This window comes from Methylobacterium sp. NFXW15 (assembly GCF_049887755.1).
Classification (GTDB): Bacteria; Pseudomonadota; Alphaproteobacteria; order Rhizobiales; family Beijerinckiaceae; genus Methylobacterium.
The window spans coordinates 333,564-390,957 of sequence record NZ_JAGEKG010000005.1 but is presented as its reverse complement, the minus strand read 5'-3'; the positions used below and the strand labels follow the sequence as shown (position 1 = coordinate 390,957).

At 68.8% G+C, this 57,394-nt stretch carries 49 protein-coding genes and 1 tRNA gene (2 of these 50 only partly in view); 20 read left to right on the top strand and 30 right to left on the bottom strand.

Features of this window, described 5'->3' with window-relative positions; genetic code table 11:
* Positions 1–554: the 5' portion of an AAA family ATPase gene (locus J4O73_RS14440; protein ID WP_426218346.1), read on the bottom strand. Its footprint begins 94 nt before the window's first position; only the first 554 of its 648 coding nucleotides appear in the window; its start codon is at positions 552–554; the stop codon falls past the left edge of the window.
* A 361-nt stretch (positions 555–915) separates the two neighbouring features.
* Between J4O73_RS14440 and J4O73_RS14435 the strand changes: the two genes are divergently transcribed.
* Positions 916–1,473, top strand: a complete 558-nt coding sequence (locus tag J4O73_RS14435) for a PAS domain-containing protein (RefSeq protein WP_426218345.1) — start codon at positions 916–918, stop codon at positions 1,471–1,473.
* 68 nt (positions 1,474–1,541) lie between these two features.
* Positions 1,542–3,182, top strand: coding sequence for an acyl-CoA synthetase (locus J4O73_RS14430; protein ID WP_426218343.1), 1,641 nt, complete (start codon positions 1,542–1,544; stop codon positions 3,180–3,182).
* A 3-nt stretch (positions 3,183–3,185) separates the two neighbouring features.
* Here the strand turns inward: J4O73_RS14430 and J4O73_RS14425 are convergent, their stop codons facing one another.
* Positions 3,186–3,326 carry a hypothetical protein gene (locus tag J4O73_RS14425; RefSeq protein ID WP_426218341.1) on the bottom strand — a complete coding sequence of 47 codons (141 nt, stop codon included), beginning with the start codon at positions 3,324–3,326 and terminating at the stop codon, positions 3,186–3,188.
* A 232-nt stretch (positions 3,327–3,558) separates the two neighbouring features.
* Here J4O73_RS14425 and J4O73_RS14420 point away from each other — a divergent pair, with 232 nt between their 5' ends.
* Together J4O73_RS14420 and J4O73_RS14415 are read left to right on the top strand one after the other, a co-directional pair.
* On the top strand, positions 3,559–4,764 hold the full coding sequence (locus tag J4O73_RS14420) for an alpha/beta hydrolase (RefSeq protein WP_426218339.1): 1,206 nt from the start codon (positions 3,559–3,561) through the stop codon (positions 4,762–4,764).
* Between the two features lie 224 nt (positions 4,765–4,988).
* The gene (locus J4O73_RS14415) at positions 4,989–7,217 is read left to right on the top strand and encodes a TonB-dependent siderophore receptor (protein WP_426218338.1); all 2,229 of its coding nucleotides are present in this window, start codon (positions 4,989–4,991) and stop codon (positions 7,215–7,217) included.
* 139 nt (positions 7,218–7,356) lie between these two features.
* On the opposite strand, the gene J4O73_RS14410 is transcribed toward J4O73_RS14415, so the two are convergent.
* The 9 genes from J4O73_RS14410 to J4O73_RS14370 form a co-directional block, all read right to left on the bottom strand.
* Positions 7,357–8,862, bottom strand: a complete 1,506-nt coding sequence (locus tag J4O73_RS14410; RefSeq protein ID WP_426218336.1) for a PhnE/PtxC family ABC transporter permease — start codon at positions 8,860–8,862, stop codon at positions 7,357–7,359.
* Positions 8,862–9,527: an ATP-binding cassette domain-containing protein gene (locus J4O73_RS14405; protein ID WP_426218334.1), complete on the bottom strand. Its 666-nt coding sequence runs from the start codon at positions 9,525–9,527 to the stop codon at positions 8,862–8,864. The genes J4O73_RS14410 and J4O73_RS14405 overlap by 1 nt, the downstream gene beginning before the upstream one ends.
* A gap of 12 nt (positions 9,528–9,539) precedes the next feature.
* Positions 9,540–10,427, bottom strand: coding sequence for a putative selenate ABC transporter substrate-binding protein (locus tag J4O73_RS14400; protein ID WP_426218332.1), 888 nt, complete (start codon positions 10,425–10,427; stop codon positions 9,540–9,542).
* A 102-nt stretch (positions 10,428–10,529) separates the two neighbouring features.
* Entirely contained in the window at positions 10,530–10,778 is a 249-nt protein-coding gene (locus tag J4O73_RS14395; RefSeq protein WP_426218330.1) for a hypothetical protein, read from the bottom strand.
* A gap of 105 nt (positions 10,779–10,883) precedes the next feature.
* A complete protein-coding gene (locus J4O73_RS14390; protein WP_426218328.1) occupies positions 10,884–12,119 on the bottom strand; it encodes an adenylate/guanylate cyclase domain-containing protein in 1,236 nt (411 codons plus the stop codon).
* A gap of 11 nt (positions 12,120–12,130) precedes the next feature.
* On the bottom strand, positions 12,131–13,540 hold the full coding sequence (gene hflX / locus J4O73_RS14385; RefSeq protein WP_426218326.1) for a GTPase HflX: 1,410 nt from the start codon (positions 13,538–13,540) through the stop codon (positions 12,131–12,133).
* A gap of 202 nt (positions 13,541–13,742) precedes the next feature.
* On the bottom strand, positions 13,743–13,994 hold the full coding sequence (hfq, locus tag J4O73_RS14380) for an RNA chaperone Hfq (RefSeq protein ID WP_238249876.1): 252 nt from the start codon (positions 13,992–13,994) through the stop codon (positions 13,743–13,745).
* A 186-nt stretch (positions 13,995–14,180) separates the two neighbouring features.
* On the bottom strand, positions 14,181–15,545 hold the full coding sequence (locus J4O73_RS14375; protein WP_426218325.1) for a sigma-54-dependent transcriptional regulator: 1,365 nt from the start codon (positions 15,543–15,545) through the stop codon (positions 14,181–14,183).
* Positions 15,542–17,950 (bottom strand): ATP-binding protein, encoded by a 2,409-nt coding sequence (locus tag J4O73_RS14370; protein ID WP_426218322.1) that lies wholly within the window; start codon positions 17,948–17,950, stop codon positions 15,542–15,544. The genes J4O73_RS14375 and J4O73_RS14370 overlap by 4 nt, the downstream gene beginning before the upstream one ends.
* A gap of 165 nt (positions 17,951–18,115) precedes the next feature.
* Here J4O73_RS14370 and J4O73_RS14365 point away from each other — a divergent pair.
* Positions 18,116–18,208 (top strand) — tRNA-Sec (locus J4O73_RS14365).
* Positions 18,209–18,288: 80 nt separating this feature from the next.
* On the opposite strand, the gene J4O73_RS14360 is transcribed toward J4O73_RS14365, so the two are convergent.
* The gene (locus J4O73_RS14360; RefSeq protein ID WP_426218321.1) at positions 18,289–18,687 is read right to left on the bottom strand and encodes a hypothetical protein; all 399 of its coding nucleotides are present in this window, start codon (positions 18,685–18,687) and stop codon (positions 18,289–18,291) included.
* Positions 18,688–18,853: 166 nt separating this feature from the next.
* On the opposite strand from J4O73_RS14360, the gene J4O73_RS14355 reads away from it, so the two are divergent.
* From J4O73_RS14355 to J4O73_RS14335, 5 genes are all read left to right on the top strand, one after another.
* Positions 18,854–19,090, top strand: a complete 237-nt coding sequence (locus J4O73_RS14355) for a DUF4170 domain-containing protein (protein ID WP_378972731.1) — start codon at positions 18,854–18,856, stop codon at positions 19,088–19,090.
* Between the two features lie 191 nt (positions 19,091–19,281).
* Positions 19,282–20,226, top strand: coding sequence for a ribose-phosphate pyrophosphokinase (locus J4O73_RS14350; RefSeq protein ID WP_378972729.1), 945 nt, complete (start codon positions 19,282–19,284; stop codon positions 20,224–20,226).
* Positions 20,227–20,608: 382 nt separating this feature from the next.
* Entirely contained in the window at positions 20,609–21,157 is a 549-nt protein-coding gene (locus J4O73_RS14345; RefSeq protein ID WP_426218318.1) for a hypothetical protein, read from the top strand.
* A gap of 197 nt (positions 21,158–21,354) precedes the next feature.
* The gene (locus J4O73_RS14340) at positions 21,355–22,065 is read left to right on the top strand and encodes a DUF1013 domain-containing protein (protein ID WP_426218389.1); all 711 of its coding nucleotides are present in this window, start codon (positions 21,355–21,357) and stop codon (positions 22,063–22,065) included.
* A 176-nt stretch (positions 22,066–22,241) separates the two neighbouring features.
* Positions 22,242–23,573, top strand: a complete 1,332-nt coding sequence (locus J4O73_RS14335; protein WP_426218316.1) for a serine protease — start codon at positions 22,242–22,244, stop codon at positions 23,571–23,573.
* A gap of 15 nt (positions 23,574–23,588) precedes the next feature.
* Here J4O73_RS14335 and J4O73_RS14330 read toward each other — a convergent pair whose 3' ends face one another.
* Both J4O73_RS14330 and J4O73_RS14325 read right to left on the bottom strand, forming a co-directional pair.
* A complete protein-coding gene (locus J4O73_RS14330) occupies positions 23,589–23,744 on the bottom strand; it encodes a hypothetical protein (RefSeq protein ID WP_007563230.1) in 156 nt (51 codons plus the stop codon).
* A 121-nt stretch (positions 23,745–23,865) separates the two neighbouring features.
* A complete protein-coding gene (locus tag J4O73_RS14325; RefSeq protein ID WP_426218313.1) occupies positions 23,866–24,903 on the bottom strand; it encodes a cysteine synthase A in 1,038 nt (345 codons plus the stop codon).
* A 78-nt stretch (positions 24,904–24,981) separates the two neighbouring features.
* Here J4O73_RS14325 and J4O73_RS14320 point away from each other — a divergent pair, with 78 nt between their 5' ends.
* Complete coding sequence (locus J4O73_RS14320; protein WP_426218312.1) at positions 24,982–25,323, top strand: nucleotidyltransferase family protein; 342 nt, start codon at positions 24,982–24,984, stop codon at positions 25,321–25,323.
* On the top strand, positions 25,320–25,808 hold the full coding sequence (locus tag J4O73_RS14315) for a hypothetical protein (protein WP_426218310.1): 489 nt from the start codon (positions 25,320–25,322) through the stop codon (positions 25,806–25,808). Before J4O73_RS14320 ends, J4O73_RS14315 begins: the two co-directional genes overlap by 4 nt.
* Positions 25,809–25,818: 10 nt before the next feature.
* Here the strand turns inward: J4O73_RS14315 and J4O73_RS14310 are convergent, their stop codons facing one another.
* From J4O73_RS14310 to J4O73_RS14290, 5 genes are all read right to left on the bottom strand, one after another.
* Positions 25,819–26,802 carry a sulfate/molybdate ABC transporter ATP-binding protein gene (locus J4O73_RS14310; RefSeq protein ID WP_426218309.1) on the bottom strand — a complete coding sequence of 328 codons (984 nt, stop codon included), beginning with the start codon at positions 26,800–26,802 and terminating at the stop codon, positions 25,819–25,821.
* Positions 26,803–26,860: 58 nt separating this feature from the next.
* A complete protein-coding gene (gene cysW, locus J4O73_RS14305) occupies positions 26,861–27,742 on the bottom strand; it encodes a sulfate ABC transporter permease subunit CysW (protein ID WP_426218307.1) in 882 nt (293 codons plus the stop codon).
* Positions 27,735–28,616, bottom strand: coding sequence for a sulfate ABC transporter permease subunit CysT (gene cysT / locus J4O73_RS14300; RefSeq protein ID WP_426218305.1), 882 nt, complete (start codon positions 28,614–28,616; stop codon positions 27,735–27,737). The genes cysW and cysT overlap by 8 nt, the downstream gene beginning before the upstream one ends.
* A gap of 22 nt (positions 28,617–28,638) precedes the next feature.
* The gene (locus J4O73_RS14295; RefSeq protein ID WP_426218303.1) at positions 28,639–29,688 is read right to left on the bottom strand and encodes a sulfate ABC transporter substrate-binding protein; all 1,050 of its coding nucleotides are present in this window, start codon (positions 29,686–29,688) and stop codon (positions 28,639–28,641) included.
* Between the two features lie 299 nt (positions 29,689–29,987).
* Positions 29,988–30,191: a hypothetical protein gene (locus tag J4O73_RS14290; RefSeq protein WP_426218301.1), complete on the bottom strand. Its 204-nt coding sequence runs from the start codon at positions 30,189–30,191 to the stop codon at positions 29,988–29,990.
* Positions 30,192–30,360: 169 nt separating this feature from the next.
* Between J4O73_RS14290 and J4O73_RS14285 the strand changes: the two genes are divergently transcribed.
* The 5 genes from J4O73_RS14285 to fdhE all read left to right on the top strand — a co-directional run bounded on the left by J4O73_RS14285 (position 30,361) and on the right by fdhE (position 36,856).
* Entirely contained in the window at positions 30,361–30,693 is a 333-nt protein-coding gene (locus J4O73_RS14285; protein ID WP_426218299.1) for a hypothetical protein, read from the top strand.
* A 153-nt stretch (positions 30,694–30,846) separates the two neighbouring features.
* Positions 30,847–33,927 (top strand): formate dehydrogenase-N subunit alpha, encoded by a 3,081-nt coding sequence (gene fdnG / locus J4O73_RS14280; protein ID WP_426218297.1) that lies wholly within the window; start codon positions 30,847–30,849, stop codon positions 33,925–33,927.
* A gap of 15 nt (positions 33,928–33,942) precedes the next feature.
* The gene (fdxH, locus tag J4O73_RS14275) at positions 33,943–34,869 is read left to right on the top strand and encodes a formate dehydrogenase subunit beta (RefSeq protein ID WP_426218295.1); all 927 of its coding nucleotides are present in this window, start codon (positions 33,943–33,945) and stop codon (positions 34,867–34,869) included.
* Positions 34,870–34,977: 108 nt separating this feature from the next.
* Positions 34,978–35,700 (top strand): formate dehydrogenase subunit gamma, encoded by a 723-nt coding sequence (locus J4O73_RS14270; RefSeq protein ID WP_426218293.1) that lies wholly within the window; start codon positions 34,978–34,980, stop codon positions 35,698–35,700.
* A gap of 214 nt (positions 35,701–35,914) precedes the next feature.
* On the top strand, positions 35,915–36,856 hold the full coding sequence (gene fdhE / locus J4O73_RS14265; protein WP_426218291.1) for a formate dehydrogenase accessory protein FdhE: 942 nt from the start codon (positions 35,915–35,917) through the stop codon (positions 36,854–36,856).
* Positions 36,857–36,953: 97 nt separating this feature from the next.
* Here fdhE and J4O73_RS14260 read toward each other — a convergent pair whose 3' ends face one another.
* Both J4O73_RS14260 and J4O73_RS14255 read right to left on the bottom strand, forming a co-directional pair.
* Positions 36,954–37,289 (bottom strand): hypothetical protein, encoded by a 336-nt coding sequence (locus J4O73_RS14260; RefSeq protein WP_426218289.1) that lies wholly within the window; start codon positions 37,287–37,289, stop codon positions 36,954–36,956.
* A 144-nt stretch (positions 37,290–37,433) separates the two neighbouring features.
* Complete coding sequence (locus J4O73_RS14255) at positions 37,434–37,916, bottom strand: SRPBCC family protein (RefSeq protein ID WP_426218287.1); 483 nt, start codon at positions 37,914–37,916, stop codon at positions 37,434–37,436.
* Between the two features lie 195 nt (positions 37,917–38,111).
* Here J4O73_RS14255 and J4O73_RS14250 point away from each other — a divergent pair, with 195 nt between their 5' ends.
* The gene (locus tag J4O73_RS14250) at positions 38,112–39,812 is read left to right on the top strand and encodes a lysine--tRNA ligase (RefSeq protein WP_426218286.1); all 1,701 of its coding nucleotides are present in this window, start codon (positions 38,112–38,114) and stop codon (positions 39,810–39,812) included.
* 15 nt (positions 39,813–39,827) lie between these two features.
* Here the strand turns inward: J4O73_RS14250 and J4O73_RS14245 are convergent, their stop codons facing one another.
* From J4O73_RS14245 to J4O73_RS14235, 3 genes are read right to left on the bottom strand one after another with little or no spacing between them, the layout of a single operon-like run.
* On the bottom strand, positions 39,828–40,727 hold the full coding sequence (locus tag J4O73_RS14245; protein ID WP_426218284.1) for a transglutaminase family protein: 900 nt from the start codon (positions 40,725–40,727) through the stop codon (positions 39,828–39,830).
* 31 nt (positions 40,728–40,758) lie between these two features.
* Positions 40,759–43,287 (bottom strand): circularly permuted type 2 ATP-grasp protein, encoded by a 2,529-nt coding sequence (locus J4O73_RS14240; RefSeq protein WP_426218283.1) that lies wholly within the window; start codon positions 43,285–43,287, stop codon positions 40,759–40,761.
* On the bottom strand, positions 43,284–46,616 hold the full coding sequence (locus J4O73_RS14235) for a DUF2126 domain-containing protein (protein WP_426218281.1): 3,333 nt from the start codon (positions 46,614–46,616) through the stop codon (positions 43,284–43,286). Before J4O73_RS14235 ends, J4O73_RS14240 begins: the two co-directional genes overlap by 4 nt.
* Positions 46,617–46,789: 173 nt before the next feature.
* Here J4O73_RS14235 and J4O73_RS14230 point away from each other — a divergent pair, with 173 nt between their 5' ends.
* Positions 46,790–47,986, top strand: coding sequence for a zinc-binding metallopeptidase family protein (locus tag J4O73_RS14230; RefSeq protein WP_426218279.1), 1,197 nt, complete (start codon positions 46,790–46,792; stop codon positions 47,984–47,986).
* Positions 47,987–48,033: 47 nt separating this feature from the next.
* On the opposite strand, the gene mntR is transcribed toward J4O73_RS14230, so the two are convergent.
* Positions 48,034–48,492, bottom strand: coding sequence for a manganese-binding transcriptional regulator MntR (gene mntR, locus J4O73_RS14225; RefSeq protein ID WP_426218278.1), 459 nt, complete (start codon positions 48,490–48,492; stop codon positions 48,034–48,036).
* 149 nt (positions 48,493–48,641) lie between these two features.
* Between mntR and J4O73_RS14220 the strand changes: the two genes are divergently transcribed.
* A complete protein-coding gene (locus J4O73_RS14220; RefSeq protein WP_426218276.1) occupies positions 48,642–49,970 on the top strand; it encodes an Nramp family divalent metal transporter in 1,329 nt (442 codons plus the stop codon).
* 97 nt (positions 49,971–50,067) lie between these two features.
* On the opposite strand, the gene J4O73_RS14215 is transcribed toward J4O73_RS14220, so the two are convergent.
* From J4O73_RS14215 to J4O73_RS14195, 5 genes are all read right to left on the bottom strand, one after another.
* Complete coding sequence (locus J4O73_RS14215) at positions 50,068–51,759, bottom strand: methyl-accepting chemotaxis protein (protein ID WP_426218274.1); 1,692 nt, start codon at positions 51,757–51,759, stop codon at positions 50,068–50,070.
* A 379-nt stretch (positions 51,760–52,138) separates the two neighbouring features.
* On the bottom strand, positions 52,139–54,121 hold the full coding sequence (locus tag J4O73_RS14210; RefSeq protein ID WP_426218272.1) for an acyl CoA:acetate/3-ketoacid CoA transferase: 1,983 nt from the start codon (positions 54,119–54,121) through the stop codon (positions 52,139–52,141).
* Between the two features lie 304 nt (positions 54,122–54,425).
* A complete protein-coding gene (locus tag J4O73_RS14205; protein ID WP_426218270.1) occupies positions 54,426–56,114 on the bottom strand; it encodes a thiamine pyrophosphate-binding protein in 1,689 nt (562 codons plus the stop codon).
* A gap of 144 nt (positions 56,115–56,258) precedes the next feature.
* The gene (locus J4O73_RS14200) at positions 56,259–57,143 is read right to left on the bottom strand and encodes a LysR substrate-binding domain-containing protein (RefSeq protein WP_426218269.1); all 885 of its coding nucleotides are present in this window, start codon (positions 57,141–57,143) and stop codon (positions 56,259–56,261) included.
* Between the two features lie 16 nt (positions 57,144–57,159).
* Positions 57,160–57,394, bottom strand: the 3' end of a protein-coding gene (locus J4O73_RS14195) for a transporter substrate-binding domain-containing protein (protein WP_426218388.1). It continues 599 nt past the right edge of the window; the window shows 235 of its 834 coding nt (coding positions 600–834); its start codon lies off the right edge, out of view; the stop codon is at positions 57,160–57,162.

Below are 57,394 nucleotides of genomic sequence, written 5' to 3'. Positions count from 1 at the left end.
TTGGGGTTGAGTTCGGTAACACCGAGGCCGAGGCCGATCGCATCCTGATGATCGGTGCGGGCGACGATGTTCACGTCCGGCAGGATGCCGAGCACGGCGAGGCCGTCAGCGGCGTCACGCACCCGGTAGGAGCGGGGCGGCGTCTGGTTCAGCACGAAGGCGAACTTCTTCTCCAGCCGGTAGATCGCGGCGAGCGTCGGCTTGAAGGCGCGCAGGTCGGCGGGTGTCGGGCGGCAGGGGATGATGCAGAGGTCGGCGGCGCGGATCGCGGACAGGGTGCCGGGTGAGTCGACGCCGGGCGTATCGATGAAGACGTAGTCGTAGGCGGAGTCGCGCAGGCGCTCCATCACCGGGTCGAGCTGGGCGGCGTCGATCTGCGCGACCTCCGGACCCTCCACCGTGCGGTGGTCGAGCCAATCCGTGATGGTGGCCTGCCGGTCCATCTCGAGGATGCAGACCGAATGGCCCGCCTCACGGGCGGCGACGGCCAGGGAGATGCAGAGCGTGCTCTTGCCGCTCCCGCCCTTCTGCGTGACGAAGGTCAGAGCTTTCATGCTGGCGTCCTCCTGCCGGGGCCGGTCCATTGCCAGGACGGCGCGGGCACGCGTGCAACCTGAGATCGTCGGTTTGCATCCTGTGCGATCCTGCGATCCAAGGATGTCAGGTCTCCGAATAGGCCGAAGCATGGTTAATGCTTCGTTAAGCACGCGCCCTCGCCTCCCCGGCCGCCGAGGCGGCACGGCGGGACCGGCCATCGCCGAAAATTCGGTGGAAATCATACTTAAGGTTTAGAAATGGCCGCGATTCGCTCAAGCGGGCTTTTCAGTGAGAAGTGAATGACGTAGCGTCATTCGAACGGCGCCGGGACCCCTGAGACAGTCTAACCTCAGGTAAACAGCGGCCAGGATAAGGACGATGGATTCACCGATCCCGCAATCCGTGCTCGAAGCGTCGGGCGTCGTGGGCACCTGGATGCACGACCACTGGGCAGGACGCCTCTCGCTCTCGGGCCGGTTCCCCGGCCTGATGGGGTTCGACCCGGACGTGGCGGCGCGCGGCGTTCCGCTGTCGGCCTTCCTGGACCGGACACATCCGGACGACCGGGCGCGGATCGAGAATTACTTCTACGCCGTCGGTGCCATGGGGGGCCCGATGGAGGCGGAGTTCCGCACCTGCGACGCGCAAACGGGGATTCGCACCCTGGTCATGCGCGGCCGGATCGAGCGTGACCCCACCGGGACCGTGGCCCAGGGTTGCGGCATCGCCATCGATCGCACGGAGGAGAATGCTGCTGGCCTGCTCCAGACCGAGCAGGTGATGAACCGCATGGCCGAGCACGTGATTGCCCTGCGTGGCCTCGCCCAGACCCTGCAGCGGCCAATGCTGATCGAGCGCGTGGAGCGCCTGATGATCGAGGTCGGGTTCGAACTCGCCCGGTTCCTGCCCGAGCCCGAGGACGAAACCCGTCATTGAGACCGTACCGGGACGATTGAACTGCCCGGCATCCGCACGCTACCGTCCCTGCAAAGATGGAGGGGACGATGGGCGACACGATCTATGACCGGGATCTCGACCGGGTCGCAGCCAATTACCAACCGCTGAGCCCCCTGCTTTATCTCGACCGGGCGGCGCGGGTCTTTCCCGAGCATGTGGCCGTCATTCATGGCGGCCTGCGCCGGACCTATGCCGACCTCTACGATCGTGCCCGACGCCTCGCCTCCTCCTTGAAGGCGCGGGGAATCGCCCGGGGCGACACCGTGGCGGTGCTTCTCGCCAACACGCCGGAAATGGTCGAGTGCCATTACGGCGTGCCCATGACGGGGGCGGTGCTCAACACCCTCAACACCCGCCTCGACGCCGCCGCGATCCGCTTCTGCCTGGAGCATGGCGAGGCCAAGATCCTGATCACCGATCGCGAGTTCTCGCGCATCGCGGGGCCTGCTTTGGAGGGGATGGAGAAGCCTCCCCTCGTCATCGACGTGGACGATCCAGAGTATGACGGGCCGGGCGAGACGCTGGGCGAACTCGGCTACGAGGCCTTTCTCGCGGCGGGCGACCCCGAGGCGGATTGGGCTCTGCCCGCGGACGAATGGGACGCGATCTCGCTGAACTACACCTCGGGGACGACCGGCGATCCGAAGGGCGTGGTCTACCATCATCGCGGCGCGGCCCTGCTGGCGCTGGGCAACGTGGTGACGGGCGGGCTCGGCCAGCATCCCGTCTATCTGTGGACGCTGCCGATGTTCCACTGCAACGGCTGGTGCTTTCCCTGGACCCTCTCGGTCGTGGCGGGCACCCATGTCTGCCTGCGGCAGGTCCGGTCCGAAGCGATGTACCGGCTGATGGCCGAGCATGGCGTCACGCATCTCTGTGGCGCCCCGGTGGTGATGCAGCTCCTCATCAACGCCTCGGACGCGGAGCGTCGACCACTGCCCCGCCGGGTGTCGTTCTTCACCGCCGCCGCACCGCCGCCGGAGGCGGTGCTGGCGGGCATGTCCGAGGCGGGTTTCGACGTGACGCATCTCTACGGGCTGACGGAGAGCTACGGCCCGGCGGTCGTCAATGCGTGGCACGCCGACTGGGACGCGCTCGCCGCCGACCAGCGGGCCGCCAAGAAGGCGCGCCAGGGCGTGCGCTACCCCGTGCTCGAAGCCCTCGACGTGCGCGATCCCGAAACGATGGAATCCGTGCCCGCCGACGGGAAGACGATGGGCGAGGTGATGATGCGCGGCAACGTGGTGATGCGCGGCTACCTCAAGAACCCGAAGGCCACCGAGGCCGCGTTCAAGGGGGGCTGGTTCCGCACCGGCGATCTCGGGGTGAAGCACCCGGACGGCTACGTGCAGCTGAAGGACCGTTCGAAGGACATCATCATCTCCGGCGGCGAGAACATTTCCTCGATCGAAGTCGAGGATGCCCTGTTCAAGCATCCGACGGTGGCCGCTGCCGCCGTCGTCGCCCGGCCCGATCCGAAATGGGGCGAGACGCCCTGCGCCTTCGTGGAATTGAAGCCGGGGGCGAACGCCTCGGAGAACGACCTGATCCAATGGTGTCGTGGGCGGCTCGCTTCCTACAAGCTGCCGCGCCACGTCATCTTCGGAGAGCTGCCCAAGACCTCCACGGGCAAGGTGCAGAAATACATCCTGCGCGAGCGCGCCCGCGAGGGCGTGAAGGAGGCCTGAGGCCTAATCCTCCCGCCGGGGATGGCGACGGGTCGCTTTCACGCGCACCGGGACCCGGCGGGCCGCCATGGATGCGCGCACCAGCGACAGGCCCATCACGGCGAGTCCGGCGGCGAGGACGGTCTGGGCGATTGTGGGATCCACGATAGGGTTCCTCCTGAACGTCTCGCCCAAGGTGGCGATCCTCGGCCGTCTGCGCTAGCGGCATGGGCGGCGGAACTGCCATGCAAAGGGTGGATTCGGTGACGCAGGCGGCATCCCCGCCGCACGAATCGTCATGGTCGGCGATTACCGAAGGCCGATGCGCCATAGATGGCGCTGAAGGATGGGGCCGGGGGCACGGATGATCGGACGCAGGCGGGGACGGGACGCGGGGATGGCGGCCGGGATCGCGCGCGTCCTGATGGCGGGCCTCATGACCGGCCTCATGACGGGCGGTCTCGCGGTCCCGGCCGCCCAGGCCCAGGGGACGGTCGCCAGCCCTGCCCTGGAGCCCGCCACCCCCGCCCCCGGCGATCCGGTGACCCGGACGAGCTATTTCTATGTCGGCGGACGCTACCAGAAGGTCGGCGAGAAGACCCTGATGGTCGGGCAGATGTTCGTGGAGGTCCGCACCCCCGCGAAGGTCACGCAGCCCTATCCGGTGGTGATGGTCCACGGCCTCGCCCAGACCGGCGTGAACTTCATGGCGACGCCGGACGGCCGCTCCGGCTGGGCGCAGCGCTTCGTGGAATGGGGTTATCAGGTCTACGTGGTGGATCAGGTCGGGCGTGGGCGCTCCGGCACCAATCCGGAGGTCTACGGCCCCTACGACCGTCTCGGCACCCGCGACCTGGAGCGCACCTTCACCGCCCCGGAAGTCTACGACCTCTATCCGCAGGCCAAGCTGCACACCCAATGGCCGGGCGGCGCGGGCGTGCAGGGCAATGCGAGCTTCGACCAGTATTTCGCGAGCCAGGTGCCCTACCTCGCCAACAGCCAGCAGACGGAGGATCTCGTCGATGCGGCGCTCGGCGCCCTCCTCGACCGGACCGGCCCGGTCATCCTCGTCACCCACGGCCAGGGATCGCTGTTCGGCTGGGCGTTGTCGGATGCCCGGTCCGATCTCGTGAAGGCGCATGTCGCCGTCGAGCCCGGCGGGCCGCCCTTCTTCGATGTGAAGTTCCGGGGCGGCAAGGATTTCTGGGAGAAGGCCGGCGATGCCCGCGCCCGCGCCTATGGCATCACCCGCATGCCCCTCACTTTCTCGCCGCCGGTGCGGACGCCCGAGGATCTCGTCGTGGCGCAGCAGGCCAAGCCCGCCGCCGACGGCCAGATCCGCTGCTGGCTTCAGGGCGAGCCGGTCCGCACTCTGCCGAACCTCGCCAAGGTGCCGACCGTGATCGTGACGGCGCAGGCCTCCTTCCACGCGGCCTACGACGATTGCACCGCCGCCTTCCTCACCCAGGCCGGCGCCAAGCCGGAGATCCTGCACCTCGCCGACCAGAAAGTGCGCGGCAACGGCCACATGGTCATGGTCGAGAAGAACAGCGACCTCGTCGCCGACACGCTGATGGGCTGGCTTTCCGGCCGCCTGCACTGAGGCCATTCCCCGAAACGACGCTGTGCCGCGCCGCGCCTCTCGCGGGCGTGATCGATTCGCCACAACCCACGGTAAGTGCTCGTCCCTCCCTTGCGGCGAAGCTTCGGGCGACGTACCCAAACTAAAAAGCGCAGTTGGCGCAATAGTTTATCATTGTTCTAAACAGCGCGGCCAGGCGACGGGTCTTCCCGGCGAACGGGGTCGGCTGGCCGAGGAGTCGGGTTGTGAGAGACGGTCGCACACGCACGCAGGCCCTGCGCGCCTTCATCCTCGCGGGGACGTCCCTGGCAGCCCTCACCGCCGCGAGCGCGCAGCAGGCGGCTCCGCGCGGTGCCAGCGTTCAGCTCGATGAGATCAGCGTGGAGAGCCGCGGCGACGGCGTCCCGGCCGGGGGGCCGGCGGGCGGGGCGCTCGGCGTGCCGGGCATCGAGAACCCGAGGGGACCGGTGGCGGGCTACGTGGCGACGCGCTCGGCCACGGCCACCAAGACCAACACGCCCCTGGTCGAGACGCCGCAATCGATCACCGTGATCGGCCGCCGCCAGATCGACAGCCAGAATGCGCAGACCCTGACCCAGGCGACGCAATACGCGGCGGGCACCTTCTCGGGTAGCTTCGGCTTCGACACGCGCAACACCTTCATCTACCTGCGCGGCTTCAACGTCAGTGATTACGGCATCTACCGGGACGGGTTGCAGACGCTGAATTACGGCTTCGGCTACTTCAACGCGAACACGTTCGGGCTGGAGCGCATCGAGATCCTGCGTGGCCCGGCGGCGGTGCTGTTCGGCGCGGGCTCCCCCGGCGGTATCGTGAACCAAGTGAGCAAGCGCCCCACCGCCGATCCGTTCGGCACCGTGGAAATCGGTGGCGGCTCCTTCGGCCAGAAGTATGCGGCGTTCGATTTCGGCGGCCCGGCCGACAAGGAGGGGCACTGGTTCTACCGCATCACCGGCTACGGCCGGAACGGTGGTACGCAGGTCGATGGCGCGCCCGACGACAGCTACTCCATCGCTCCGAGCGTGACCTACCGGCCCGACGGTGCGACGACCCTGACGGTGCTCACCTCGGTCCAGCGCGACAACACCGCCGTCACGGCGAACTTCCTGCCGTATATCGGCACGGTGCGTCCGCAGGCGCTGGGCCTGCGCCTCCCCCGCTCGCTCAATGTCGGCGACGCGCGGCTCAACACCTACCAGCGCGACCAGGCCTTCCTCGGCTACGAGTTCGAACACATCTTCAACGACACGTGGGCCTTCCGGCAGAACCTGCGCTACTCGTTCGGCGAGAGCTTCCAGGATTCCAATATCGGTCAGCTCGGCTACGCCTTCGGCGACACGACGCAGACCCAGCTCGCCCGCTACCGGTTCCGCGACCATGCCCGCGTGAACCTGTTCCAGGTCGACAACCAGGCCGAGGCCCGCTTCTCCGACGGGTTCTTCCGCCACGATCTGCTGATGGGCCTCGACTACAAGGATTACCGCCTGACCGACAATCAGGCCTCGGCCTTCCCGGCCTCGAACCTCAACATCCTCGCGCCGGTCTATTCGGGCGTCGAGACCAGCCCGACCCCCTACCTCATCAACTCCAACGCCTTCCAGCAGCTCGGGATCTACCTGCAGGACCAGATCAAGCTCACGGACCGCCTGACCCTGGTGCTCGGCGGGCGGCTGGACTTCGCCGACAACCGGGTGACCGACAAGCTCAACAACGGCTTCGGCAATACCGGACGCAGCGACACCGGCCCGACCTACCGCACGGCGCTGATCTACAATTTCGAGAACGGGCTCGCGCCGTATGTGAGCTACTCGACCTCGTTCCAGCCGCTGATCGGCACCGGCCGCCTCAGCAACACCTTCAAGCCCGAGGAGGGAACGCAGATCGAAGGCGGCGTGAAGTTCGAGCCGCCGGGCCAGGGCTATTTCGTGACGCTGGCGGGCTTCGACATCCGCCGCAAGAACGTGCTGACCCCGGACCCCGTGAACACCCTGTTCCAAGTCCAGCTCGGCGAGGTTCGCTCCACCGGCTTCGAGGCGCAGGTCGTGGCGAGCGTGTTCGACGGCCTCGACGTCGCCGCCTCGTACACGATCTACGGCCTGACCAACGAGCGCGGCGGCGCGGACATCATCGGCAAGGTGCCGGTGAACGTGCCCGAGAACTTCGCCAACGCCTATTTCGACTACACGATTCCGGTGGGAGCGCTGCGCGGCTTCGGCTTCGGCGGCGGCGTGCGCTACTTCGGACGCTCCTTCGCGGACACGGCCAACCTCTACCGGGTGCCGGATTACGTGCTGTTCGACGCGCAGGTCCATTACAACTGGGACCGCTGGCGGCTCGCCGTCACCGCGACGAATCTCGCCGACCGGCGCTTCGTCTCCTCCTGTCAGGCCTTCAATTCGTGCTTCTACGGCGATGCCCGCCGGGTGCTCGCGAGCCTGAGCTACAAGTGGTGAGGTCTGAACCCACCATCGTCTTTGCGAGCGTCAGCGAAGCAATCCAGGGCAGCGGGTCGTTCTGAAACCTTGGCGGATCTCTGGATTGCTTCGCTCCGCTCGCAAAGACGAAGGGAGCGATCGGCCTCCGTCGAGGGAGTCAGTCCGCCACGTTGCTGGCGAGACTCACCGGCAGGTCGTTGATCCGCAAGCCTCGGCGCAGGGTCCGCGAGAACGCATCGACGGCCATCGTCAGCAGGGCGGTGGCGGTGATGAGCATCACGGCCACGTCGAGGCGCAGTTCCGAGATCGCCGCGTCGACGTAGAAACCGAGTGTCGTCACGCCCAGGATGCCGAAGATCGCGCTCTCGCGCAGGATCAACTCCCAGCGATAGAGCAGGAAGGCCAGGAACTGCCCGTAGAGACGCGGCAGGGTCTCGTAGGCGTAGAGGTTCAGCCCATGCGGCGCGTCGGGCCGGTAGGGGATGGCGTCGGCGTGGCGGCCCATCAGGTAGCCGATGATCCCGGCATTGTGCAGCGACAGGGCGATGATCGCGGGCAGCATCGAGGGGCCGAGCATCTGCAGGCAGAGATAGGCCAGCATGTATTCCGGCGTGGAGCGCACCACGACGAGCAGGACCCGGCCGAAGGGCCGCCCCACCGGCCCGGCGAAGCGCCGCGCCGTCAGCGGGAACAGGAGAAGCGCTCCGAGCGCCGTCGCCACCAGGGCGATCTGGGCCAGGATCAGCGTCTGGGCCATGCCCGGCAGGATCTGCTCCGTCAGGATCGGCCGGAACCAGGCCCAGAGGCCGCCGAGACTCGCATCCCCCGCCCGCAGGGGGGCCGGGACGATGTCGTGGGTGAGGAAGCGGACGAGGCTCGGGCCGATCTCGGCGCGGCCGATGGCGGGCGGCAGGGCGAAGAGGGCACCGACGAGGAGGAGCGGCACGCTCCAGCCCCGCACCCAGAGCCGCCGGGAGCCGATCAGCACGTAGAAGACGAGGAGCAGCGCCCCGGCCTCGGCGTAGCGCCCCTGCCGGAAGGCGGATTCCAGGGAGAAGCCCATGGTCGGCAGGCCGATGAAGCCGAGCACGAGGCTGGAGCGCATCCCGCATTCGAGGCGATAGAGGGTGTAATCGGCAAAGCGCCCGGCGAGGTCGGGCAGGCGGGCATAGGCGAAGGCCGGGATCGCCCCCGTCCCCGGCGGCAGGACGCGCAGCGCGGACAGATCCGCCTCTTCGATGATCTCCGAATAGACCTTGGCGCAAATCCCGGCATAGGGCAGCGCGATGGCGAGCACGCCCGTGGTGGCCGACAGGCCGAAGACCTGCATCAGCAGGAGCGCCCAGAACAACTCGTGGACCGAGCGGAGGGCGGCGCAGGCGACCCGCACCGCCCGCGACCGGGCGAAAGGGATGGCGAGGAGGAGCCCCGCCCCCGCTCCCACCGCAACCCCGAGCACGGCGAAGGCTACCGTGTAGAGGACGCTCGATCCCTCGACGCTCAGGACGTCCGGCCGGATCAGTCCGCCGAGGAGACGCGACAGTTCCGCGAGGGGATGGAGCGTCGTGACGTGCAGATCCGCGACGAGCAGACAGGCGAGCGCGGCGAGCGCGAACCAGCCGCTGACGGCGCGATAACCCTGTGGCGCCAGGGAGAGGCGCATCAGGCCGCCTCGTAGAAGGGCCTGAGCCGGGCGGGGTCGACCTCGGCGGCGGGGGCGTCGAGGACGATGCGGCCCGCCTCCAGCACCACGATCCGGCCACAGGCCGCGAGCGCCAGCCCGGCATCGTGCAGGGCGAGGATCAGCGTCTCGTGGGTGGCGGCGAGCTCGGACAGGATCGCCGCCCCCTGGCGCGGGTCGAGGGCGGAGACCGGCTCGTCGCCGATCAGCACCGGGCGGCCGTTGTAAAGGGCACGGGCGACCGAGACCCGCTGCTGCTGGCCGCCCGACAATGCCCCCGCCTTGGCCCAGAGCTTGTCGGACAGGCCGACCCGGGCGAGCACCGCCTCGACCGCCGCGACATCCGCGCGGGCCGGGCGCACCAGCGTGCGCAGGTTGTGCAGGGTCGAGCGCCTGTCGAGGCGGCCCATATAGACGTTGTGAAACACCGAGAGGGTCCGCACCAGGGCGGCGGCCTGGGGCACGAGGGCGACCTGTTCGGGGATCCGCTCGCGGATCAGCCCGAGCAGGGTCGATTTGCCTGCCCCGGAGCGGCCCATCAGCGCGACGCGCTCGCCCGCGCGGATCGTTAGGTCGATGCCCGACAGCACCGCGTGGCCGCCATAGGCGGCGCGCGCGTTCGCGAGGACGACGAGGGGCTCGGTCAAGGCTCGGCCCCGTCAGTCGAGCAGGCCGGTCGCCTTGCCCACCTCGATCAGCGGCTCGTAGGCGGCGTTGGTGACGGGGATGAACTTCGAGCGGCCGAACGGCTCCAGAATCGCCGGATCGGTGACGCCGGTCAGGGCCGCCCGGAGCTTGTCGGTGAAGCCCTCGCCGTAGGTCTTGTCCACGTCGCCGCGCACCGTCCACTGGTAATCGGGGAAGGGCGGGCTCTCCCAGATCACCGAGACGGCCTTGGCGTCGACCTTGCCGGCCTTGGTGTCGAGGTCCCAGACCGAGAAGTCGACGGCACCGACCTCGAAGGCCCCGGATTGAACGAGCTGGATCGTGCGCGAATGATCGCCGGAGAAGCCGACGCGGGAGAAGACCTGCTCGGGCGTCTTGCCGGGGAATGCCTCCCGGATCCGGTATTCCGGCATCAGCCGGCCCGAAGTCGAGGCGCGGGCGCCGAAGGTGAAGGTCTTGCCGGCGATGGCCTTGGGAAATTCGGTCGCGCGGGACAATCCGGTGGCGGCGTTGGCGATCAGGTAGAAGCGGAAGGCCGCGTCCTCGGCGCCCTGCGCGATGGCCTGCGAGCCCGGCACCGCCTTGCGCGCCTGCACGCCGGTGAAGCCGCCGAACCACGCGAGCTGGACCTGGCCGTTGGTGAAGGCCGTGACCGCCGCCGGATAGCTCTTCACCGGCACGTAGCGCACCGGCACGCCGAGCTTGTCCTCAAGGTACTTCGCAACCTTGCCGAACCGCTCGACGAGACGGCTCTCATCCTGGTCGGGGATGCCGGTGAAGACGAGCGGTGGCTTGTCCGCCGCCCGCGCCGGACCGGCGAGGCCGATGCCCGCCGCCAGCAATCCGCAAGCGAGCCGCGCGATGCGTCCGATCCCGACCATGATTCTCCGACCCCGTCCCGGCGCGCGAAGCAGCACACCCGCCGCTGCCACGTAGAGCACGGGGCGAGGGAGGGGAATGCGGCAGGCGCCCCGGTTGCGCGATCAGCGGTGGTGATGGCGGCGATGATGATGGTGCCGGTGGTGGCGCATCCCATGACCGCGCATGCCATGACCGCGCATCATCACGGCCCGCGAACCCATCCGGGCGCCGCTGTGCATGTTGCCGAAACGGCCGTTGCCCTGGGCGGCAGCGTCGCGGTCGAGGCCGTCGCCGGGGGAGGCGAGAGACGGGGCAGCGGTGCCGACGGCAAGCCCGAGCATGAGCATCGCGCCGAGTAGGGTCTTCTTCATGGGATGAGCTCTCCACGGCCACACGCCGTGGCTGGCGAACTGATCGCCCACAATCGAGTTCCTGCCGCACGGGAAGGTGATCGGAGCGGAGGCTCCCGCGACGGATTACGGTTCCCTGTCGAGCGTGTAGAGCGGGCCGTGCTCCGTCTCGGTGCCGGGAACCGGCCGGGGGTGGAACGGCGGCGCGTGAGGGCCGCCGAGGAGACGGACGATGTCCTCCGAGGCCGCGATGGCGAGGTTGGCGGCCTTGGCGCGGACCTCGATGCGGGCCAGCATGTTCATCGCCGGCCCGAGCACCGTGTACTCGGCCCGCACTCCGTCATCGAACACGCCGACGAGCAGGTTGCCGGCATGGATCGCCGTGGCGGTATGAATGACGAACCGGTCCTCCGCCCGGCGCCGCGTATTCACCTCCGCGAGGCGGCCTTGGATGTCGAGGGCGCAGGCTGCGGCGGCCTGCGCCTGCTCCTGCGGCGTGCCGGTGACGAACTGTGCCAACACCGCGTCGCCGATATACTTGTCGACGAGGCCGCCCTTCGCGGCCACCGCCCCTTGGGCCTGCGCCCGCACGGCCATCAGGGCCGACACCATCTCTTCCGGCGCGTGCCGCTGGCTGAGGGCTGAGAAGCCGCGGATGTCGAGGATCAGCAGGCAGGCGTGGCGGCGGTGGATGCCCAGGGCATCCGAGGACAGGTCGCGGGCGATGGCGTTCGGCACGAAGCGGGCGAGCCGCCCGCGCTCGCTCTCCACCTCCAGGGTCCGGTCCACGGCCCGGCGCAGGCGGGTGACCCCGTCGATGACGATCAGGCCCGTCGCGACGAAGGTCGCGAGCCCGATCACCTGCATCGGCACATCCCCGTTGAAACCGGGGAACAGATCCGGGAAGGCGAGCCCGACGAGGAAGGCCACCACCCAGCTCGCCGTGACGATGGCGCAGAACAGCAGCGTGTGGGAGACCTGCATGCTCAGGCCGGTCTGCAGCAGGAGCAGGTAGGCGGGCAGGCGGCTCACCGCGTCGGCGCCCTCCCCCGTCCCACCCCCGGCCAGCATGTGCTCCACGATGACATAGACCGCGAGCAGCGCGTTGAGGCTGGTCCCCGCCCAGGAATAGGCCGCCGCCGTCCTGCCCCGTCCCCGCTCCCCGAGGCCGAACCACACCGTCCCGAGGCCATAGAGGCCCAGGATGAACCAGTGGCTCAGGGCATGCAGGGAGCCGTCATAGGCCTGCGCGGCCATCAGCAGCACGAGGAGGATGACGATCCGCAGCGCGGTCAGGCGCGGCTGGCCGCCCTCCTGCATCACCCTCAGGGCAGCATCCTGGGCGGTTTTCGGAGCCGCCATCGGAGGTGGTGTCATCCGGCACGGCCGAGGCGGCGGGCGCCGCCGAAGCGGTTGAGGAAGCGCGGCTCCTTCTCTGGCGCGACGCGCACGGCAAGGTGGAGCGTCCCGTCAGCCTCCGTGCGCCGGTCGAGGATCTCGGCGTTCTCGTACAGCCAGTGAAGGGCTGCGCCATCCTCGGGCGGTAACGTCACCGCGAAGCTCGTTCGCGAGCGGGCGATCCGCGCCTCGATCCGGCTCGCGAGGGCGGTGAGCCCCTCCCCCGTCACGGCCGAGACGAGGACCGGCGCGTCACTGTCGCGGTCGTTGCGCACCTTGCCCTGCCCGGCGAGGTTGCCGAGCCGCGTGCGCTCGCCCTCATCCAGGAGATCGGCCTTGTTCCAGACCTCGATTAGCCGCCCGTCCGTGGTGTCGATGCCGAGCTCGTTCAGCACCTGCCCGACATCCTCGGCCTGGGCATGGGTATCCTCATGGCTTACGTCGCGGACATGCAGCAACACGTCGGCCTCGATCGCGTCCTCCAGCGTGGCGCGGAAGGCGGCGATGAGCGGCGTCGGCAGATCCGAGATGAAGCCCACCGTATCGGACAGGATCACCGTCTCGCCATGGGGGAGCTTGGTCGCCCGCGCGGTCGGGTCGAGGGTCGCGAACAGCATGTCCTTCGCCGTGACCTCGGCGCGGGTCAGGGCGTTGAACAGGCTCGACTTTCCGGCATTGGTGTAGCCGACCAGCGCCACGATCGGGTACGGCACCCGCGCCCGGCTCTGACGGTGCAGGCCCCGCGTGCGCACCACCGCGTCGAGATCGCGCTCGATGCGGGTCATGCGCTCCTGGATCATCCGCCGGTCGGCCTCGATCTGGGTCTCGCCGGGGCCGCCGAGGAAGCCGAAGCCGCCGCGCTGCCGTTCGAGGTGGGTCCAGGAGCGGACGAGGCGCGATTTCTGGTAGGCGAGATGTGCGTGCTCGACCTGCAGGGTGCCCTCGCGCGTCGAGGCCCGTCGGCCGAAGATTTCCAGGATCAGACCGGTGCGGTCGATGACCTTGGCGCCCCAGGCTTTCTCGAGGTTGCGCTGCTGCACCGGTGAGAGGGCGCAATCCATCACCACGAGGCCGATCTCCTCGGCCTTCACCAGCCCGGCGATCTCATCGACCCGGCCCTTCCCGAGATAGGTCGAAGGCCGGATGCGCGGCAGACTGACGGCCAGGCTCTGGGTGACGTCGAGTTCGATGGCGGCGGCGAGGCCGGTCGCTTCGTCGAGCCGCGCCTCCACCGAGCGGGAGGGGGCGACCGTCCGGCCCAGGGTCGCGGCCGTGCGGGCGAGATAGGGGCCGATCACCAGCGTGCGGGTCGAGGCGGCGATCTCGCCCTCGGGCGCCGCATGGGCCCTCAGACGGGCCTCACCCGAGGTTTGAGGTTCGCTCATAAAGGTTGGGCACTCGCCGGTTCGCTTTTGTTCGCTCCTGCCCATATGGGCGCGGGCGAGGCGGATGCCAACGGGACTTCCGATCCTTCACCTTCGTCTTTGCGAGCGCCCGCGAAACAATCCTGGGATCCGCGACGTCCTGAGAGGTCCCGCTGCCCTGGATTGCTTCGCGTCGCTCGCAAAGACGGAGAGCGAGATTCCCTCACGCCTTCTCGGGCGTCTCGTCCGGCTCGAACAGTTGCACCGGGTGGCCCGGCATGATGGTCGAGATCGCGTGCTTGTAGACGAGCTGGGAATGACCGTCCCGGCGCAGAAGCACGCAGAAGTTGTCAAACCAAGTCACGACGCCTTGTAGTTTAACTCCGTTGACAAGAAAGATCGTCAGCGGAATTTTGTTCTTGCGGACGTGGTTGAGGAAGGTGTCCTGAAGGTTCTGCGCGCGTTCGCCGGCCATTTTCTTTGCCTGTTTGTTGTCCCGGCGGGAAAACCCGACCGGGATGGATCGCCGCCTGCGGGATCGTCCGATATCCCGCCGATGGCCCTTTGAGAAGCATTAGCAGTCCAAAGCGACAACCGAAGCAAGGCCCGTTCCGGTCTTCGGTGTGACGGATCGGCTGCGCTCGTCTCGTTCCGCGTCGTCCTACGGGCCGATGCCCAGGGACTTGAGCTTCCGGTGCAGCGCCGAGCGCTCCATGCCGATGAATTCGGCGGTGCGCGAGATGTTGCCCGAGAACCGGGCGATCTGCGCCACGAGATACTCCCGCTCGAAGATCTCGCGGGCTTCGCGGAGCGCCAGGCTCATCAACTTCTCGCCGCCCGCCCCGGCCGGGGTGGTGGGGACCAGGGCGCCGATCTCCGAGGGCAGCATCTCGGAGGTCACCTCCTGATCCGGGTCGGCCTGGGTCAGGATCATCAGCCGCTCGACGTTGTTCTTGAGCTGGCGGATGTTGCCCGGCCAGTTGTGCGACTGGAGCACCGCCATCGCGTCCTCGGCGATCACGCGCTTGGGCAGGCCGGTCTGCGACGAGATGTTGTCCATGAAGAAGCGGATCAGCTCGGGCACGTCCTCGCGTCGTTCCGACAGGGCCGGCACGCGGATCGGTACCACCGAGAGGCGGTGGAACAGATCCTCGCGGAAGCGGCCCGCCGCGATCTCCTCCTGCAGGTCGCGGGAGGACGAGGAGATGATGCGCACGTCGACATGCACCCGGGTGGTGCCGCCGACGCGCTGGAAGTTCTGGTCCACGAGGACGCGCAGGATCCTGCCTTGCGTCTCGCGGGGCATGTCGGCCACCTCATCGAGGTAGAGGGTGCCGCCATGGGCCTCCTCCAGGGCGCCGACCCGGCGGCCGTTCTCGCCCTCGACGCCGAACAGCTCGGCCTCCATCGTCTCGGGCAGGATGGTCGCGGCGTTGAGCAGCACGAAGGGCCCGTTCGCCCGCGCCGAGGCCCGGTGCAGGGTCCGCGCGGCGAGCTCCTTGCCCGCGCCGAGCGCGCCCGTGATCATCACGCGGGCATTGGTCGGCGCGACCCGCTCCAGGGTCTGGCGCAGCTGGTTCACCGCGAGCGACCCGCCGACGATCTGCTCGGCCGCGCCGGAGCGGGCCTTGAGGTCGCGAACCTCGCGCCGCAGCCGCGAGGCTTCGAGCGCCCGCTCGGCCACGAGGATCAGCCGATCCGCCTTGAACGGCTTCTCGATGAAGTCGTAGGCGCCCGCCTTGATCGCCGAGACGGCGGTCTCGATGTTGCCGTGGCCCGAGATCATCACCACCGGCAGATCGGGATGGGCGGCCTTGATCAGGTCGAGCACCTGAAGACCGTCGAGGCGCGAGCCCTGCAACCAGATGTCGAGGAAGACGAGGTGCGGGCGGCGCGATTCGATCGCGGCCAGGGCCTCGTCGGAGCCGCCGGCCGTGCGGCAGCGGTGCCCCTCGTCGTCGAGGATGCCGGCGACGAGGTCGCGGATGTCGGCCTCGTCGTCGACGATCAGAATATCGGCGCTCATGCCTGCATCTCCGCGATCCGGGGGGCCGTCGGTGCGGCGCCCTTCTCCTCTACCGTGGCCGGAGGCCGCCCTGCGCCCGGAGCGGCGGCGGCCGTCTCCGGTGCGGCTTCGCGCGGCACCCGCATCCGCACCTGCCCGCCGCGACCGGCGGGGTTGTCGTTGAGGGCGATGCCGCCGCCGTGCTCCTCAAGCACCTTGCTGACGATGGCAAGCCCCAACCCGGTGCCGCCCTCACGTGTCGTCATGTAGGGCTCCAGCAGGCGCTGGCGCCCCTCGGCGGGGAAACCCTTGCCGTTGTCTGTCACGGTGATCACCGCGAAACCGTCCTCCACGGCGAGATCGAGGGCGATCTTGCCCTTGCCGAGCACGTCCGGGGGCACCTCGGCCACTGCCTCGACGGCGTTCTTGAGGATGTTGGTGATCACTTGGCTCAGGAGCCGGATGTCGAAGGCCGCGACGATCTTCTCCGAGCTTCCTGCCCCGCCCTGAGCCGAGAAGGCGAAGTCGATATCCGGATGCGCGACCCGGATCATGAACAGGTTCTGCTTGGCGATCTCGGTCAGGTCGTTGGGGGCGATCGCGGGCTTGGGCATCCGCGCGAAGGCCGAGAACTCATCCACCATGCGTTTGATCTCGTCCACCTGGCGCACGATCGTCGCCGTGCACTGGTCGAACACCTCCCGGTCGGTGACGATGACCTTGCCGTATTTGCGCCGGATCCGCTCCGCCGAGAGCTGGATCGGGGTCAGCGGGTTCTTGATCTCGTGCGCGATGCGGCGGGCCACGTCGCCCCAGGCCGAGGTGCGTTGCGCCTGAACCAGATCGGTGATGTCGTCCAGCGTCACCACCGCGCCGCGCGCACCGCCCGGCGCCTGCTCACCGGTGACGCGCACGGTGACGGTGCGCTCTTCCTTGCGCTCGCCGCGGGTGCGCACGAGCTGGATCTGCTGCTGCACTGCCCGCTGGCGCGCCTCGCTCTCGGCGAGCACGGGGGCGAGTTCCGGCACGGCCTGGCCGAGCGGCTGGCCGACGAGCCGTTCGCTGCCGAGGTCGAGCATCCGCTCGGCGGCCGGGTTGGCGATGGTCACGAAGCCCGCCGCGTCCAGGCCGATCACGCCGGGCGAGACGCCCGAGAGCACCGCTTCGGTGAAGCGGCGGCGGGCGTCGATTAGGTCGTTGGCGGCAATCAGACCGGCATGCTGGCGGCGCAACTCCTGGGTCATCTTGTTGAAGCTCTCGCCGAGGCTCGCGAGGTCGCCGCTGGTCTTCTTGGTGGGCACCTGGGCGTAGAAATTGCCCGAGGCGACCTGATCGGCCGCGTTGATGAGGCGCCGGATCGGCGCCACGAAGCGGTTGGCGAAGTTCAGGCCGAACCACACCGCCGACAGGAGCGCGATCAACGCGATCAGCACGAAGACCAGGGCGAAGGTGATCTGGATCGAGCGCCGGAGCGAGTCGTAGGTCAGGTACTCGGCGGCCGCCGCGCGGGACACGCCGGGAAACTCGATGGCGAGCGGGTTCACCTCCCGCTGCACCATCAGCACCGCGTCGTCATAGGCGGGCATCCGCAGGAGGGCGGCGAAGACGCGGCCCTCGGAGGGCAGGAGGCAGATCGGGTCGGCGGACTTGGCCGCATCGTCGAAGGCGGCGGCCGAGGGCAGCCGCACCTGCTTGAGCACGTCGATATTGGCGCGGGCCACCACGTCGGTCGGCCCGCGCATGATCTGCGCCACCGGCAGGCCTAGATTGGTCGCCCGCGTGGTCAGGAAGGTCTCGAACCACGAGCGGTTCACGTCGAAGTTCGGCCGCGCCCGGGTGAGGTCGTCGTTGAGGATGCGGATCTCGCGGGCGAGCGACTGGCACTGGTTCTCCTGGTAGGCGTCGGCCACCTCCACGGATTTCAGCACCACGTCGCGGACCCGGTCGGTGAAGCCCAGCGACAGGCCCCGGTCGATGGTGACGGAGGCGACTACGGCCAGCAGGATCGTCGGCAGGATCGCGATCAGCGAGAACAGGCCGACGATGCGTGAATGCAGCCGTGCCACGGCGGCGTTCGCCCGGCGGGCATGCAGGAAGACCCGCGCCTCCCAGGCGATGACCACCGCGAGCCCGAGCACCAGGGCGACGTTGATGGCCAGCAGCGTGATCCCATAGGTCGGCGTCGGCGTGACGCGGATCACCCCCGCCAGGATCAGGAAGGTTGTGAGCGCGCAGACGAGGGCCGTGACGACCACCACCGCGCCGATCCAGCCCGGCCCGCGCGGCCCAGGGTGCAGGGAGTCGGCGAGCGGAGAATCCACCTTCCGCGCGTCCTGCGACGGGACGCCGGCCGGATCTGGAGCGGGACCGGTCCCGCCCGTATCGGGGCCGGAGGCGGCGCTCCCGGAACGGGAGAGGAGAGGCATGACTGGTGCAGGGCCACAACAGTGTGGCGGAATTAATACGAATTGGGGCGCGCGCGATAGCGCCCTCGCCGTCTCTCAAGGGGCATTCCGGTCGCCTGCGTCCCACTGACGCCTCCGGGTCGTGGATCCTTGACCCTGCCCTTTGCCGCGAATAGGCCGGTCGGCGGAGGCGAACGGGGTCTGGTGGCCCTCCTGGTCTTCAAAACCAGCGGTACGCCAACAGCGTACGGTGGGTTCGATTCCCATCCGCTTCCGCCACTTCCCTTTCTTGCGAAAGGGTCTTCCGCCGACAAAGGGTTTTCCGCCGACGTGGATGCCGGTTCAGCGGAAGAAAACGCTTAGCGCCAGCCTTCGGCTCCTCCGCCCGGCAGTGCGCCCGCATCCATCCAATGGCAAACGGTCGTGTCCTTGACCGCCGCGCAATCGTAGGCGCGGCCGGCCAGCGTTACGCGATCGACGACGGAGCCGATCCTGTTGCGCGGCAGGGCGGCGCAGCCGAGATGGTCGGCCTTCGGGTCGTTCAGGGTCGCGGCGGCGGCGGCCGGGCCGCTTTGCATCAGCATCCGGTAATTGGCGACCGAGGGGCAGGCGATGACCGGCGCAGCCGGGGCCTTGGCCGCTTTCTCGGCCTGCGCCTTCTCGGCGGGCTTCAGCTTCGGTACCGGCTGGCCGGAGGCGGGCAGGACCGGGATCAGGCCCGCGACGAGGAGAAAAAAGAGCGGAGACGGACGGCTCATGGCGGCGATCCTATCACGCCCAGGCCCGTCCGCATGCCCCCCGTGCGGTGGCGGATGTCCTGCAAGGCTTGACGCTCCCAGCGCCGGATGCGACCGCACGTCCTGGGAACGGCCCCCGGAACACCTGCGAATCGGCCTCGGGCCGGGGCCCGCGACAGGAGTGACCATGGCCACGACCATCGAGAGCGATCAGCGGCTCCATCTCGTCTTCGGCGGCGAGCTCGAGAATCTCGACGGCGTCCGCTTCCGCGACGTCAAGGGCCTCGACATCGTCGGCATCTACCCGGATTACGCCTCCGCCCAGGCGGCGTGGCGCGCCAAGGCGCAGGCGACGGTCGACAGCGCGCAGACCCGCTATTTCGTGGTGCATCTGCACCGGCTTCTGGAGCCGGTGCCGGCTTGAGGCCACGCCTCGGACGCGTAGCTCCGTTGGGTAGCCTTCGCGTCAAGGCGAGTGTGCGAAGGTGCCAAGCAGGCATTGTGACAGTTGAGCCTCGCTGATATGAGCCTCGGCCGTCATGGATCTGCCCCGGCACCCGCGGGGCGGAAGCCGCGGCCGTGCAGTGTGCGCGGGCCGCGTACGGGCGGGACAGCATGAGTTCCTCGATCAAGATCGTCGCCGGCAACGCGAGCCGGCCCTTGGCCGAGGCCATTGCCGCCTATCTCGAATTGCCGCTGGCCAAATGCATGGTCCGGCGCTTCGCCGACATGGAGATCTTCGTCGAGCTGCAGGAGAACGTCCGCGGCGAGGACGTGTTCATCGTCCAATCGACCTCGTTCCCCGCGAACGACCATCTCATGGAATTGCTGATCATGATCGACGCCGCGCGCCGGTCGTCGGCGCGGCGCATCACGGCGGTGATCCCCTATTTCGGCTATGCCCGGCAGGACCGGCGCACCTCCGGCCGCACCCCGATCTCGGCCAAGCTTGTCGCCAACCTCATCACCGAGGCGGGTGCCGACCGCGTCCTGACCCTCGACCTGCATGCGGGCCAGATCCAGGGCTTCTTCGACATCCCCACCGACAACCTCTTCGCCGCGCCGGTGATGGTGCGCGACATCAAGGAGCGGATGCCCTCCGAGGACCTGATGGTGGTCTCGCCGGATGTCGGCGGCGTGGTGCGCGCCCGCGTGGTCGCCAAGCGCATCGATGCGCCGCTGGCCATCGTGGACAAGCGCCGCGAGCGGCCGGGCGAATCCGAGGTGATGAACATCATCGGCGACGTGCGCGGCCGGTCCTGCATCCTCGTGGACGACATCGTGGATTCCGGCGGCACCCTGGTGAACGCGGCCGAAGCCCTGCTCAATGCGGGGGCCAAGGATGTCTCGGCCTACATCACCCACGGGGTGCTCTCCGGCGGCGCGGTCTCGCGCATCGCCGCCTCGCGGATGAAGGAACTGGTGATCACCGATTCGATCCAGCCGACCCAGGCGGTGAAGCTGGCTCGCAACATCCGGGTGATGTCGATCGCGCCGCTGCTCGGCGAGGCCATCGGGCGCACTGCGACCGAGGCGAGCGTCTCGACCCTGTTCGACTGACCGTTGGGATTTTTGTCGCAGTTCTGCCTGCGGCAAACTGATCTATTTTTCTCCCCCGGCGGCCAAGCCGCGGGAGGCGGCAATTCCCAAGCGCATCGTCGGAATTCACGGGCTCGCCAACAAGCCTCCCCGCGAGGAGAAGGCGGGCTGGTGGGCTGATGCGATTCGCGAAGGCCTGGCCCGCAACCTCGGCCGGGACGACCCGGTCTCCCTCGATTTCGTCTACTGGGCTGACCTGCGCTACCCCGAACCCCTGCGTGATGGGGACAATCGCGAGCCCTATCGTCCCGATGACGGGCTGGGGCCGTTCCCCTCGCCGTCCGGCGAGCCGGAGCGGCGCAAGCCGACCCTGACCGACCGTCTCTATCGTGGCCTGTCCCGGTTGGAGGAAGCGTGGGGCCGGACGCCCCTCGACGACACGATTCTCGAATATCGCCTGGACGACCTGTGGGGCTATCACGACGATCCGGCCTTCCGGCTCGCGGCGCGTGATCGCCTGCGGGACGCGCTCCAGCCGCATCGCGGCACCTCGATCCTGCTCGCGGCCCATTCCATGGGCGGCCTGATCGCCTACGACGTTCTGCGGCTCGCCGAGCGCGACGGCTCCGTGCCGGGGCCGGTCCACCTCGTTACCCTCGGATCGCCCTTCGGGCTCGCGGAGATCCGCATGCGGCTGGCGTCCGAGCACGGCGACCTGCGCGTGCCCGACAGCCTCTCCGCCTGGACCAACCTGATGGACCGGAACGACATCGCCACGGTGGGCGAGGATCTGGCCGATACCTTCGCCCCGAACGCGTCCGGGACGAGGATCCGCGACGTGCCGGTGATCAACGCCTACCGCGCGCCTGACGGCCACGAGAACACCCATAAGTCCTACGGCTACCTGCGCACGCCGGAATTCTCCCGGATCGTGGCGGAGTTCCTGGGCTAGAGCCGTTTGGCCGTTCGGCACCCCTCGATCGGCCCGCTGAGGATCCAGTGCCCGATTGCGCCTCCGGGGACCGCCGCCTATAATGCCGCCATCCCCCATTGCCAGCGTGAGACGGGTCTTCTCCGGGATGTCCATCCGGAGCCCGCGGACCGATGCCCGGCCCGACCCGCTTTCGCCTGTTGGAGCCGCGTGAAGAGATGTCCCAGGGTCCGCTGATGCCCAAGGCGACCGCCGTTTGGCTGGTCGAAAACACCTCCCTGTCGTTCGAGCAGATTGCCGAGTTCTGCAAGCTGCACCCGTTGGAGGTGAAGGGCATCGCCGATGGCGAGGTCGCGGCGGGCATCAAGGGCCTCGATCCGATCACCACCAACCAGCTCACCCGCGACGAGATCGAGAAGGCGCAGAAGGCGCCGCACTACCGGCTCAAGGCCGCCGTCTCGAAGGTGAAGCTGCCGGAGGTGAAGCGCACCACCAAGGGTCCGCGCTACACCCCCCTGTCCCGCCGCCAGGACCGGCCGAACGCCATCCTCTGGCTGCTGCGCAACCATCCGGAGCTGAAGGACTCGCAGATCATTCGCCTCGTCGGCACGACGAAGTCGACGATCCAGCAGATCCGCGAGCGCACCCACTGGAACTCGGGCTCGCTTCAGCCGCTCGATCCGGTGACGCTCGGCCTCACCACTCAGATCAACCTCGATTTCGAGGTTCAGAAGGCGGCGGCGGACCGTCCGGCGGCCCTGGCTGCCGAGGGCGGCGCCTCGCTCCTGCCCACCGAGGTCTCGACCCAGCGCGAGCCGGAGCACGACGAAGACGAGCATCGCGGCGGCCGGGATGAAAAGCTCGACGCGGATTCGGTCTTCGCCAAGCTCAAGGGCCGTCACCAGGACGAGGACGACGACGAGGACTAGTTCACGGCGAGCCCCCGGCCTGATGGCATCAGGCCGGGGGCTCCAGGTCTCGTTCCAACCCGCCTCTCGCGCCGAATTGGCATCCACGTCGACGGAGGGCGCTCGAGCCCTGGCGCGGCGGCGGAGGCTCTGCCACCCTGTCCTCCGGATTCGGATCGCCGACCGGGGAGAGCAGCGTGCGGGGCATCGGGCGCATCGGAGGGGCGGTGGTCCTGGCCCTGCTGGGACAGGGCGGGGCCGCCTTCTCCCAGGGCAAGCTCGCTCCGCCGAGCCCCGCCGCTCCCAAAGCCGCCGACCCGGTCTTCGAGGCCGCCCGCTCCGCCTTCGAGCCCCTGCCCGAGGCCGAGCGAAAGGCGCTGCAGGATGCGCTGGTCTGGACGGGAGATTTCAACGGCGTCGTCTCCGGCAGCTTCGGCCGCCGCACCTTCGAGGCGGTCCAGGCCTTCGCAGCCCGCACCCGTCTCGCCGATCCCGCGAGCGCCGAGGCCAGGGCGGCGATCCGCCAAGCGGGCGAGACGGCCCGCAAGGCCGCGCGCTTCCGCATCGAGGCCGATCCCGTGAGTGGTGTGACGGTCGGCGTGCCCGAGGCACTGCTCACCCGCCGCACCGCCCTCCCCTCCGGGACCCGCTGGCAGAGCGCGGATGGCAGGGTGACCCTGGAGACCCGTGCCTATCCGCCGGACTCCGAAACCCTGGAGGGGCTGTTCGAGCGAGCCACCGCCCCGATCAACGGGCGCCGGGTGACCTACCGCCTGCAGAAGCCGGATTTCTTCGTCGTCACGGCCGAGACCGCGACCGGTTCGTCCTACACCCGCTACGCGACCGGCCCTCAGGGCGTTCGCGGCTTGCTGATCGGCTACGACAAGGCTTTGTCCGGCGAGGTCGGACGCCTCGTGATCGCGATGGCGAATGCCTTCGATCCGTTCCCGGCGGCGGCGTCCGCAGCCGCCGTCCCCTCCAAGCCTGTTCAACTCAAGCCTGCGCCACAGGCTCCATCTTCCCTCCCCGCCGCGGCCGTGCCGATCGCGGCCACCGGCCTCGCCGTGGCCCCGGGCAGGGTGCTGGCCGTCGTGCCGGAGGGCTGTGCCGGGGTCATCGCGCGCGATCCGTCGGGCCTCGCGCTGGTGGCTGTCGCGGGCGCACGGCCCGCGCCGCTCATCCTCGCGGGCGGGCTCGCGGAGGGAGCCGTCGTCGCCCTCGCGGCGGGGGCGCAGGGCGTATCCGCCGTGCCGGGGACGGTGACGCGGGAGCGGGTGACGGCGCCGCTTCAGCCGGGCTCCGCCGGGGCGCCCCTCTTCGACGGCCAGGGCCATTGGGCCGGGCTCGTCGGGGCCTATCCCAACGCGCCGCGCCTCGTGGCGGGGATCGCTCCGCCGATGAGCCTGCCGGTGGTCCCGGTGGGGCGGGTCTCGGCCTTCCTGGCGAGCCAGGGCATCGCCCTTGCCGGGGCGGCGACGGCGGGCGCCGCCGAGGCTTGGCCCGCCGTGACGGGCCTCACTTGCCAGTGAGGCCCGGATTTCAGGTCAGAGGCGACCGGTCACGAGCAGGACGATCAGCACGATGAGCAGGATGCCGCCGAGACCGAAGCCCGGTCCGCGATAAGCGCCGCCGCCGAGAAAGCCGCCGCCGCCGAAGGCGAGGATGATCAGGATGATGAGGAGAATGGTAACGAGGGACATGATCGCGGTCTCCGAACGGTCGCGGTTGGCGAGCGTGACCGTCCAAACGCCGCGGCAATTCGTTCCGTTCAGGCCGTTGCGCAGTTTTTTGTGAGTCGGCTCCCGGATGAGCCGACCGACCTCACGCGTGCCAGTCCGGCAAGGGCGGTGCGGGGGCGTTCAGCCAGCCCGGAACGGGGAGGCCGCGCTCCGTCAGGAAGGCCGGATTGAACAGCTTCGAGGCGTAACGCGCCGCCCCGTCGCAGAGGATCGTCACGATGGTGTGGCCCGGCCCGAGTGCGCGGGCGAGGCGGATCGCACCCGCAACGTTGATGCCCGACGACCCGCCGAGCGACAGGCCCTCTTCGCGCATCAGCCCGAAGACGATCTCCAGCGCCTCGGTGTCGGGGATGCGGAAGGACAGGTCCGGCCGGAATCCGTCGAGGTTGCCGGTGATCCGGCCCTGACCGATCCCCTCGGTGATCGACGAGCCTTCGGCCTTGAAGGCCCCGGTGGTGAAGCCCGCATACAGCGCCGAGCCCTCGGGGTCCGACAGGGCGATCGTCATGCCGGGTTTGCGGGCGCGCAGGGCCTGCGCGACCCCGGCCAATGTCCCCCCGGTCCCGGCGGCGCAGACGAAACCATCGACGCCGCCGCCGGTCTGCTCCCAGATCTCCGGTCCGGTGCCGTCGATATGGGCCCGGCGGTTGGCCGCGTTGTCGAACTGGTCGGCGAAGAAGGCCCCCGCCTCGTCCCGCTCCGCCAGCGCCTCCGCGAGGCGGCGGGCGACGTGGACGTAGTTGTTCGGGTTGGCGAAGGGCACGGCAGGCACTTCCACGAGGCGGGCGCCCGCCAGCCGCAGGGTCTGCTTCTTTTCTTCGGATTGGGTCTCGGGGATGACGATCACCGTGCGGTAGCCGCGCACCGAGGCCACCAGGGCGAGCCCGATCCCGGTATTGCCCGCCGTGCCCTCCACGATGGTGCCGCCGGGCCGGATCAGCCCGCGCGCCTCGGCGTCCCGCACGATGGAGAGCGCTGCCCGGTCCTTCACCGATAGACCGGGATTGAGGAACTCCGCCTTGCCCAGGATCTCGCAGCCGGTCTCCTCGGAAGCCCGGCGCAGGCGGATCAGCGGCGTGTTCCCGATCGCGGAAAGGATGTCGGGATAAACGTGGGACACGGGTTGGGGCTCCGATGGGGGGACGTCGCGATTCGGTCAGGATGAGGGTATAAGGGCGTCAGCCCGATCGACTCCACCATGACGACCGATCCAAGCCTCATCACTCTCCCTGCGCGCAAGGCGGCCGAGCAAGCTCGTCGCATCCGGGCCGCCGAGGCGATGGTGGCACGGATGCGCGCCTATGCCGATCGCGAAGGGGGGGGCTTCTGGGTGTTCGGCTCCTTCGTGACGGGGCGCATGAGTCACGACAGCGATCTGGACATCATGATCGATTTCCCCCCCGCCGGACGCCGGGCAGCCTGGGAGTTCCTCGAAGACCTCTCGGCCGAACACGGTTTGGCGGTGGATGTCTTCGAGCGGGCCACGACGAAGCCTGCCTTCGTTGCCCGCGTCGAGGCCGACGGGTTGCGTCTGCCGTGACCGACGCGCGCTGGCTCGATATCGAGGACGACCTCGGGGCGGCGATCCGCCATTTCCGCAATGCGGCTCGTCTCTACGATGCCGGGGGGTTCGACGAGCCCGATCTCGACGGCTACAGGGCGCGGATGGGCCTCCAGCACGCGATGCAGGCCGGTTACACCTCCCTCGAAGGCGGGCTTCACCGTATCCTCGATATCCTCGGCGAGGATGGACCGACCGGCCCGAACTCCCATGCAGATCTCATCCGCCGGGCATCTCGTCCGGTCGATCTGCCCGACCGGAGCAGGCCCGCGATCCTCACGCCCGAGGTGGCTGCGGATGCCGACGAGGCGCGACGTTTCCGCCATCGTGCGGCACACGACTACGACAACTTCCTGCCGGAGCGTGCAGCCCCCTCGATCGAGGCCGCGCGACGGCTCGCGCAAACCCTCGCACCCTGCATTCGCCTGTTCAGGGACCGGATCGATCCCCCCGCGGAGGGGTAAGGTCGAACCCTCACCCGAACACGTAACCCCCATTGATCCGCAAGCCCACGGGATGCCCGGCGGCGTAGCGGATGCCGTCGAAATCCTCCACGGCGAGGATCTGGCCGCCGGCCTCCTCGACCTCAATGCGCTGACGGCCCTGACTGCGATAGGAGGAGCGAACCGTGCCCGAGAGATGGGCGGCCTCCAGCTCCACGAGCTGGAGCTGCCACGGGCGCACATAGAGCTTCACCGGGCCGATGATTCCGGCCGGAGCCGTGACCGGGGTCTCCCGGCCGCGGACGAGGACGCGCCCGCCCTCCGCGAGCGCCTCGACCTCGACGGAATCGCCGAGGAACTTCAGCACCGTGGCGGAGACCGGGTTCTCCTGCACCTCGTCCGGGGTGCCGACCTGCTCCAGACGGCCCTTGTCGAGGACGGCGACCCGGTCGGACAGTTCCAGCGCCTCGTCCTGGTCGTGGGTCACGAAGATCGTGGTCTGGCCGGTGCGGTCGTGGATCTCACGCAGCCAGCGGCGCAGATCCTTGCGGACCTGGGCGTCCAGCGCGCCGAAGGGCTCGTCCAGCAGAAGGACGCGGGGCTCCACGGCCAGGGCCCGGGCGAGCGCCACGCGCTGCCGCTGGCCGCCGGAGAGCTGCGACGGGTAGCGGTCGCCGAAGCCCGAGAGGCGGATCAGGTCGAGCAGATCGCCGACCCGGCGCTTGATCTCGGCCTTGGCCGGGCGGTCCGCCCGGCGGCGGGCGTTCAGGCCGTAGGCGATGTTGTCGGCCACGCTCATGTGCTTGAACAGGGCATAATGCTGGAACACGAAGCCGACGGCCCGCTCCTGCACGGCGAGATCGGTCGCATCGTCGCCCCCGAACAGGATGCGCCCGCGATCCGGCGCGTCGAGCCCGGCGATGATGCGCAGGAGCGTCGTCTTGCCCGAGCCCGAGGGGCCGAGCAGGCCGAGCAACTCGCCCGCCCGCACGTCGAGGCTGAGGTCGTGCAGCACGGCGGCCGTGTCGAAGGTCTTCGAGACGTTCTCGACACGGATCGCCGTGGAGGCGCGCTCAGTGCTTCCGGCCCGCGGCGAGCTCGCCGGCGTAGCGCCATTCCAGGACGGATTTGACGACGAGTGTGACAAGGGCGAGGGCTGCGAGGAGCGAAGCGACACTGAAAGCGGCGACGAAGTTATACTCATTGTAGAGGATCTCCACGTGGAGAGGCATGGTGTTCGTCAGCCCCCGGATATGGCCGGAGACGACCGAGACCGCGCCGAACTCACCCATCGCGCGGGCATTGCAGAGAAGGACGCTGTAGAGCAGGCCCCAGCGGATGTTGGGCAGCGTCACCGTGCGGAACGCATGCCAGCCCGAGGCGCCGAGCGTCAGGGCCGCCTCCTCCTCGGACGAGCCCTGCTCCTGCATCAGCGGGATCAGCTCTCGGGCGACGAAGGGGAAGGTGACGAAGATCGTCGCCAGCACGATGCCCGGCAGCGCGAACAGGATCTGGATGTTGTGCGCCTGCAGCCACCCGCCGAACAGGCCCTGGCTGCCGAAGAGCAGCACGTAGATCAGCCCCGAGACGACCGGTGAGACCGAGAAAGGCAGGTCGATCAGGGTGATCAGGAATGCCTTGCCGGAGAACTCGAACTTGGCGATCGCCCAGGAGGCGGCGACACCGAAGACGAGGTTGAACGGCACGGCGATGGCCGCCACGGTCAGGGTCAGGCGGATGGCCGAGAGGGCGTCCGGCTCGCGGAAGGCCGCGAGATAGGCCGAGACGCCGTGACTGAGCGCCTGCACGAACACCGCCGCCAGCGGCAGCACGAGGAACAGGGCGAGAAAGGTGATCGCGATTCCGATGAGGAGCGCGCGCACCCCCGCCCCCTCCCCTGCGACGGGGGCGGGCCGGTGCGACGGCGTACGGACGGGGGAGAAGATCTCAGACATAGCCGAACCGCTTCCGCGACCAGGACTGGATCAGGTTGATCGCCAGCAGCGTCAGGAACGAGATCCCGAGCATGATCGTCGCGATCGCCGCCGCCCCGCCGTAATCGAACTCCGAGAGCTTGATGACGATCAGCAGGGGCGCGATTTCCGACACGTAGGGCAGGTTGCCCGCGATGAAGATCACCGAGCCGTATTCCCCGACGCCCCGGGCGAAGGCCAGGGCGAAGCCGGTGAGCACGGCGGGGATCAGCGGCGGCAGAACCACCTTGAACAGGGTCGAGCGGCGGGTGGCGCCGAGCGTCGCGGAAGCCTCCTCGACCTCCTTGTCGATCTCGGCGATCAATGGCTGCACCGTCCGCACTGCGAAGGGCAGGCCGACGAAGGTCATGGCCACGAACACGCCGAGCGGCGTGTAGGCGACCTGGATGCCGAGGCGGTCCAGCGGCGCGCCGATCAGCCCGTCGGGGGCGTAGAGCGAGGCCAGCGCGATGCCTGCCACGGCGGTCGGCAGGGCGAAGGGCAGATCGACGGCGGCATCGACGATCTTGCGGCCGGGGAATTCGTAGCGGGTCAGCACCCAGGCGACGATGAAGCCGAAGAAAGAGGCCACGAAGGCCGAGAGCAGCGACACGCCGAAGCTGAGCTTCAAGGCGCTCGCCACGCGCGGATCGCTCGCCACGTCCCAGATGCCGGCGATGCCGAGCCCGGAGGCGCGCGCCACCAGGGCCGCGAGTGGCAGGAGCACCACCAGCCCGAGACAGGCGAGCGTGTAGCCGAAGCTCAGGCCGAAGCCGGGCAGCACGCTCGGGCGGCGGAAGCGCCAGCCCGGGCGGGGGGGAGCCCCCGCCTCGGCGGGGGCGAGGGTCGATGCCATCGCGGTGAACTCTTTGGCTGTTTTAGCGGCCGGCGCGGCTCAGGCGGTCGAACAGGCCGCCGGAATCGAAGTTCTTGGCCTGGATATCGTCCCAGGAGCCCTGGAGATCCTCGATCTTGAACAGCTTCACCTCCGGCAGTTTGGCGCCTGCGGCGGCTTCTGCCTTGAACGGGCGATAATGGTGCTTGGCGAAGATCGTCTGCGCCTCGTCCGTGTAGAGGTAATCCAGATAGGCCTGCGCGACCTTGGTCGTGCCCTTGCGGTCGGCATTGCCGGGTACGAGCGCCACGGGGGGCTCGGCGTAGATCGAGGTCGGCGGCACCACGATGTCGAAATTCTCGGCGCCGAATTCCTGCAGCACGAGGTAGGCCTCGTTCTCCCAGGTGGGCAGCACGTCGCCGAGCTTGCGCTGGGCGAAGGTCACGGTGGAGCCGCGCGCGCCCGTGTCGAGAACGGGCACGTTCTTGTAGAGCTTGCCGACGAACTCCTCGGCCTTGGCCGTGTCCTTGTCCTGGCCGTAGGCGTAGCCCCAGGCGGCAAGGAAGTTCCAGCGCCCGCCCGCCGAGGTCTTGGGATTCGGGGTGATCACCTTCACGTCGGGCTTGGCGAGGTCCGGCCAGTCCTTCACGCCCTTCGGGTTGCCCTTGCGCACGAGGAACACCACCGTCGACGTGTACGGCAGCGACTCGTTCGGCAGCTTGGTCCGCCAGTCGGTGGGTATCTTCTTCGTCAGCTTGGCGATGGCGTCGATGTCGGAGGGGATGCCCAGCGTCACCACGTCGGCATCGACCCCGTCGATCACCGTCCGGGCCTGGGCCCCCGAGCCGCCATGGGAGGCGCGCACGGTGAGATCCTCACCGGTCTTGGCCTTCCAGCTCTTGGCGAAGGCGTCGTTGATCTCGCGGTACAGCTCGCGCGTCGGATCGTAGGAGACGTTGAGGATCGCCGTCTGCGCCCGCGCCGGGTGGGCTGCGACGCCGAGCGCGAAGGCACCGAGCAGGGCGAGGCAGCCGGCCCGGCGGAATCCGGCGAAGGCGCCCGTCCGCGTCGTCGAAAGCCACACCATCCGCATCCGTCCCTCCGGCCCAAGCCCGGACCACAATCCGGGAAACGACGGAGAGTTCGTTCTTTCTATCGAACGAAGTCAAGGGAACGAGAGGCGCGCTCCGAGCCTTCGACTGGCCCAAGGCCCACCATGCAGGAGGAAACAGGCCTCATCACGATGGGCAGAAAACACGGTCTTCTCCGGCTTCGGCTGAAGCCAGATGAAAAGTCTCGTACGAGGCGGGTTGAAAGAAAGAACGATCTTATGTGCGCTGGCGCACGGGGAAATGGGGTAGGCGGACAGGATTCGGGAGCTGCGAGGCGGCCTCAGCCGGTCGACTTGTCGAGCTTGGCCAGCAAGGCTTCCAAGTGCTCGTCCACGGGCGCCGACAGGGTATCGGCGTAATGGCCACGCAGGGTCTGCCCGAGATGGCGGCGGACGGTGGCGTTGAGCGGCGGCGCGGCTGACGGATCCAGACCCTGGCCGGACTCGGCTTTTCCTTTGGGCCGGTCGGCATTCGTCTCTGACATGGCGGCGGGTCTCGCGCGGGGACTCAGGACGTACTCAAGGCCCAACGATGGCATTCCTTGGTTAACGGGGTCTCACCGCGCCACGCTCCTCGCCCGTGGCGAAGTAGGCCGGAACTGGCCGGACTCGGCGACGTTGGCCGGGACGTTTCGAGATCCTCCGGAGTTGATCGTGCCGCGCCTTCCCCTCGCCCTCGCCTGCTTCATTCTCGCGGCCTGCCCCGCCTTCGCCCAGACCAAGCCCGGCGAGATCAAGGGCGTAGACGCGATGGGCGACAAGTCCCGCAGCGCCCAGGACGGCTGGAGCCAGGCCCCCGTGCCGCGTGAGGAATCCGCCGCGAAGGACGCGCCCAATCCCGGCGGTCGCTCCATCGAGGAAAACAAGGACCGTCCGGTCCCCGCCGCCAACCCCACGGGTACGCCCGCCACGGAGCCGCAAGCCCCCCTGGAGCACCGGGTGCCGAGCCCCTCCGGCAGCAACCCGGCGGTTCCCGCAAAGCCATAAAAGTCGCGCTGCGGCAAGGGATTAAGGGACCATGAAAATCGTGGGTCGCGGCACCGAAAGAATCGCGATCCGTGTCAGCGGACCGCACTTGCCTTGTGCGCCATTCTCTGGGACAGGTTCGAATTATACCAGTGTAGGAGAAGGGGGGCGGACATGACAGTCCAGGTCTCCCGGCGCGGCCTGTTGAAGGGTGTCGGTGCCGGACTTGCAGGAGGATCCCTCGGGGCCCTCGGATTCGGCGGGTTGCAACCCGCCATGGCCGCCGCCGTGCGGCCCTTCAAGCTCGCGCAGATGCGCGAGACCCGCAACACCTGCCCCTATTGCTCGGTGGCCTGCGGCGTCATCCTCTACAGCCTCGGCGACCGGTCGAAGAACGCCCGCTCGTCGGTGATGCACATCGAAGGTGATCCGGACCATCCGGTGAACCGGGGCACCCTGTGCCCGAAGGGTTCGGCCCTGCTGGACTTCGTCCATGCCGAAACCCGCACCAAGTATCCGCTCTACCGGGCGCCAGGCACCTCCGAGTTCAAGCGCGTCTCCTGGGACTTCGCCCTGGACCGGATCTCCACCCTCCTGAAGGAGGACCGGGACCGGAACTTCCTGGCCAAGAACGGCGACCTCACGGTCAACCGCTGGACCACGACGGGCTTCCTCGGGGCCTCGGCCACCACCAACGAAACCGCTTGGATGACCTACAAGGTGGTCCGAAGCATGGGGGCCCTGGTCTTCGACAACCAGGCCAGAGTTTGACACGGTCCGTCGGTCGCCAGTTTGGCGCCCTCCTTCGGACGCGGTGCGATGACCAACCTTTGGATGGACATCAAGCACGCGGACGTCATCACTGTGATGGGCGGCAATGCCGCCGAAGCTCACCCCTGCGGCTTCAAGTGGGTCGTCGAGGCGAAGGCGCATAACAACGCCAAGCTCATCGTCGTGGACCCGCGCTTCACCCGCACGGCGTCGGTGGCCGATCTCTACTGCCCGATCCGGCAGGGGACGGACATCGCGTTCCTGTCGGGCGTGGCGAAGTACCTGCTCGACAACGACAAGCTCCAGCACCGCTACGTGAAGGCGTTCACGAACGCCGGCTACGTCGTGCGCGAGGGCTACGACTTCCAGGAAGGCCTGTTCGCCGGCTACGACGCGGACAAGCGCGACTACGACAAGACCACCTGGGATTACGAGATCGGCCCCGACGGCTACGCCGTGGTCGACGAGACGATGCAACACCCGCGCTGCGTGATGCAGCTCCTGAAGAAGCACGTCTCGCTCTACACCCCGGAGATGGTCGAGAAGATCTGCGGTTCGCCTAAGGAGACCTTCCTCAAGGTCTGCGAGCTGATCGCGTCGACCTCGTCGCCGGATCGGGTGATGACCTCGCTCTACGCCCTCGGGTGGACGCACCACTCGAAGGGGTCGCAGAACATCCGCTCGATGTGCATCGTGCAGACCCTGCTCGGGAACATCGGCATGCTCGGCGGCGGCATGAATGCGCTCCGCGGCCACTCCAACATCCAGGGGCTGACCGATATCGGGCTGATGAGCAATCTCATCCCCGGCTATCTCAACATCCCCGTGGAGAAGGAGCCCGACTACGCGAGCTACATCGCCAAGCGGCAGTTCAAGCCGCTGCGTCCGGGACAGACGAGTTACTGGCAGAACTACAACAAGTTCTTCGTCTCGTTCCAGAAGGCGATGTGGGGCGACAAGGCTCAGAAGGAGAACGACTGGGCCTACGACTACCTGCCCAAGCTCGACGTGCCGACCTACGACGTGTTGCGTGGGTTCGAGCTCGCCAAGCAGGGCAAGATGACGGGCTACGTCATCCAGGGCTTCAACCCCCTGCTGTCGTTCCCGAATCGTGCGAAGATGACGGAAGCCTTCTCCAAGATGAAGTTCATCGTGGTGATGGATCCGCTCAAGACCGAGACGGCCCGGTTCTGGGAAAACCACGGCGAGTACAATCCCGTGGACCCGGCCAAGATCCAGACCGAGGTCTTCGAACTGCCGACCACCCTGTTCGTCGAGGAGGAGGGCTCCCTCTCCAACTCGTCGCGCTGGCTGCAATGGCACTGGCAGGCGCAGGACGCGCCGGGCGAGTGCCGCTCGGACATCGAGATCATGGCGGAGATCCATCTCCGCATGAAGGCACTGTACGAGAAGGACGGGGGCGCGTTCCCCGATCCGATCGTCAACCTGACCTGGAACTACGCGGTCCCGGATGCGCCGACGCCGACCGAGCTCGCTCGCGAGCTCAACGGCTACACGGTCGCCCCGACCACCGACCTGAACGGGGCGCCGCTCCCGGCCGGGCGGCAGGTGGACGGCTTCGCGCAGCTCAAGGACGACGGCTCGACGGCCTGTGGCTGCTGGATCTATTCCGGCTGCTACACGGAGAAGGGCAACATGATGGCCCGCCGGGACAACACCGATCCCGGCGACAAGGGCATCGCCCCGAACTGGGCCTTCGCGTGGCCGGCCAACCGCCGCGTGCTCTACAACCGCGCCTCCTGCGACGCGGACGGCAAGCCGTGGTCGGAGAAGAAGAAGCTCATCGAGTGGAACGGCAAGCAGTGGGTCGGCTTCGACGTGCCGGACTACGGCGTGACCGTGGCGCCCGATAAGGGCGTCGGCCCCTTCATCCTGAACCAGGAGGGCGTCGCCCGCCTGTGGACCCGCGGTCTCATGCGCGACGGGCCGTTCCCGACGCACTACGAGCCCTTCGAGTCCCCGGTGCAGAACGTCGCCTTCCCGAAGATCAAGGGCGCACCTGCGGCCCGCATCTTCAAGGACGACCTGGCCGATCTCGGCGACGCGAAGGAATTCCCCTACGCGGCGACGAGCTACCGCCTGACCGAGCACTTCCACGGGTGGACCAAGCACGCCCGGATCAACGCGATCCTCCAGCCGGAGGCCTTCGTGGAGATCTCGGAAGAGCTTGCCAAGGAGAAGGGCATCGAGAAGGGCGGCTGGGTCCGCGTCTGGTCGAAGCGCGGCTCCCTGAAGGCCAAGGCCGTGGTCACCAAGCGCATCAAGCCGCTGATCTGCGACGGGAAGCCGGTCCACGTGGTCGGTATCCCGCAGCACTGGGGCTTCATGGGCCACACCAAGAAGGGATGGCACCCGAACTCGCTGACACCCGTCGTCGGCGATGCCAACACCGAGACGCCGGAGTTCAAGGCCTGGCTCGTGAATATCGAGCCGACCACTCCGCCCTCGGATGCGGTCGCGTAAGGGGGAGCATGCATCATGGCTGACTACAGCTCCCTCGACATCCGCCAGCGCTCCGCCTCCACGGAGACGCCGCCGGAGATCCGCCGCCAGGTGGAGGTCGCCAAGCTCATCGACGTGTCGAAGTGCATCGGCTGCAAGGCCTGCCAATCGGCATGCGAGGAGTGGAACGACCTGCGCGACGATGTGGGCGTCAACACGGGCACGTATCAGAACCCCCACGACCTCACGCCGAAGTCGTGGACCCTGATGCGGTTCACTGAGTACGAGAACCCCGAGACCCAGAACCTCGAATGGCTGATCCGTAAGGACGGCTGCATGCACTGCACGGAGCCGGGCTGCCTCAAGGCGTGCCCGTCCCCGGGCGCGATCGTGCAGTACTCCAACGGCATCGTCGACTTCATCGAGGAGAACTGCATCGGCTGCGGCTATTGCGTGAAGGGCTGCCCCTTCAACATCCCGCGCATCAGCCAGACCGACCACAAGGCGTACAAGTGCACCCTGTGTTCGGACCGGGTGGCGGTGGGTCAGGCTCCGGCCTGCGCCAAGGCCTGCCCGACCGGCTCAATCATGTTCGGCACGAAGCAGGCGATGATCGACCAGGCGCATTCGCGCGTGGAGGATCTGAAGTCCCGCGGGTTCGAGCATGCCGGTCTCTACGATCCGGCCGGCGTCGGCGGCACGCACGTCATGTACGTGCTGCACCACAACGACAAGCCGAGCCTCTACGCGGGCCTGCCGAACGATCCGAAGATCTCTCCCCTCGTCGCCTTCTGGAAGGGCGGGGCCAAGGTGTTCGGTCTGGCGGCCATGGGCTTCGCGGCGGTCGCGGGCTTCTTCCACTACGTCACGGCCGGTCCGAACGAAGTGGCGCCCGAGGAAGAGGAAGAGGCGGCCGAGATGGCCAAGTCCCGTCGCGGCAGCGGCGAGGCGCGGCCTCACTGATGAAACCGGGTGGGATGCCGGGGTTCGCTCCGGCATCCCGCAGGGCTCGACCCTGCCCCCGCAAAAGGGACGTTCCCTTTTGAAACCCATGATTTCCGGGTGAAACCGATGACCACTCCCAGCGACATCCGTGATGGCGAGACCCGCCCGCTCCACCTCGACAAGGGCGGCGCGCCGGAGGTCATCTACGTTCCGCGCTATACCGGCCTGCAGCGGGTGAACCATTGGATCACCGCGATCCTGTTCACCCTTCTGACCTTGTCGGGCTTGGCGATGTTCTCGCCCTACCTGTTCTCGCTCACGGGCCTGTTCGGCGGCGGTCAGGCGACGCGTGCCATCCATCCGTGGTTCGGCGTGGCGCTGGCGGTGAGCTTCGTGTTCCTGTTCGTGCGCTTCTGGAAGCTCAACATCCCCAATAAGGACGATGTCGAGTGGTCGAAGCGCATCGGCGACGTCGTGACCAACCGCGAGGATCGCCTGCCGGAACTCGGCAAGTACAATGCCGGGCAGAAGATGGTGTTCTGGGGCCAGACCGCCCTGATCGCCGTGATGCTCGTCTCCGGCCTGATGATCTGGAACACCTATTTCGGTGGCCTCACCACCATCGAGACCCAGCGCTGGGCGCTGCTCGCCCACTCGCTCGCGGCGGTCATCGCCATCGCGATCATCGTGGTGCACATCTATGCCGGCATCTGGGTGCGCGGCACCGGCCGGGCCATGGTCCGCGGCACCGTCACCGGGGGCTGGGCCTATCGCCACCATCGCAAGTGGTTCCGCCAGCTCGCGGGCGGCAACGTCCGCAAGGGCCCGGTCGACAAGCGGGGGTCGTAGGGACTTCCCTCCCCTCGCCGTCATTGCGAGCGCAGCGAAGCAATCCAGGGAAGCGCCACGTCCTTCGATGTCGCGCCGCCCTGGATTGCTTCGTTAAGGCTCGCAATGACGGACGAACTGTCTTGCGCGGACACGAGACGAGAAGGTTTCACCCGTGGTTCGGTTCTTCAAGCGCGGCGCCAAGGCGTCTGAGACGGCGTCGAAAGATGACGTCGTGCCCGCGCCCCAGAAAAAGTCCTTCGACGAGATCAAGCCCGATCCCGACAAGATCGGCATTTCCGGCTCGGTACCCTTCGTGCGCCTGCCGGAGCCGGGATCCCTGTTCCAGGCGCGGGCCGAGCGGTTGCTCGCCCTGGCGCCGGGCCACCCGCTGGAAGCCTATCTGCGCCTCGTGGCCGAGGTCGCCCGCGCGCAGAGTGTGGTCCAGGCCGACCGCGCCACAGCCGGCTGGGACGTGACCGATCCGGACGAGGCGGGACGAGCTGTGCGTGTCGAGCACGGCATGCCGCCGCTGTCGCGCCATGTGATCGAGGCCGATCCGAGCTTCCAAGAGGCCCTCGAGGGCTTGCTCCAGGCCCTCGACCTCTCGGCGGCACCGGAGGAAGCGCGAGCCGCTCAGGCCGCCCTGCAAGCGGCGTCGCGGGAAGACCGCCTCGATCTTGCGGTGCAGGTCTTCGAGGGAGCGATCCCCGTGGAGCGCGTGGCCGAGTGCCTGTTCGTCTCGGCGGCTTTGCAGGTCTGCCTCGCCCGCCGGGCGGCGCGGCTCGACGCCAAGGCCCTGAAGCCGGTGGCGGACGGCGTCTGCCCCTGCTGCGGCGGTGCGCCGACCGCGAGCGTGATCGTCTCGTGGACCCCGGCGGACAAGGCCCGCTACCTCAGCTGTTCGCTCTGCGGCACGCTCTGGAACCACGTCCGCATCCGCTGCACCGCCTGCGGCGACGGCGAGAGCGTCAGCTACTACGGGATCGACGAAGTGTCGAAGGACGTGCAGGTCGAGACCTGTACGTCCTGCCACAGCTACCTGAAGCACCTGCACCAGCATCGCGCCCCCGCCCTCGACCCGGTGGCCGACGACATCGCCTCCTACGGGCTCGATCTGAAGATCACCGAGGAGGGATTCAGGCGCGCCGGGCTGAACCTGCTGTTCGTGGTCTGACGGCCACGTCCGGCGATCATCCCTTGCTCGCCCTCCTTCGAGGTTGCTTCGCAGTACCTCAGGAGGAGGGCGCGACGGGGAAGCGCCTGTCTGAGCCCTACCGGTAGCCGTAGCGGCTCTTGGCGGCGGCGAGCTGGCCGCGGGCCTCGCCCTCGCGGCCGGCGGCGCAGGTCTCGGCGGCGCGCGCGAGATCCGCGTCGAACCGGTCCCCGACAGCCTTGTTGAGATTTTCCGTGGCCACGTCGCTGGCGACGATGGCGCGGGTGCGGGCGATCTCGGGGCCGCAGCCGGTGCCCGTGGGCAGCACGGGCGGCGCGGGCGGGCCGCCGACGGGGACGACGGGCTCGCGCACCTTCGCCGAGGACTGGCAGCCCGCGAGGGCGGCGGCGGCGATCAGGACGAGGCAGAAACGGGACGCGGCCACGGCTGTCATTCCTTCGCGCCGGGATGCGCCGACGCAGCGAACGGGTTGTGAGCCGAGCGTGGCCTTGGGTCAATCGAGGCGCGGCCTTGGGTCAATCGAGGCGCGGCCCCCCGCTCCACCGAAGCGGAGCGGCGGGCCGCGACCGGACTTGGCTTACTTCGACTTGTCGGCGATCGCCTTCAGGCCGGAATCGTAGATGCCCTGGATGGCATCCTTGGCGACGCTGTCCGGGGCGCCCTTGGCGTTGAAGTTACCGGTCCAGGTCACCTTGGAGCCCTGGCCGTCCGGGGCCACCGAGAGCGTGGACTTGTAGTCGGAGACCGGGAGCGGGCTCTCCAGGATGGTGTAGGTGTAGCTCATCACCTTGTCGTCGCGGGAGAGCTGCTCTTCCTTGATCGCGCCGCCGCCCTTCAGGCTCAGCAGGCGGACCTTCTTGCCGTCCATCTCGGAGGGCGTGCACTTCTCGACGGCCGGATGCCAATTTCCGATGCCGCAGAAATCGCCGATCGTCTGCCAGACTTTGGCCGGGGGCGCCGCGACGGTGGTCGACCGCTCGAGGTCGATCGCATGGGCCGGGGCGGCGGCGGTGAGGGCGAGAGCCGCGATGGCGAGGGTGCGGCGGTTGAGGATGAACATGCAGGCAGTCTCCGTCCGTTTGAATGCGCGGCGCGGGCCGCGGGGCTTTCTCTGGCCGGGGCTGACGTAGGTGAATTCTCCGCTCCGGCAATGGGGTTCGGGCTGATCCGCGACCGAAGGCGTTCCGCCGCGTCACGTTTCCCGGTATGGGAGCGTCTTCCCGTACCCTGCCGAATCCTCTCGAACCCGGACATCATGGCCGCCGCCCCGCCCGCCCTCACCCTCGACCCCGGCCTGATCGAGGCCGCCGCCAGCGCCGCCGCATGGCCCTTCGAGGAGGCGCGCAAGCTCGTCGCCCGGGTTAAGAAACTCGGCAAGAACGAGGTGCTGTTCGAGACCGGCTACGGTCCCTCGGGCCTGCCGCATATCGGCACCTTCGGCGAGGTGGCCCGCACCTCCATGGTGCGCCACGCCTTCCGGGTGCTCACGCGGGACAGCGTGCCCACCCGGCTGATCGCCTTCTCGGACGACATGGACGGCCTGCGCAAGGTGCCGGACAACGTGCCGAACCGGGAGTTGCTGGCCGCCCATCTCAACCAGCCACTGACCAAGGTGCCCGATCCGTTCGGTACCCATGACAGCTTCGGCGCGCACAACAACGCGGAACTGCGCCGCTTCCTCGATGCGTTCGGGTTCAGTTACGAATTCCGCTCGGCCACCGAGTGCTATCGCGCGGGTCTGTTCGACGCGACGCTGATGCGCGTGATGGAACGCTACGACGCGGTGATGGAGATCATGCTCCCGTCGCTGCGCGCCGAGCGCTCGGCGAGCTACTCGCCCTTCCTGCCGCTCCACCCCGTCACCGGCCACGTGATGCAGGTGCCGATCGATGAGGTGCGCGCCGACAAGGGCACCATCGTCTGGCGCGACCCCGCGACGGGCGAGGCCTACGAGACCCCGGTGACCGGCGGCCATGCCAAGCTGCAATGGAAGCCCGACTGGGCGATGCGCTGGGTGGCGCTCGGCGTCGATTACGAGATGGCCGGCAAGGACCTGATCGACTCGGTGAAGCTCTCGGGCAAGATCGCCAGGGCGCTCGGCGGCGAGCCGCCGGAGGGCTTCAACTACGAGCTGTTCCTCGACGAGAAGGGCCAGAAGATTTCGAAGTCGAAGGGCAATGGCCTGACGATCGATGAATGGCTGAAGTACGGCACGCCGGATTCGCTGGCGCTGTTCATGTACAACAAGCCGCGCGAGGCCAAGCGCCTGTTCTTCGACGTGATCCCGCGTCACGTCGATGAATATATCGGTTTCCTCGACCGTTATGCGGGGCAGGATCCGAAGAACCGCCTCGGCAACCCGGTTTGGCATCTCCATGCGGGCAACCCGCCGGAGCCGGAGAAGGTCGAGGGCGCGAGCCTGACCTTCGCCATGCTCCTGAACCTCGCGGCCGTGGCCAACACCGAGGATCCGGCGGTGCTGTGGGGCTTCATCCGCCGCTACGCGCCCACCGTCGGGCCGGAGAGCCATCCGGGTCTCGACCGGCTGGTCGGCCACGCCCTCAAGTACTTCTCGGATTTCGTCCGTCCGGCCAAGACCTACCGGGAGCCGACGCCCGAGGAGCGGACAGCCCTGGAAGACCTCCATACGGTGCTCGGCGAGCATCTCGGCTCGACCGATCCGGAGGCGTTGCAGGCGGCGGTCTACGAGGTCGGGCGTCGGCACTTCCCGGACCTGTCCGGCAAGGCCAAGAGCCCGGATGGGCGGCCCGGCGTGTCGCAGGCGTGGTTCACGAGCCTGTACAACGTGCTGTTCGGCGAGGCGCGGGGGCCGCGCTTCGGCTCCTTCGTGGCCCTCTACGGCGTCGAGGAGACCCGCGTGCTCATCGCCAGGGCGCTCTCGGGTGAGCTGATCGCCGAGCACGCAGCCTTCACCGGCGGCGCGGCCCGGGCGTAATCGCCGCCTCGCCCCTCACCCGACCAGCGCCAGATCCTGCATCTCGGTCTCGGGGATGACGTCCACCTCGACCTTGAGGCGTTGGCGGCCCGAGCCGGTGACGATGCCATCGACGGGGGCCACGTCGCCGTAATCGCGGCCCTGGGCCACGGTGATGTGGTCGTCCTGCACGGCGCAGGAATTGGTCGGGTCGAGCCCGTGCCACGCGTCTCCGCACCAGACGGCGACCCAGGCATGGCTCGCGTCGGCGCCGCGCAGGCGCGGCTGGCCGGGCGGCGGCACGGTGCGCAGGTAGCCACTGACATAGGCGGCTGGAAGGCCCATGCCGCGCAAGGCGGCAATCATCACATGGGCGAAGTCCTGGCAGACGCCGGCCCGGCCGGCGAAGGCCTCGGCCAGCGGCGTATGCACGTTCGTCGCCTTGGAGTCGAAGCGGAAATCCGCCCGGATGCGCCGCATCAGGTCATGGGCCGCACCGTAGGCGCTGCGCCCGGAGACGAAGCTCGGGCGGGCGTAATCGGTCACCTCGCGCAGCAGGGGCACGCGATCGCTCGGAAATAGGAAATGCACCGGCGCCCGCCCCGACAGGTCGCGCGAGACGAGGGCGCCGTCGCGCACCGCCTCCCACGGGGTGCCCCCCTCCGGTGGCGGCGGGGGACGGCGTTCGACCCGCACCGTCGATAGGGCCTCGACGCAGAATGTCGTGTGCGGCGCCTCGATCGTGATCGCCAGGGCCTCGATCCCGAAATAATCGCGCCGGGTCACCGCCGTGGCCGGGCTCGGATCGATGGTGACTGCGCTCGACAGCAGGGCCTGCCCATCCCCGTCCATCGGCTTGAGGCGCAGGGAGCAGCGGGCGAAGCTCACCGCCCGGCCATACCGGTAGGTCGTGCGGTGCCGCAGGGTGTAGATCATGCCACGCATCCGGCCGGGGGGCGGATGGCCATCAGCCCAGCCCCGTCAGCTTCTCCGACCGCGGCGCGTGCGGCCCGGTCGGGAAATAGCGGGCCACGATGCCGTCGGCGAGGCGTTCGAGGTCGGTATTGAGCGCACTGAGGCGCACCGCATCGAAATCCGCCGCCTCCCCATGGCGCAACTCTCCCTGGATCCGGCCCGCGAGGCGGCAATGCGGCTCGAGCAGGCCGTCGGCCGCCAGGGCGGGCAACTCGTTGAGATGGCGCTTGATCGCCTCGACCTGGAAGGCGATCGAGCGCGGGTTGTAGGGGTCGAGCAGCACCATGTCCCGCACGGGATCGAGGGCGGCCCCCTGCATGTAGCGGCGGCCGTAGCTGATCTGCGAATCCGCCAGCGCCAGCATCGTCCCGAGGCAGCCCGGCGTCGCCTCGTCATTGGCGAAGGCCAGGGCGAAGGTGCAGGTGTTGATCGCCCGCTCGATCCTCCGGCCCAGTTCGGCGAAATGCCAGCCCTCGGCCCGGCTGGTATTCTCGTGGGCGAGCCCGGACAACGCCGCGAGGTGGCTCAGGGTCCGCTCGGCCCGCGTGGCGAGCTGCGATTCGGTGAAGGCGCGCTCGGTATCCAGGGAGAGCAGATCCGACAGGTCGGCCAACACCCGCCATGTCTCGCCGGAGAGGCGGGCGCGGAGCGCTGCGGCGTTGCGGCGGGCGGCCGTGACATGCGCCCGCGCCGAGCCCGGCTGATCGCGCCCGCACAGGGCCTGCTGCGCCAGCAGGGCCGTCGGCAGATCGGCGGCGGCGACGCTGACCCATTCCCCCAGGAGCGCGCGGATCGCCAGGGCGGCGGGCGCATCGGGCGAGCCGGAAATATCGGTGCCCACGGCATCGCCGAAGCTGCGCAGATGGGCGAGTGTCAGGCGGGTCACCGCCTCGGCGCGCTCGGCATAGCGGCCGAACCAGAACAGCCCGTCCGCCGCCCGCGCGGGCAGATGGCCGCCGAGCCGCCGCACCCGGGGGGCCGCCTGCGACCCGATGAGCGGCGCCTCGACCGGCTCGTCCGACAGCACCCAGACATCGGCCGAGCGGATGCCGAGCCGAAGTTCCAGCGGGTCGACATTGTCCCGCTCGGACATCCGGCAGAAGCCCCCGCGCATCACCGTCCAGCCGGAGGCGGTCCGGGCGGCGTAGACGCGCACGACGAACGGGCGGGGCACGAGGTACAGCCCCTCCTCGCCCCGCTCCCAGCCCGGCATGGTCGAGAGCGGCGCGGGTTCCTGCGCCACGTAGTCGAACGGCCGGTCGCGCAGGGCGTCGACCACGGCGGCGCGTTCGGCGGCCAGGGCCGAGGGGGCGAGCAGCGCGTCCCGCCCGGCCCCGCGCGAGGGCGTTGCGGCCGGGCGCAGGACCAGCCGGTCGAGATTGGCCTGGACATGGGCGAGCCCCTCCAGATCGCCACACCACCATGTCCGCGGATGCGACAGGCGCAGGGGCTCCCCGAGGAGGCGTCGGCACAGGCCATCGAGATAGGGGGCGAGCGCCGCCGACTCGACGAGGCCCGAGCCGGGCATGTTGGCCATCACGAGGGTGCCGTTGCGCAGGGCGTCCAGCACCCCCGGCACGCCGAGCCGCGAGGCGGGATTCAATTCGAGCGGGTCGAGGTAGTCGGCATCGATCCGCCGCCACAGGGCATCGGCCCGCTTCAGGCCCGAGACGGTGCGCACGTGCAGGCGCCCGTCGCGCATCACGAGGTCGTCGCCCTCGACGAGCATCAACCCGAGGTAGCGGGCGAGTGCCGCTTGCTCGACATAGGTCGAGCTGTAAGGGCCCGAGGTCAGCAGGCAGATGCGCGGATCGGCTCGCTCGGCTCCCAGCGCCAGCCCGTTGCGAAACGCCTGGAAGAAGGCGGGCAGGCGCTCGACCTGCAGGTCCTGGAAGAAGTCCGGGAAGGTCCGTGCCAGGACCATGCGGTTCTCCAGCGCCCATCCGAGGCCGGAGGGGGCCTGGGTCCGGTCCGCCAGCACCTGCCACCGTCCGTCCGGGCCGCGGGCGAGGTCGGCCGCGTAGAGCCGCAGATGGTGGCCGCCGGGGGGCGCCACGCCGTGGAGCGGGTGCAGGAATTCGGGGTTTCCGGCGACGATCGCCGCCGGAAGCTGGCCCGTCGCGACGAGATCCCCCGGTCCGTAGACGTCGGCGAGGATCGCCTCCATCAATTCGGCCCGCTGGATCAGCCCGGCGGAGAGGTCGCGCCATTCCTCGGCCTCGATCACCAGGGGCATCGCCCCCAGCGGCCAGGGATGCTCCCGCTGGTCGCCCGCGATGCGGAAGGAGATGCCCGCATCCCGGATGTGCCGTTCCGCCGAGACGAAACGGGCCATGATCTCCGCCTCGGTCAGGCCGCCCAACCGCTCCAGCAGGCGGCGCCAGACCTCGCGCGGGCGCCCGTCCGGCCCGAGATACTCGTCGGGCAGGCCGGGGCTCGTGCGGTAGTGCGCGGTCCAGCGCGCGATGCGCTGACCGGTAGCCTCGCCCGGATCGATGCCGATCGCGAGCGCCGCACTCATCGGGGAGCGGGTGTCCGCAGATCGAGGGTCAAGGGGAACTCGGCGCTCACCTCGGTCGCGGGCATCGCGATACGGCCCGGCGTATGGCCGTGCGTCTGGAAGCGGGCGAGGCGCCGCCCCTCGGCCTCGTAGGCGTTGACCGGATGGGTCTCGTAGTTGCGCCCGCCCGGATGGGCGACATGGTAGCGGCAGCCACCGAGCGAACGCCCGCTCCACGCATCCAGGATGTCGAAGGTGAGCGGCGAGTGGGCGGGGATGGTCGGGTGCAGGCTCGAGGCCGGCTGCCACGCCTTGAAGCGCAGGCCCGCCACCGCCTCGCCGGCCCGGCCGGTGCTCGTCATGGGCAGGCGGCGGCCATTGCACGCGACGACGTGGCGGCCGGGGACGAAGCCCTCGACCTTGACCTGCAGCCGCTCGACCGAACTGTCGACGAAGCGCACCGTGCCCCCGCTCGTCCCTTCCTCGCCCATCACGTGCCAAGGCTCCAGCGCTTGGCGCAGCTCGAGCTTGACGCCGCCCTGCTCCACGGTGCCGAAGACCGGGAACCGGAACAGGGCCTGCGCCTCGAACGCCGTGGGATCGAAATCGTAGCCCGCTTGGCGGAGGTCTTCCAGCACGTCGAGGAAGTCCGCCCAAAGGAAATGGGGGAGCATGAAGCGATCATGCAGGCTCGTGCCCCAGCGGACACAGCCGCCCTCCTGCGGTTCCCGCCACAGCCACGCGACGAGCGCCCGCAACAACAACTGCTGCGCGAGGCTCATCCGTGCATCCGGCGGCATCTCGAAGGCTCGGAACTCCAGCAGACCGAGGCGGCCGGTCGGCCCGTCCGGGGAATAGAGCTTGTCGATGCAGATCTCGGCCCGGTGGGTGTTGCCGGTCACGTCGATCAGGACGTTGCGGAACAGCCGGTCCACCAGCCAGCGGGGGATGTTCGGCGTGTCGGGCGCGGGCACCTGCGCCAGCGCGATCTCCAGCTCGTAGAGCCCGTCGTGGCGCGCCTCGTCGATGCGCGGCGCCTGACTCGTCGGGCCGATATAGAGGCCCGAGAACAGGTACGAGAGCGAGGGGTGCCGCTGCCAGTAGAGCACGATGCTCTTGAGCAGGTCCGGCCGTCGCAGGAACGGCGAATCGTCCGGCGTGATGCCGCCCAGCACCACGTGGTTGCCGCCGCCCGTGCCGGTATGGCGGCCGTCGGTCATGAACTTCTCGGCGCCGAGGCGGGTCTGGCGCGCCTCCTCGTAGAGCCGGGACGTGATGTCCACCGCCTCGCGCCAGGACGCGGCGGGATGGACGTTCACCTCGATCACGCCGGGATCGGGCGTGACCTTGATGAGGGACAGGCGCGGATCGAAGGGCGGCTCGTAGCCCTCGACATGGATCGGCTGCTTCAGTTCGGCCGCGACCGCCTCGAGGTGGCCGACGAGTTCGAGATACTCGTCCACCCGCTGCACCGGGGGCATGAACACACGGATCACCCCGTCGCGGGGTTCGATGGCCAGGGCCGTGCGCACGGCGACGCCGCTGACGCCCGCTCCGTTGGCGGGCCGGGTGGTCTTGGCCGGGGTGGCAGGCTTGGATCCGTCCGTCCCTGCCGCCTCCTTGCCCATCGCCTCCTTCGCCTTGGACTCGGGTAGGGCGCCGCGCGCCTCCAGCGGGTCTTGCGGTTGGTAATAGGGGTAGTGCTCCGGCGGCACGTAGGGCAGCGAGGAGAGCGGCAGACGGTAACCCACGGGGGAATCCCCCGGCACCAGATAGGCGTAGCCGCGCCCGAACTCCCACGCCTCCGAGATCCAGACGCGGCCCGAATCGCCGTCCTTGCCGGTGGGCAGGCTCGCCAGCGGCAGCACGTAGCCCGCCGCCTCCCCGAGGCCGCGTTCGTAGACCCGCTTGATCCGGGCATCGAACTCCACCGAGCCCGACTGGGCGGCTGCGGGCGTGACGTTGACCGGCAGGTCCGTGCGCTTCTTCTCCCAGACGTCCCCGTCCTCGAAGGCGGGGAAGACATAGTCTTTGAGGCCGAGGCGTGCGGAGAGCGCGTCCGCGAAGGCCTTGGCCTGGGTGATCGTCGCCTCGCCGGTCCCGCCCTCGGGGGCGATCAGGGCGGGGTCGTGCCAGACTGGCTTGCCGTCCTTGCGCCAGTAGAGGGCGAAGGCCCAGCGCGGCAGGCTCTCGCCGGGATACCACTTGCCCTGGCCGTAATGGAGCAGGCCCCCCGGTCCGAACGTCTCGCGAAGGCGGCGGATCAACTGGTCCGCCAAGCCGCGCTTGGTCGGCCCCACGGCGGCGATGTTCCACTCCGCCGCCTCGAAATCGTCGACCGAGACGAAGGTCGGCTCACCGCCCATGGTCAGGCGCACGTCCTGCGCGACGAGGTCGGCATCGACCTTCTCGCCGAGCCGGTCCATCGCCGTCCAGACATCCTCGGAATAGGGCTTGGTCACGCGGGGCGTCTCGGCCACGCGGGAGATGCTCATCCGGAAGTCGAACTTGGTCTCGGCGGGCTCCGCGAGGCCAGAGATCGGCGCTGCCGAGCGGTAATGCGGCGTGGCGGCCAGCGGGATGTGCCCCTCTCCCGTCAGAAGGCCCGAGGTGGCATCCATGCCGACCCAGCCCGCCCCCGGCAGGTAGACCTCGGCCCAGGCATGCAGGTCGGTGAAGTCGTTCGAGGCCCCGGTCGGGCCATCGACCGCGGTGGTGTCCGGGACGAGCTGGAGCAGGTAGCCGGAGACGAAGCGCGCCGCGAGGCCGATCCGCCGAAGCACCTGCACCAGCAGCCATGCCGAATCGCGGCAGGAGCCGCTCTTGAGGGTCAGGGTCTCGGCGGGCGTCTGCACCCCCGGCTCCATCCGGACGCCGTAGGCGATCTCCTTCGCGATCATCCCGTTGAGGGCCACGAGGAACAGGACGGTGTTGGTCTCCTCCGGCAGGCGGGCGAGCAGCGCCTCCATGTCCGGACCGTCCGCATCGACGGGCACGAGGTAGGGGGCGAGCTCCTCCCGCAGTTCCGGATCGTAGGCGAAGTCCTTCGTCTGCGCGTATTCCTCGACGAAGAAGTCGAACGGGTTGATCACCGCCATGTCGGCGGTGAGATCGACCTCGACCTTCAACTCGTCGGTCTTCTCCGGGAAGACGAGGCGGGCGAGCCAGTTGCCGCTCGGATCCTGCTGCCAGTTGATGAAGTGGTTCTGGGGCGTCACCTTCAGCGCATAGGCCGGCACCTGCGTGCGGGCATGCGGCGCGGGCCGCAGGCGCACCACTTGCGGTCCGAGGCTGATCGGCCGGTCGTAGCGGTAATGCGTGACGTGGTGCAGGGCGACTTTGATCGACACGTCGGCTCCGTCTCAGGATCGCGCAGGTTCGGACCCGCCCCGGTTATGAGGCAAGGCTTGCCCGCAAAGCAATTTCCGTGCGGGACCGAAGCGGAACTGTTCGGCAGGAACTTTGCCTCCCGGCTCCGCTTGACCGAAGGGGACCGGCGCGCCGATCCTCAGGACTGCCGCCCATGAAGATCTTCCAGTGCCAAGCCTGTGACCAGCCGGTCACGTTTGAAGCGACCGCGTGCGAAAGCTGCGAGCGCCGACTCGGGTATGTCTGTGTTCGGCACGAGGTGTCGGCCCTTGAGCCGGCCGGCTTCTCCACCCATCCGCAAATGGGCGGGGCACAGATCTTCCACGCCTATGCCGATCCGGGGCCGCGCTACCGTGCCTGCCAGAATGCGGTGTGGAACGCCTGCAACTGGCTCGTGCCGGAGGAAAGTCCGGACATCTTCTGCACCTGCTGTCGGCACAACCGCGTCGTGCCGGACCTCACCGTGCCCTGGAACCACACCCGCTGGCGGCAGGTCGAGATGGCCAAGCACCGGCTGTTCTACTCGCTGTTGCGGCTCGAACTGCCGCTCGCCACCCGCGTCCAGTACACGGACGGCCTCGCCTTCGACTTCCTGGCCGACCCATCCGAGGCCAATGCCAGTGGGGCACCGGTGATGACCGGGCACATCAACGGCCTCATCACCATGAACATCGCGGAGGCCGACGACGTCGAGCGCGAGCGCCGCCGCATCCTGTTCGGCGAGCATTACCGCACCCTGCTCGGGCACTTCCGCCACGAGATCGGGCACTATTTCTGGTACCTGCTGGTGATGAACGGGCCCTTCCAGGAGCCGTTCCGGGCGCTGTTCGGCGATGAGCGCCGCAACTACGTCCAGGCGTTGCATGACCATTATGCCGGGGGCGCCCCGGCCGATTGGGAGGGTAGCTTCGTCTCGGCCTACGCCACCGCCCACCCCTGGGAGGATTTCGCCGAGACCTTCGCCCATTACCTGCACATCGTCGATACGATCGAGACCGCCTCGACCTTCGAACTGCACGTGCGCCCTCGCCTGCGCGAGCGCGGCAGCGTGCGGCGCCCGCCGCCCACGGTGATCGATTTCGACCCCTACGACACGGCCGACCTCGACCGCCTCATCGAGGCGTGGCTGCCGCTGACCTACGCGGTGAACTCCCTGTCGAGCAGCATGGGCCAGCCCGCCCTCTACCCGTTCACGCTGACCCCGGCGGTGATCGCCAAGCTCGCCTTCATCCACGAGCGCATCTACGCCACCCGCGTCGGCGTGATGCCCATTCCGGGCGATGCCGAGGCGGACATCCTCCGCGCCGTCATCACCGGTCTCCGCCAGAAGATTGCCGCGCCCCTGGTGTGAGAAGCCTCATCGGCGCCGAGATCCGGCGCTCGCGCGACGGTCCGGAGCTACCCTCCCCGCTCCTCGGCGAAAGCGCGGAAGGCTTCCAGGGTCTCGGCGCTGACATGGTGCTCGATGCCCTCGGCGTCCCGGCGCGCGGTCTCGGGGCTGACGCCCAGCGCGCAGAGGAACCGTTCCACGATGCGGTGGCGCTCGCGCGCCTCGCCCGCCAGCCGCTTGCCCGCCTCGGTGAGGAAGACGCCGCGATAGGGCCGCTGCTGCACCAGCCCCTCGTCGCACAGGCGCTTCAGCATCTTGGCGACGGTGGGCTGCGCCACGCCGAGGCGCGCCGCGATGTCGACCTGCCGCGCCTCGCCGCCATCGCCGATCAGGTCGTCGATCAACTCGACGTAGTCCTCGACCAGTTCGAGCCGACGAGCCTCGCGGGCCTGCCGGAAGCTCTCGACGTGGCGCTCGGGATCGACGAGCGCGGTCTCGCTCCGCCCGAACGCCTCCGGTTCCTGCATCTGGCTGTCTCCCTCGGAGCCTGGTCACGTCCTTAGAGCGAGGGAAGCCGGGCACGCAATCCGCCTCCGGTCTCCCGCCTTCGAAGCCCCCTTGCCGACAGCCTCGGCTTTTCTATATAGCTTATGCTATACGAGGGGAGCCGGACGGAATGGCGGCAGGCGATCTCGCCGTGACGGAACGGCGCGCCGAGGGCGGGCTCAGCCAAGCCACGGAGAAGGGCATCCGCGCGGTGCTCGACGGGCGGCCCGGCGGCCGTGCCCGGTTCCTGTTGTTCGTGGGCCCGGCGGTGACGGCCTCCATCGCCTACATGGACCCCGGCAACTTCGCGACGAACATCCAGGCCGGAGCCCGCTACGGCTACAGCCTGCTCTGGGTGGTGCTGGCGGCGAACCTGACGGCGATGCTGTTCCAGGCCCTCTCGGCCCGGCTCGGCATCGTCACGGGCAAGAACCTCGCGGAGCATTTTCGCGATGCCGCGCCGCGGCCGGGCCGGTTCGCCGCCTGGGCGGTGAGCGAGATCGCTGCCATGGCCACCGACCTCGCGGAGTTCCTGGGCGGGGCGATCGGCCTGTCGCTCCTCGTCGGCATGCCGCTCATGGCGGGCATGGCGGTGACGGCCGTCGTCACCTACGCGATCCTCCTCTTGGAGAACCGCGGCTTCCGGCCCCTTGAGATCGCCATCGGCGCGATGGTCGGCACGATCGGGCTTTGCTACGCGGTGGAGCTTCTGATCGCCCCCGTCGCCTGGGGCGCGGTCGCCAAGGGGCTCGTGACCCCGCACATCCCCGATGCCGAGGCGCTGACCATCGCAGTCGGCATCATCGGCGCCACGGTGATGCCGCACGCCCTGTTCCTGCATTCCGGCCTGACCCAGGGGCGCGGTGCCCCCCGGAACGAGGCCGACCGGCGGCTCCTCGTGCGCTTCTCCGACCGGGAGGTGATCGTCGCCCTGGCGCTGGCGGGCCTCGTCAACATGGCGATGGTGATCATGGCGGCGTCGGCCTTCCATCTCGGTCACAGCGAGATCGCGGAGATCGGCGAGGCCTACCGGACGCTGACGCCCCTCCTCGGCCCGGCGGCGGGCGCGGCCTTCCTCGTGTCGCTCATCGCCTCCGGCCTGTCCTCGTCGGTGGTGGGAACGCTCGCGGGGCAGATGGTGATGCAGGGCTTCACCGGCTGGCGGATCCCGCTCCTCGTGCGCCGCCTCGTCACCATGGCGCCGGCCTTCGCCGTCGTCGCGGCGGGGGTGGACCCGACCCGAGCGCTCATCCTCTCGCAGGTCGTGCTGTCCCTGGCCCTGCCCGTGCCGATGATCGCCCTCGTGGTGTTCACGAGCCGCCGCAGCGTGATGGGCCCCTTCGCCAACGGCCCGTGGACCAAGGCCGCCGCCACCGCCGGGGCGGCGGTGGTGCTGACGCTCAACGGAGTGCTGCTGGCGCTCGCCTTCGGCGTGCCGGTGCCGGGATTGGCCGATTAGCCGTTCGATCCCGGCCTTTGACGGAGTGGGCCCTCGAGCTCGCCCGCTTCCGCCGCGACGGTGGGCGGAAGCGGACGTCGAGGGCGTCGTGACGAGTTCAGGCCGCGCGGATGGTGCTGAGGAACCGGGCGACCTCGGCCGAGAGGTGCTCGGACTGGCGCGACAGCTCGCTCGAGGCCGAGAGCACCTGGCTCGCCGCCGCGCCGGTATCCTCCGAGGCGCGGGCCACGCCCACGATGTTGGTCGTCACCTCGCTGGTGCCCGTCGAGGCCTGCGAGACGTTGCGCACGATCTCCTGCGTCGCCGCGCCCTGCTGCTCCACCGCCGCCGCGATTGAGGTCGCCACGTTGTTGATCTCGCGGATGCGACCGGTAATGCCGCCGATCGCCGTCACCGTCTGATCCGTCACGCCCTGGATGTCGCCGATCTGTACCGCGATCTCCTCCGTGGCCTTGGCGGTCTGGTTGGCGAGCTCCTTCACCTCGGCCGCGACGACCGCGAAGCCCCTGCCCGCCTCACCGGCGCGGGCGGCCTCGATCGTGGCGTTCAAGGCGAGCAGGTTGGTCTGGCTGGCGATGTTCGAGATCAGCCCGACCATGTCGCCGATCCGTGCCGAGGTCTGGCGCAGGGCCTGAACCAGAGAGGCGCTCTGGTCGGCCTCGCCGACGGCGGCCTGGGCGAGGGTGGCCGAGCCCTGCACTTGGCGGCCGATCTCGTGGACGGAGCTGCCGAGTTCCTCGGCCGCCGCCGCGACGGTGCCGACGTTCGAGGAGGCTTCCTCGGCGGCGGCGGCGACGGTGGTCGATTGGGAGGCGGCTTCGGCGGCGGAGGAACTGAGCTGCTGGGCGGTGGCCTGCAACTCGGTGGCCGAGGACGAGACCATGCCGACGATGCCGCCGACCGCCTGCTCGAAGCCGTCGGCGAGTTCGAGCATGGTGCGCTTGCGCTCCTGGGCGGCGGCCTCGTCGGCGAGGTGCCTCATCTCGGCCTGCTCGAGGGCCTTCTGAGCGACCATGGTCTTGATGCCTTCCACCGCCTTGCCGACGGCGCCGATCTCGTCGCCGCGCGTGGCCTCGGGGATGGCAGCGTCGATCTCTCCCTGCGCCATACGCCGCAGCACGCCGACAAGGCTGGCCAGTGGCCGTGTGATGCCGACGACGACGATCAGCATCGAGAGCGCGATTGCTCCGAGCAACCCGGCCACGGAGGCGCCGATCAGAAGCTGTTCGGTCCGCGTCACGGCCTGCCCGGCCGCATCGCGCTGGTGCTGCAATTCGCCTTTCAGGCGTTGAACGTTTGCGGCCAGCGCTTCACGGATCCGGTCCCGCACATCGTCGGAATCGGTCAGCAGGATCTTCGCGGCCGCTTCCTTGTCGTTCTTGAGGCCCAGGGCGTTTGCCCGATCCTGTGTTGCGGAATACTCCTGCAGAAGGCTTTTGAGCGCGAGGTTGTAGGCATTACGCTCGGGAGAATCGGCCATCGCGGTCAATGCGTCGAGCCCTTCGATCGAGCCCTGCAACGCGGTGTTCCAGCGCGCCTTGGCGGTGGCCCTCTTCTGCTCGTCATTCTGAAGGATGATGGTGCGCGACTGGATGGCCATTTCATTGAGATGGGAGCGGATGCGCAGCATCTGCTCGAGGCGGACCGCGTCCACGTCGACGATCCTGCGCGTGTCCTGGGCAAGCCTGTCGAGGCCCGCCGTCGCATAGAACATCAGCCCCGAGGCAATGATCGCCATCAGGCCGAGCGGCACGATGGCCTTGATGATGATTTTCGAACTGCGCAGCATGCCGGGCCCCGTGACCGACGAATTCAGTTCTATATCGTTGGTGGTTGTGCAGTATAAAAACTATTAAACTGGCAAAAAATCGAATGTTTTAGCGCGTTTAACAATCTGAAGTTACATCGCCTATCAGAAGCAACGTGGAGGGCTGATTGATGAGGCCGCTCGCCCGGCCGCATGTGCCTCGTGCTGGATGGCGCCGACACGCCGCGTTGCGCATCGACTTGGGGACGTCGCCCTCATGAACGGAAGACAGGAAGTTCAGAAGCGCGCACGGCCTCGTCCTCGCCGATAGGAAGGCGGCAAAGGCCGTGCACGCGGATCGATTCAGGGCTGCGAGGCCGCCCTCGTGCATCGATCCAGACGGAGCAAGTGCGGTACGGTCCTAGGCCGCCGAGGCGACGGCGGGGGAGATCCGCTTGCGGGCCTTGCTGTCCTCGGTGCTGCTGAGGAAGGCCTGGGCTTCCTCCTTGCGCTCGAAGACGTGCGGGGCGACCCCGCGCTTGGTCAATGCCTCCTCCATCTTCAGGCGAAGGAAGGCGCTCGTCGCGTAGCGGGTGGTGGTCGCGTAGTAGTTCGCCTGGAGATACTGGATCATCCCGGCATAATCATCGACGAGGTTGTCGTTCAGCCGGAACCCGTCGTGGTTGATCACGGCGTTGACCCGCTGGCCCGCCTTGCGACACGCCTCCACGATGGTCAGGCGCAACTCGTCCATGTCGCCCTTCACCCGGCAGTACCAGCCTTCCAGGTTGACGAAGAGGATGTTGCGCTCGCCGTCGTAGCTGACCCGCGATTTCAGATCGAGGTTGAGCAGGTCGGCGATCAGCTCCATCGGCTCGTCGCGGAAGATGCGCGGATCCATCGGCACCGGGTTCCGGACCACGGGGGCGAAGTCCATGTGGGCGAGGATATCGCGCTCGATGTCGATGCCGGGCGCCACCTCGATCAACTCCAGGCCCTCGGGGGTCAGCTGGAAGACGCAACGCTCCGTCACGTAGAGCACCGGCTGCGAGCGCTGCACCGCGTAGGGGCCGGAGAAGGTGTTCTGCTGCACCTGCTTGACGAACTTGCGCGCCTTGCCCTCGGTGACGATGCGCAAGTGCCCGTCCTGCACGGCGATCTCCAGGCCGCCCGCCGTGAAGGTGCCCGCGAAGACCACGGTGCGCGCGTTCTGCGAGATGTTGATGAAGCCGCCGCAGCCGTTGAGCTTGCCGCCGAACTTCGACGTGTTGACGTTGCCCGCCTCGTCGCACTCGGCCATGCCGAGGCAGGTCATGTCGAGGCCGCCGCCGTCGTAGAAATCGAACATCTGGTTCTGGTCGATGATGCAATCGGCATTCGTCGCCGCACCGAAGCTCGAGCCTGAGGCGAGCACGCCGCCCACCGCGCCGGCCTCGGTGGTCAGCGTGATGTAGGGGGTGACCTTCTCCTCGTTCGCGATCGAGGAGATCCCCTCCGGCGCGCCGACACCAAGATTCACCACGCCGTTCGGCGGCAATTCGAAGGCGGCCCGGCGGGCGATGATCTTGCGCTCGTTCAACGCCATCCGCTTGATGCCCGTCACCGGCACGCGGATCTCTCCGGCCAGCGCGGCGTCGTGCATGACGCCGTAATTCATGCGGTGCATCTCGGGCTCGGCCACCACGACGCAATCCACGAGGATGCCCGGTACGCGGACGTCCTTGGGCAGCAGGTAGCCGTCATCGACGATGCGCTCCACCTGCGCGATGACGATGCCGCCGTTGTTGCGCGCCGCCATGGCCTGGGCGAGGCAGTCCAGCGTCAGGGCCTCCTTCTCGTAGGAGAGGTTGCCCGACGGGTCGGCGGAGGTGGCGCGGATGAAGGCCACGTCGATCTTGGTGGCGGTGTAGAACAGCCATTCCTCGCCATCGACCTCCACGAGCTTGACGATGTCCTCGGTGGTCAGGTCGTTGACCTTGGCGCCCCCGTGGCGGGGATCGACATAGGTCTGGAGCCCCACCTTCGAGAACAGGCCCGGCTGCCCGGCCGCGCAGGCGCGATAGAGCTGCGAGATCACGCCCTGGGGCAGGTTGTAGCCGCGGATCAGGTTGTTCTGCGCGGCCTGCGCGACCTTCGGCATCCGCCCGAAATTGGCGGCGATGACTCGCGAGAGCAGGCCCGGATGGTGAAGGCGCCCGGTGCCGAGGCCTTTGCTGTCGCCCGCGCCCGCGGTCATGATCAGGGTCAGCCCACGTGGCGAGCCGGTCTCGACGAAGCGCTTCTCCAGGGCGGCATGCAGCGCCTCGGGAATGCAGCTCTGCACGAAGCCCGTGGTGGTCAACACGTCGTTGACGCGGACCAGGGCGATCGCCTCGTCAGCGGAGATGACCTTGTTCTTCCTCATGGGCCTGCCGATCCTCCCTGACGTCCGGATGCCCGGGACTCACGCACGCCCCGTCTCCGGACTTGTCGTCGTATGGCCGCGCGGCACCTTGAAGAATCCACCGGAAGGATCGACTGCATTCGAAATGCAGCTTTCGTTGCGGCGCATCGATGTTTTTCGCGTTGCACGAAACCGGGGCCTATTAGACCCATCTTACACCGAAGATGATCCGGCGCGCCGCTCAAAAACTCTTCGACGCACCGTCATAAAAATTGCGGGCTCGTGCGAGATCCGCCGTGGAATGGTCCGTCCTCTGGCATGGGCCTCACCCCGCCCGCACCACCACCTCTACGAGGTTCGCCGTCCCCGAGGCGATGCCCGCCTCGATGGCGGGGGCGATGTCGGCGGCCCGCGTCACGCGCCGGGCGGGCACGCCCATGGAGGCCGCGAGGGAGGGGAAGTCGATCCGCGGGTCGGTGAGGTCCATGGCGATGAAGCGGTTGGCCCGCGCCGAGGCGTAGTGCGACTGGCCCTTCATGTAGTTCTTGAGGATGTTGTACTCGGCGTTGTTGATCACCACGAAGGTGACCGGCAGCTTCTCGTGCGCGGCGGTCCAGAGCGCCTGGGGCGAGTACATGGCCGCGCCGTCGCCCACCACGCAGACCACGGGGGCGCGGTCGATCCCGAGGGAGAACCCGACCGCCGCCGGCATGCCCCAGCCGAGGACGCCGCCGCGCATGGCCGCGTATTGATGCACGGAGGGGCTGTCGAGGAAGGTCCGCAGATGGACCAGGGTGGCGGGCGCCTCGTCGATGATGGTGGTCTGCGCGCCGACCGCGCGGGCGACCTCGCGGGCCGCCACCAGGGGGGCGATCACCGGATCCTCGAAGGCCACGTCGGCGGCGGCGTGGAGCGTCCTGCGGCGCCCGGCCTGGGCGATGGCCGCCTCCTGCCGCAGGCGGGCGAAGGCGTCGGCCCGGTCGGCGAGGCGGGGCGCGAGAAGCGGCAGCAGCGCGTCGAGGGAGGCGCGGATGTCGCCCACCGTCGAGAGGGCGGTGGCGTAGGTGCGGCCGAGGTCGCGCACGTCGGCCGAGAGCTGGAACACCAGCGTCCCCGGCGGCACCGCCGAGGCCTCGGAATAGAGCACGGTGATCAGCGACTTGCCGCCCAGCGCGAACACCGCGTCGTAGCGGCCGAGGATCTCGGCGATGCCGTCGGCGCGGGTCGGCAGGTTGCCCGCCCAGAGGGGGTGGCTGGTGGGGAACGGGATATGGGCGGGCCAGGACGAGCCGTAGACCGGCGCGGCGAGAAGGTCGGCCAGCGCCACGGTCTGCGCCGAGGCATCCGAGGAATCGATCTCGTCACCCGCGATGAGGGCGAGGCGGCCCGGTGCCACGGCGGCGAGCTTTTCGGCCAGCCGGTCGAGGGAGCCCGCCACGGCCCGCTGGTCGATGGTCGAGGTCTCGCCCGCCGGCACGTCGGTCAGCGCGTCCATCACGTCCATGGGCAGGGACAGGAAGACGGGGCCCGAGGGCGCGGCGGCGCAATCGTGGAAGGCCCGGCGCAGGAGGATGGGAATCTGGTCCGGACTCGTCACCTCGCGGGCCCATTTCATCACCGGGTCGGCGATGGCCACGAGATCGCCCATCAGGAGCGGGTCGGTCAGGGCGTGGCGCAGGTCCTGCTGCCCGGCGGTGACGACCAGCGGCGTGCCCGAGACCTGCGAGTTCACGAGACTGCCCATGCCGTGGCCGAGTCCGCCCGCCGTGTGCAGGTTCAGGAAGGCCGGGCGCCGCGCTCCCTGCGCGTAGCCATCGGCCATGGCGACGGCGGTGGCCTCCTGCAGGGCGAGGATGTAGGCGACGTCCGGAGCCTCGGTGAGGGCGTCGATGAGGGGCAATTCGGTGGTGCCGGGATTGCCGAAGATGTAGCGCACCCCCTCCGAGCGCAGCACCTCCACCAGCAATTCGGCGCCCCTGCGCCGCCCGGCGGCCTCGACGGTGGTGATGGTCATTGTGGTTCCCCTCAGCTGGGCCGAGGCTAATCAGGGGATCCCGAAGGGCCAAGCCCTTCGGTGGGCTCCAGGGGCAAAGCCCCTGGAATATCGCGGGGCGCTGCCCTGCACCCGCCAGAGGGCTTGCCCTCTGGACGCCCTGTTTCAGCCCCGCAGGACTTCGATGAACTCCTGCACGAAGGGCGGGAGGGCGTCGCGGTCGCGCAGGCAGAGGGTCAGGTCGCGCCTCGCCCAGGAATCGGAGAGGGGCACCACGGTGATGGCCAGCGTGCGGGCTGCCCGGAGCGCCGTGCTCTCGGGTAGGATCGCAAGGCCGACCTTCGCCTCCACCAGGCGGCACACGGCGTCGAAGCCGCGCAGCTGTGCCCGCAGCCGCATCGGCCGTCCGGCGCGGGCGGCCTTCTCGGCGAGGAAGCGGCTGATCGCGCTGCGGCGGTCGAGGCCCACGAGGTCGCGCTCCAGCACGTCGGCCAGGGCGACGTCTCCGCGCGCCGCGAGGGGGTCGCCCCGCGCCGCCACGAGGACGAAGCGGTCCTCCCGGAACGGGAAGGTCGCGAGGCCGCCCGTATCGACCGTGCCGGAGAGAAGCCCGAAATCCGCCGCGCCCTCGGCCACCAGGCCGACGATCTCGTCCGAGGTGCGCTCCTCGATCTCGACGGCGACGCCCGGATGCGAGGCGAGGAAATCCGACAGCGGATCGGGCAGGAATTCGATCAGCGCGTGGGTGTTGGCCACCACCCGGATCTGCCCGGTGGCGCCGCCGGAGAATACGGCCATCTCCTCCCGCAGGCGCTCCGTGCCCGCGAGGATCGACCGGGCATGTGAGAGGAGCGCGCGTCCCGCAGGCGTCGGGCTCACCCCCTGCCGGGTCCGGGTGAGGAGGGTGGTGCCCAGGCTCTCCTCCATCGCCTTGATCCGCGCCGAGGCGGCCGCCAGCGCGAGGTTCGCCCGCGCGGCCCCGTGGGTGATCGAGCCGGCCTCCACCACCTGACGGAACAGGCCGAGATCCACGAGGTCGAAGCGGAACATCGCGGAGCGCCGCCCGTCAGAACGGACTGACCGGGAAGAACCGCAGATACAACTCGGTGTATTTGCCATCGTCCCAGACCCGCTGGAGCGCGTCGTCCAGGGCGCGCGACAGGGCGGCGTCCTCCTGCCGGGTGATCAGCCCGATCCCTTCGCCGAAGAACCGGTTCTCCAGGTAATCGCCGCCGATCAGGGCGCAGCAATTCTCCGCCTCCTGGCCGCCGACATACAGGGCGAGGTTCAGCCCGTCCGCG

Bases quoted from the DNA above. Each gene is read 5' to 3' on its own strand.
- J4O73_RS14435 (WP_426218345.1), top strand. From the start codon at position 916: ATGGATTCACCGATCCCGCAATCCGTGCTCGAAGCGTCGGGCGTCGTG.
- J4O73_RS14430 (WP_426218343.1), top strand. From the start codon at position 1,542: ATGGGCGACACGATCTATGACCGGGATCTCGACCGGGTCGCAGCCAAT.
- J4O73_RS14420 (WP_426218339.1), top strand. From the start codon at position 3,559: ATGGCGGCCGGGATCGCGCGCGTCCTGATGGCGGGCCTCATGACCGGC.
- J4O73_RS14410 (WP_426218336.1), bottom strand. From the start codon at position 8,862: ATGCGCCTCTCCCTGGCGCCACAGGGTTATCGCGCCGTCAGCGGCTGG.
- J4O73_RS14400 (WP_426218332.1), bottom strand. From the start codon at position 10,427: ATGGTCGGGATCGGACGCATCGCGCGGCTCGCTTGCGGATTGCTGGCG.
- J4O73_RS14395 (WP_426218330.1), bottom strand. From the start codon at position 10,778: ATGAAGAAGACCCTACTCGGCGCGATGCTCATGCTCGGGCTTGCCGTC.
- J4O73_RS14390 (WP_426218328.1), bottom strand. From the start codon at position 12,119: ATGGCGGCTCCGAAAACCGCCCAGGATGCTGCCCTGAGGGTGATGCAG.
- hflX (WP_426218326.1), bottom strand. From the start codon at position 13,540: ATGAGCGAACCTCAAACCTCGGGTGAGGCCCGTCTGAGGGCCCATGCG.
- hfq (WP_238249876.1), bottom strand. From the start codon at position 13,994: ATGGCCGGCGAACGCGCGCAGAACCTTCAGGACACCTTCCTCAACCAC.
- J4O73_RS14375 (WP_426218325.1), bottom strand. From the start codon at position 15,545: ATGAGCGCCGATATTCTGATCGTCGACGACGAGGCCGACATCCGCGAC.
- J4O73_RS14370 (WP_426218322.1), bottom strand. From the start codon at position 17,950: ATGCCTCTCCTCTCCCGTTCCGGGAGCGCCGCCTCCGGCCCCGATACG.
- J4O73_RS14360 (WP_426218321.1), bottom strand. From the start codon at position 18,687: ATGAGCCGTCCGTCTCCGCTCTTTTTTCTCCTCGTCGCGGGCCTGATC.
- J4O73_RS14355 (WP_378972731.1), top strand. From the start codon at position 18,854: ATGGCCACGACCATCGAGAGCGATCAGCGGCTCCATCTCGTCTTCGGC.
- J4O73_RS14350 (WP_378972729.1), top strand. From the start codon at position 19,282: ATGAGTTCCTCGATCAAGATCGTCGCCGGCAACGCGAGCCGGCCCTTG.
- J4O73_RS14340 (WP_426218389.1), top strand. From the start codon at position 21,355: ATGTCCCAGGGTCCGCTGATGCCCAAGGCGACCGCCGTTTGGCTGGTC.
- J4O73_RS14330 (WP_007563230.1), bottom strand. From the start codon at position 23,744: ATGTCCCTCGTTACCATTCTCCTCATCATCCTGATCATCCTCGCCTTC.
- J4O73_RS14320 (WP_426218312.1), top strand. From the start codon at position 24,982: ATGACGACCGATCCAAGCCTCATCACTCTCCCTGCGCGCAAGGCGGCC.
- cysW (WP_426218307.1), bottom strand. From the start codon at position 27,742: ATGTCTGAGATCTTCTCCCCCGTCCGTACGCCGTCGCACCGGCCCGCC.
- cysT (WP_426218305.1), bottom strand. From the start codon at position 28,616: ATGGCATCGACCCTCGCCCCCGCCGAGGCGGGGGCTCCCCCCCGCCCG.
- J4O73_RS14295 (WP_426218303.1), bottom strand. From the start codon at position 29,688: ATGCGGATGGTGTGGCTTTCGACGACGCGGACGGGCGCCTTCGCCGGA.
- J4O73_RS14290 (WP_426218301.1), bottom strand. From the start codon at position 30,191: ATGTCAGAGACGAATGCCGACCGGCCCAAAGGAAAAGCCGAGTCCGGC.
- fdxH (WP_426218295.1), top strand. From the start codon at position 33,943: ATGGCTGACTACAGCTCCCTCGACATCCGCCAGCGCTCCGCCTCCACG.
- J4O73_RS14270 (WP_426218293.1), top strand. From the start codon at position 34,978: ATGACCACTCCCAGCGACATCCGTGATGGCGAGACCCGCCCGCTCCAC.
- J4O73_RS14260 (WP_426218289.1), bottom strand. From the start codon at position 37,289: ATGACAGCCGTGGCCGCGTCCCGTTTCTGCCTCGTCCTGATCGCCGCC.
- J4O73_RS14255 (WP_426218287.1), bottom strand. From the start codon at position 37,916: ATGTTCATCCTCAACCGCCGCACCCTCGCCATCGCGGCTCTCGCCCTC.
- J4O73_RS14250 (WP_426218286.1), top strand. From the start codon at position 38,112: ATGGCCGCCGCCCCGCCCGCCCTCACCCTCGACCCCGGCCTGATCGAG.
- J4O73_RS14245 (WP_426218284.1), bottom strand. From the start codon at position 40,727: ATGATCTACACCCTGCGGCACCGCACGACCTACCGGTATGGCCGGGCG.
- J4O73_RS14240 (WP_426218283.1), bottom strand. From the start codon at position 43,287: ATGAGTGCGGCGCTCGCGATCGGCATCGATCCGGGCGAGGCTACCGGT.
- J4O73_RS14230 (WP_426218279.1), top strand. From the start codon at position 46,790: ATGAAGATCTTCCAGTGCCAAGCCTGTGACCAGCCGGTCACGTTTGAA.
- mntR (WP_426218278.1), bottom strand. From the start codon at position 48,492: ATGCAGGAACCGGAGGCGTTCGGGCGGAGCGAGACCGCGCTCGTCGAT.
- J4O73_RS14220 (WP_426218276.1), top strand. From the start codon at position 48,642: ATGGCGGCAGGCGATCTCGCCGTGACGGAACGGCGCGCCGAGGGCGGG.
- J4O73_RS14215 (WP_426218274.1), bottom strand. From the start codon at position 51,759: ATGCTGCGCAGTTCGAAAATCATCATCAAGGCCATCGTGCCGCTCGGC.
- J4O73_RS14210 (WP_426218272.1), bottom strand. From the start codon at position 54,121: ATGAGGAAGAACAAGGTCATCTCCGCTGACGAGGCGATCGCCCTGGTC.
- J4O73_RS14205 (WP_426218270.1), bottom strand. From the start codon at position 56,114: ATGACCATCACCACCGTCGAGGCCGCCGGGCGGCGCAGGGGCGCCGAA.
- J4O73_RS14200 (WP_426218269.1), bottom strand. From the start codon at position 57,143: ATGTTCCGCTTCGACCTCGTGGATCTCGGCCTGTTCCGTCAGGTGGTG.